Here is a 57,671-nt window from a genome sequence, read left to right as displayed (position 1 = left end):
ACAAAGTATGGACAAAGAATGGTTATGCATGGACAATTAAAGTAATACCGTCGTAAAAAATTAAATTCAATTAAGAAATCCTGAAGACTGGTTTACAATCACGGTCTTCAGGATTTTTTGCGATTAATATGAAAATTTAATTCTTTCTGTGATTAAGTATAAAAAAATATGTCTATCATATTATTATAAATAGAGAAGTGTATTCTTACAGGGGGATTGTCATATGGGTCTGGAGATATTGATGGGATTCGGGTTGTTTTTTGCCGGAATGGCGAGCGGCGTTTTTGTAATAGCCTTATGTCAGGTATCCGGTAATTCAAAAGACAAAGATCAGGAAGATCGGGAGCAAATAGAATATTTGCGTAAATACAACAGTAAATAAGATTCTTGGATACTATATGAGAAAGAAAGCCGTATTAGCACAGATAAAGGCTCTAAAGTGGTGCCGGGGGGCTCCTGACAGGTAGGGAAACAAAAGAAAAAGGAAATATCATATTCTGCCCTGTTGGGGGAAGTGTATATCTTCTTCCGGCAGGGTCATTTTATAACAAGAAAATTTTTGGATTATAACACAAATTTCTATATTTAGATTATTGCGAATTTTGTATAAATATGTTAATATACAAATTATATTAGCGGAAGCTGGTATATTTCACAACTCGTTCAGTCTGGTAAAACCCCACGACGTTACCAGTCTGACTCCCTCAAAAATAAAAAAGTAATGTGGCTGCCGTACATCTTAAGGATTCACGGCAGCCACATTATTATTATTCCTCTTCCGAGTGTTCGTATGCAACGATGGCAATTTGTTTATTTAACTTATTACTGATAGTGCTTTCTAATGCATCAATATCACTTTTGCAGGATTCATTAATATCTGCAAACTTATAATCATTTTTATTAGTATTTTTAGTTTCCATAATACACACTCCTTTTTTGAGATAGTATTTCGTAATTTATAGTTTATTATGCATGGGAAAAAATGGACAGAAAAAAAGTAAAAAAGGTCCATAAAAAGAGGGAGGCCAGTACTGTTAACAGTACTGGCAGAGTTATGAAAAAGATTTTATATAAACCAATAATAGGATAGTTGTTTGTCGAAGTCCAGCGGCAGCTCACATAACAAGGTGTTAGGTAAAACCGCTGTTCTTCATTTGATATATATAGTATACCGAAGATTTGTGTCCGAAGTGTGGCAGAGAAATAAATGATTTATAAAAAAGCTTTAGATTGTATTAAGAAATTGGTAGGGAAATATGAAATAGATAGAGTCTGGTTCTCATAAATACTTTCCGCTTATGCTGATGATACCCATTAATTTTTACGGATTTCAACCTGATAAATCGGACTGGGTGGTCATGGTTGGCTCGTGGCTGCGATATTTTTTTATATCTCTGAACGGAGGGAGAGCCCTGTACTGTGAGTACAGGGCTGAGTTATGAAAAAGTTTATGTTAACCAATATTGTTTGGATAATTGTTAGTCGAAGTCCAACGGCAGTCCACGATAGGTAAGCTAATTTATTTATGTTGTGAAACCGCTGTCCTTCATTTGATGATATTAGTATATCGAATATTTGTGTCAAGATTATGACGTGGGAATAAAGCATTTCTAAAAAAGCTTGTGATTCTATTAAGAAAATTATATGGAAAATGAAAAGATTGGGTTATGTAGCCCGCTATGTGCCCTTCATCCGGGACCCATCTCCCACAAACTAATCTCGTAACCTGAGAGGGGGGAGTAAAAAATAGCACAGTTTGATTGAACAAAAAAAGAATACCCAATAAATTAGGTATTCTTCTCAAAATTAACTATGCGGGAGATGGGACTTGAACCCACACGTACATGCATACACAAGATCCTTAGTCTTGCCTGTCTGCCAATTCCAGCACTCCCGCCTATGTAGTTATATCCGCTGTGATGTGTTTCTCTCAGCTGCGAACAGATAGAATTATAGCATTGGTAGGAACAGATGTCAACACTAAAATCGAAAAAAGTTGAAAATTTTTTATTTGTATAAATTTTTGAAAAAATTTAAAATTCTTGTTGACAAGCGGTTACAAATATTGTATTATATAGCATGTAAGTTGCGCAAGTAACTACATAGAACGCGGAAGTGGCGGAATTGGCAGACGCGCAGGCTTCAGGTGCCTGTGGTAGCAATATCGTGTGGGTTCAAGTCCCATCTTCCGCATCAAAGAAATATTGGGTTTTTATATAAGAGTAGTCTTCTGAAAAGAGGGCTATTTTTTGTTTTACGTATGATTGAAAAGTATGGGGGTACCATATACTTGATCAATACACTGGGGATAGATTTGTTATGTCCGATAGGAACGGAAGAACGTATTCTATGAAATTTGTAATGCATAATCGATAGGAACTGCAACTTATAATATGACGGTTACTGCTTCTGAGTCCGGTTTGGGAATCTTATAAGCTTATGGTTCGGTGATACGTTTTGGCAAATGAGGAACTGCATGACTGGTTAATAAATACAGAAGGGGCATGGCCTCGTGGAGTTTGCCCTCAAAATAGTCTCCTTTATAAATGGAATTCATGCCCATAAAGTAGAAAAAAACCACATAATACGACACTATAACAGAAAAAAGATGCAAATATACCATTTTGCATCTTTTTTTGCGCCTAATTTTGAAGGAGTTTACAATTGATAATTCGATAGATAAATGATATACTTATGGATAAGTTAAATTGATAAATAAAGAAGAATGATTGAATTTAGAATGGAGAACAGGATGAAGAAGCTAGACGATTATGTAAGAAGTATCCCGGATTTTCCGGAACCAGGAGTTATTTTCAGAGATGTTACCAGTATTTTGCAGGATGCAGACGGATTGAAGCTTGCAATTGATTCCATGCAGGAATTAATTGGAGATATACCGGTAGATGTAATTGTTGGAACAGAATCCAGAGGATTCATTTTTGGAATGCCCCTGGCATATAATTTGCATACTTCCTTTGTACCTGTGAGGAAAAAGGGGAAATTGCCCTGTGAGACAATTTCTGAGGAATATGACCTGGAGTATGGCAGTGCCGAAATTGAAATTCACAAGGATGCGGTTAAGCCTGGACAGAAGGTTGTTATTATTGATGATTTAATTGCTACAGGCGGAACTATAGAAGCCAGCGTGAAGCTGATTGAAAGTCTGGGCGGAGAAGTAGTCAAGATTGTATTTTTAATGGAACTTGCAGGGCTGAAAGGCAGAGAACGTCTGAAAGGCTACGATGTTCAGTCTGTGCTCTGCTATGAGGGTATATAGACGCAAAACAGCAGCGAATATAACAATTAGAAGACGGTGATATGAATGCCAATGAATGGGACGATTAAAAATGAAAAATTAGATAAGATTAAAAAGGCGGATGCCATTATAAAGGGCATGGCTGATTTTACGAGCCCGGATATCCTGTATGATGAGCTGATCAGCAGTGTTAGAAAATATCATCCGTCTACCGATATCTCGATGATCGAAAAGGCGTATCATCTTGCGAATGATGCCCATCAGGATCAGAAGAGGAAATCAGGAGAACCATATATTATCCATCCTTTAAGTGTTGCAATCATACTTGCGGATCTGGAACTGGATAAAGAAACCATTGTAGCAGGACTTCTGCACGATGTGGTGGAAGACACGGTTCTGACTTCCGATGAGGTACGCAGGGAATTTGGTGCAGAGGTGGAACTTCTGGTGGATGGTGTAACCAAACTGGGGCAGTTGTCCTATTCAGCAGATAAAGTTGAAGTTCAGGCGGAGAACCTGCGTAAAATGTTTTTGGCAATGGCGAAAGACATTCGGGTTATATTAATTAAACTGGCGGACAGACTGCATAACATGCGGACTTTGAAGTATATGAAGCCGGAAAAGCAGAAGGAAAAAGCAAGGGAAACCATGGATATTTATGCACCCATTGCCCAACGGCTTGGTATTTCCAAGATTAAGGTGGAGCTGGATGATCTTTCTTTAAAATATCTGGAGCCTGAAGTGTACTATGACCTTGTGGAAAAAGTTTCACTGCGTAAAACGGAGCGGGAGCAGTTTGTGCAGAGTATTGTCGATGAAGTCAGCCTCCATGTAGAAAGTGCCGGGATTAGGGCGCAGATTGATGGAAGGGTGAAACATTTCTTTAGTATCTATAAGAAAATGGTCAATCAGCAGAAGACGATTGAACAGATCTATGATTTGTTTGCAGTTCGGATAATTGTGGACACAGTGAAGGATTGTTATGCAGCTCTCGGGGTAATTCACGAGATGTATAAACCGATTCCGGGGCGTTTTAAGGATTACATTGCGATGCCTAAGCCCAACATGTACCAATCCCTGCATACCACCTTGATTGGCCCCAGCGGTCAGCCTTTTGAAATTCAGATCCGTACATTTGAAATGCACCGGACAGCAGAATTTGGTATTGCTGCCCATTGGAAATACAAAGAAAGCTCCGACGGTAAAAAAGGAGTGGCTGAGCAGGAAGAAGAAAAATTAAGCTGGCTACGTCAGATTCTGGAATGGCAGCGTGATATGTCTGACAATAAAGAATTCATGAGCCTGTTAAAAAGTGATTTGGATTTGTTTGCCGAGAATGTATACTGCTTCACACCTGCGGGAGATGTGAAGAACCTTCCAAATGGTTCAACACCAATTGATTTTGCTTACAGTATCCACAGTGCAGTTGGGAACAAAATGATTGGTGCAAGAGTAAATGGCAAGCTTGTGAATATCGATTACGTGATTCAAAACGGAGACCGTATTGAGATTGTGACTTCACAAAATTCCAGAGGTCCAAGCCGTGACTGGCTGGGGATTGTAAAAAGTACTCAGGCAAAGAACAAGATTAACCAATGGTTTAAGAATGAACTGAAAGAAGATAATATTATTAAAGGCAAGGAAATGTTTGCACAGTATTGCAAATCCAAAGCAATTGTACAAAGCGACATTACTAAGCCGGCATATATGGAAAGTGTGATGCGTAAATATGGTTTCCGGGACTGGGAATCTGTATTGGCGGCCATCGGCCATGGCGGACTGAAAGAGGGCCAGGTGGTGAACAAACTTCTGGAGGAGTATCAGAAGCAGCATAAGAAGCAGATCACGGATGAAAATATTATTGAAGCAGCAGAATCAAAAGAAAAAGTCCGCATTGCCAGAACGAAAAGCGGCATTGTCGTAAAAGGCATTCATGATGTTGCTGTACGTTTTTCCAAATGCTGCAGCCCTGTACCGGGAGATGAAATCGTTGGATTTGTTACTAGAGGAAGAGGTGTGTCAATTCACAGGACAGATTGTGTAAATATTATTAATCTGGGTGGAGAAGACAGGGTACGTCTTATTGATGCTGAATGGCAGGAGCCGGAGGAAACCGGATCTAATGGACTTTATACTGCAGAGATTAAGATCTACGGTAATAACAGAACCGGACTTCTGGTAGATATATCCAGGATTTTTACCGAACGTAAGATTGATGTTACCAGTGTAAATTCCAGAACAAGCAAACAGGGAACGGCAACCATTGCCATGAGCTTTGACGTGCCGGGACGGGAAGTTCTAAACAGTCTTATTGAAAAAATCAGACAGGTGGAAAGCGTGATTGATATTGAACGTACCACCGGATAAGGAGTAGGTTGTATGAGTAAGCTGCATATCGAGAAGATGGTGCTGGGGATGGTGCAGACCAATTGTTATCTGGCAATCAACGAAGAGAACAAAGAAGCTGTTATTATCGATCCGGCAGACAGAGCACAGGCGATTATACAAAAGATAAAAAGCCTGCAGGTTAAAGTGGCAGCCATTTTATTAACCCATGGTCATTTTGACCATACTGGTGCAGCTATGGATTTGAAGAAAGAGCTCCAGGTTCCGGTCTGTGTATTAGAGCAGGAAAAGGCGGTCACTGAGGATAATCATTTAAACTTATCCTCGATGTTTGGACTGCCGTTTGTGATTAAGGCAGACCGCTATTTAAAGGATCAGGAAGAAGTAGAACTTGCGGGCTTCAAAATCAAAGTATTGCATACACCGGGACATACAAAAGGCGGGGCATGTTATTACCTGCCGGAAGAAAAGACCTTATTCAGCGGGGATACATTATTTCGTGAAAGTATAGGCAGAACTGATTTTCCAACCGGAAACCAGGCGGAATTATCAAGATCGGTAAAAGAGCTTTTAAACACTTTGCCGGAAGATACGCAGGTCTGCCCAGGGCATGAATCTATGACAGACATCGGTCACGAAAAAAAGTATAATCCTTTTGCTTAATATCGTTTTACAGGAGAAAATGATGATTGCAGTACAATTGAATAAGAGAGATTTCGAATATGATATCCATTCACTGGTGAGAGCATTCTATCCGGGGGTGGATGTACCTGTCTATTACGGGGAAGATCTGGTGGAAGGGTCTTTTGATTTTTATATCATGATTTCCTACAGTGACACCGGCATTGCCATAACATTTTATGGACCGGATCGGGAAAAGCTGGATGGACGAAGCATTCAGCTGGATTATTATGCCAATCGTAAGGAAACAAAGAACCGGCTGAAACGCCTGCTTTATGAAATGCTTAGAGAACGTTCGGGTCAGGAACTGCCCTGGGGGACGTTGACAGGCATTCGCCCTACGAAGATTCCAATGGCTCTGTTAGAACAGGGACTTAAGAATACTGAGATAGCGGATTATATGCGCAATACATATTATTGCAGCAATGAAAAAACCTCACTGAGTGTTATGATTGCAAACCGGGAAAGCTATATTTTAAAGGATATAAATTATAAAAATGGTTATAGTCTATATATAGGAATTCCATTTTGCCCCAGTATCTGTCTCTATTGTTCGTTTAGTTCCAGCCCGCTGTCAGTGTGGAAGCATAAAGTGGACGCTTATCTTGACGCACTTTGTAAGGAGATGGAGTTTGCTGCAAAGCTCTATAAAAACCGTGAACTCAATACGATTTATATAGGGGGAGGAACACCTACGACTTTGGAACCGGAACAGATAGAGCGTCTTATGAATAAGATTGAATCCTGTTTTGATATCAGTAAAATCCAGGAGTACACGGTGGAAGCCGGAAGGCCTGACAGTATTACAATGGAAAAGTTAGAGGCGATACGCAGACATCCGGTTACCAGGATTTCGATAAATCCTCAGACGATGAATGATAAGACGCTGGATATTATAGGCAGGCGCCATACGGTGGCGCAGACCAAAGAAGCATTTGCTCTGGCACGGGATGCAGGATTTGATAATATTAACATGGATTTGATTGTAGGACTTCCAGGTGAAGGTAAATCTGAGGTGGAGCATACACTTCAGGAAGTAGTGGAGATGGATCCGGAAAGTATTACAGTCCATTCCCTTGCAGTGAAACGCGCGGCAAGGCTGAACATGTTTAGAGATCAGTATAAAGAGATGACATTTACGAATAATCAGGAAATTATGGACATGACATCTGATTATGTGAGCAAAAGCGGACTGACACCTTATTACCTGTACCGACAGAAGAATATGGCGGGAAATTTTGAAAATGTGGGTTATGCTAAGCCGGATAAAGCAGGTATTTACAATATTCTGATTATGGAAGAAAAACAGAGTATTCTGGCATTGGGGGCGGGAGCAGCTACCAAACTTGTGCCGGATGAGGAACATATTGAACGCATAGAAAATGTAAAAGATATTAAAGGTTATATCGAACGTATTGATGAAATGATAGAACGGAAGCGAAAAGGCTTCTTACTATACGAAGGGGAATTGGAATGACAGAAACTCGTAAACAACGAACATGTCACATCATACAAATAGATCTTGCAAAGGAAATTGCACATGGAATGTGTGTCAGTAATCTGGCCAGCCGTGTGTCCAGAGAACTGGGCCTTTGTGAGGAAGATTGCCATGAGATGGCAATTGCCGGTTTTCTCCATGATATAGGTAAGATGGAACTTGCAAAATATATCTATGGACGGGAAGAAGAAACCTTAACGGTTGAAGAGATGCGGTATGTTCGTACACACTCTACGCTCAGTTATGCTATTTTGCATAAAGAGGGTTATTCCATGAAAGTTTTGGACAGTATTCTGTATCATCACGAAAACTATGATGGTACTGGATATCCATCCAATCTGGCAGAGGAAGAGATCCCTATAGGAGCAAGGATCTTAAGAGTGTGCGATGTCTTTGCGGCTTTAACTTCCGACCGTCCATACCGCAGGTCTTTTGAAATGGATGCTGCTGTGGAATTGATGATTGCGGAAGTAAAGAATTTCGATATGAAAATATTCCTTGCATTTTTAAGAGTCATACATCAAGATGGGATAGAAGAAATATTAGACAAAGAAAATATAGAGATTGAAATAGAGGAGGACTTGTCATGATTACACAGGCACCCAGAGGAGTACAGGATTGGTACGGAGAAGAGATGCACAAGCGTACCCTGGTAGAAAAAATAGCAAGAGATTTAGCCAAAACGTATCATATATCTGAAATTATTACCCCTGTGTTCGAGCATACTGTGTTGTTCCAGCGTGGAGTTGGGGAAACGACAGACGTAGTACAAAAAGAGATGTATACCTTTTTAGATAAAGGTGACCGCAGCATTACTTTAAAGCCGGAGGGCACCTCCCCGGTTATGAGAGCTTACCTGGAGCACAACATGTACGCACAGCCTGCACCTACAAAATTATTTTATGTGACACCGGCATTTCGTTATGAAAAACCTCAAAGCGGCAGACTCAGACAGCATCACCAGTTCGGAGTGGAATTTGTAGGATCCAAAAGTCCATTGGCAGAAGTCGAAGTGATTACACTGGTATCTACCCTGATTCGTAAATTAGGATTATCCGATGCAAAGCTTCATATTAACAGTATCGGCTGCAAGGATTGCCGTAAAACTTATAATGATGCCCTCCTTGCGTACTTAAAAGAACATGAAGAACAGCTATGTCCCACCTGTCGTGAGAGAATGCTGAAAAATCCCCTTCGTGTGCTGGACTGTAAAGTGGATACCTGTAAAACGATTGTGGACAAGGCACCTAGAACAATTGAATATCTGGATGAGGAGTGCAGAGAGCACTTTGAGGAATTACAGGCACTATTAGATGAATTGAACGTGCCCTACGAAATAGATACAGGAATTGTCAGAGGGCTGGACTACTATACAAAAACTGTTTTTGAATTTGTAAATTCGGAAGGTTTTACACTCTGCGGAGGCGGACGTTATGACGGACTGATTCATGAAATCGATGAGAAGCAGGATATTCCTTCGGTAGGATTTGGAATGGGGATCGAACGAATTTTATACTTCCTGGAAAAAGAAGGTGTTCAGCTCCCGTCAGAAGATTCGGTTGAATTATATGTGGGAATTCTGGGAAAAGAAGCGAAAGCAAAGGCATATAAGCTTGTAAATGAAATCAGAAGCCACGGAATTATCGTGGAAACAGACTATATGGACCGCAGCGTGAAAGCCCAGATGAAATATGCGAACAAAATCGGAGCAAAGAAAACGGTGGTCATCGGTTCTGACGAGCTTGAAAAAGGTGTGGCAAGGGTAAAAGATATGGAAACCGGGGAACAGACAGAAGTGGCATTAACGGATATTCCGGGATTATTTGTTTAGAGCGTGTATAATAAAAGTAACAAAGTGGATTTTAAATGTCCGCTTTGATGATGGAGGATAAGAGAAATGGCAGAATCAATGAAAGGCCTTAAGAGAACACACAGATGTGCGGAGGTTACAAAGTCCGACATTAGTACCGAGATCATTGCAATGGGATGGGTACAGAAAAGGAGAAATCTTGGAAGTCTGATCTTTGTGGATCTGAGAGACCGCTCCGGGATACTTCAGATCGTGTTTGATGAAAATGATATTGGAACAGAGGGATTTGAGAAAGCAGGAAAACTGCGCAGTGAATTTGTAATTGCAGTAAAAGGAATTCTGGAAAACCGTTCCGGAGCTGTAAATGAACATCTGGCAACAGGAGAATGGGAGCTTCGCGCTACGGAACTTCGTATTCTTTCTGAATCTGATACACCGCCTTTCCCGGTAGAGGAAAATATCCAGACAAAAGATGAACTTCGTTTAAAATACCGATATTTAGACCTTAGAAGACCAAATCTTCAGAGAAACCTGATGCTAAGAAGTAAGGTGGCTACTTCTGTACGAACTTTCCTTGCGGAAGAAGGCTTCCTGGAAATTGAAACTCCGATTTTAATAAATAGTACCCCGGAAGGTGCTCGTGATTACCTGGTTCCAAGCCGTGTGCATCCCGGTAATTTCTATGCTCTTCCACAGTCACCCCAGTTATTTAAGCAGCTGCTGATGTGTTCCGGTTTTGACCGCTACTTCCAGATTGCAAAATGTTTCCGTGATGAGGATTTAAGGGCGGACAGACAGCCGGAATTTACACAGATCGATATGGAGATGTCTTTTGTAGACATAGATGATGTAATTGAAGTCAACGAAAGACTGTTAGCTAAGATCTTCAAGGAAGCTATCGGTATTGATGTGCCACTTCCGATTCCGAGAATGACATGGCAGGATGCAATGGATCGTTATGGGTCCGATAAACCGGATATCCGTTTTGGTATGGAATTAAAAGATATATCAGAAGTTGTAAAGGACTGCGGATTTGTAGTATTTAAAGGAGCCCTTGATAATGGCGGAAGTGTACGCGGCATTAATGCGAAAGGGCAGGGAAGCATGCCTCGTAAGAAAATAGATGCACTTGTTGAATTTGCCAAAGGCTATGGCGCCAAAGGTCTTGCCTACCTGGTGATCAATCCGGATGGCACTTTTAAGTCCTCCTTTGCGAAATTTATGTCAGAAGAGGAATTAAAAGCAATCGTTGCAGCAATGGGTGGAGAACCTGGGGATTTACTGCTGTTTGCGGCGGATAAGAATAAGGTTGTCTGGGATGTATTAGGAAATCTTCGCCTTGAGATTGCAAAAAATATGGGAATTCTCTCTAAGGATGATTATAAGTTCCTCTGGGTAACGGAGTTTCCGCTTCTGGAGTGGTCAGAAGAACAGCAGCGTTTTGCAGCTATGCATCATCCATTTACCATGCCGATGGAAGAAGATTTAGATAAGATCGATACAGATCCTGGTGCAGTCAGAGCGAAAGCATACGATATCGTACTTAACGGTACCGAGCTCGGAGGCGGCAGTGTCCGAATCTTCCAGAATGATGTTCAGGCAAAAATGTTTGAAGTTCTGGGATTCACAAAAGAACAGGCAGAGGAGCGTTTCGGATACCTGTTAAATGCATTTAAATACGGAGTTCCACCCCACGCAGGACTGGCTTATGGACTGGACAGGCTGATCATGCTGATGACAAAAGAAGACAGCATCCGTGAAGTGATTGCATTCCCGAAAGTGAAGGATGCGTCCTGCCTGATGACAGGAGCACCGGGGGTTGTAGATGAGAAGCAGTTAGATGAATTAGAACTGAAAATAGTAGCGGCTCAGGAAGAAGAAAAAGAATCAGAGTAAAATTGAATGATAGAAATATTATATATGAGCTATCCGGACTGTCATCCGGATAGTTCTTTTTTTACGGTAATGGGAGATATCAAGGAACTATGTCAATATAACCGGGGATGCCGTTTGCACTACAATTGTTGTAAATCAGGAAGTTGCGGCAGATTGTAGTGTGTTTAATTGTAAACCAGAAGAAGTATTTGATAATAAATTGTAAATGGTTATAGAATTTTCAGGGAATTGTGCTATAATTTTTAATATAGAAGTGTGATGAGAATTTGATTTAATATAAATTATCAAATATTTATGCTTCGATAGGTACAAAAATTAAATAAAAACAGAGATTGTGTATACGATCAGAAAAGGAGCGTGAGCTATGAAACGATGGAAACAAGGTAAACGTATTATGAGCATTCTGCTTTGTGCGTCACTTATTTCTACGTCCGGCATTACTGCATTAGCGGATAATGATGAATTGCAGAATGAGACAGGGCAGGCAGCTAATGTGGGAGCAGTCAAAGGAAATGATCTTCGCAGAGAGGAAACACAAGAGAAAAATAAAGCAGACAATAAAAAGGAGACTGAAGACCTGACAGAGCCAGAAGCAGGGGAAATAACAGAGGAACCGGGGATTTCGGCAGATATCCAGACAGAAGAGCCTGAAGCGGCAGTTACGGAAGAAATACCGGAAACAGAGGATATAGCCCTGACGGAAGAAACGGATACAACCGCTGTGGACCAGCCTGAAACTCAAACACAGACTGTCGGCAATGAATCGTTGGATTTAAAGTCGGAAGAAGCACTGAATAAAGAGATTGGTTCAGGACAATATGATGATATATATTTAAAGAAAAACTGGGAATATATTTTTAACAAAGAAGAAGATAAAGTGATTTTGACAAAGTATAAAGGTGCCGATGTTAATGTATTTGTGCCATCAAATGTTCAAATTAATAATAACGAATATGGAGTAATTATAAGAAAAGCACAATTTCAATTTGATGACGAGGAAATTGAAGATTATTATGCGGGCGCTTTTTGCGGCAACAAGGAGATAAAGACCGTACAGTTTGATAACGGTGTTAATATTGAAGACAATGATTTGTCATATGCATTCTACGGATGTACCGGATTGACGGATGTAAGCGGTATACCTGTGAATACCAAAAAGATGCAGGGGGCATTTGAAAAATGCAGCAGTCTTGTTCAGGCACCTGTTATTCCGGATGGTGTGACTGAAATAGATGGTATTTTCAGAGACTGCGCAAATCTGAAACAGATTACAACAATACCGGCAGGAGTCACAAATATTGATTCTGCGTTCTACGGCTGTAAAAGCTTAGAACAGACCCCTCAATTGCCGGCTGGAATTGTCAGCCTGAAAGATACATTCAGAGGGTGTACAAGTTTAACCAAAGCGCCTGTTATTCCGAATACGGTTACAAATCTTGACGCAGCATTTGATGGATGCAGCAGTTTAAGCGAGGCACCTGTGATACCAGACCATGTTGTGAGTATGGTTGCAACTTTCAGTGGATGTGTAAAATTAGTAAAAGCTCCGGTTATCCCATCCAGTGTCGTTTATCTGAATAATACCTTCAGCCAATGTACAAGTCTGGTTGAGATACCGGAAATTAAAAATGGAGTAGTGGATATGCAGTATGCATTTGAAGGCTGTACCAGTTTGATAAAAGCTCCTGTGCTACCAGACAGTGTAATATATCTTCAAAATGCATTTAAGGGCTGTACCAATCTTGTACAGGCTCCTGCTATACCGGATGGTGTTATCGATATGAGAAGCACTTTCGAAGATTGTAGTAAACTACAGGGAGAAATGGTTTTGTCCGGAAATCCGCGGGATTATTATAACAATGAAGGCAAATTAATTCATGGGAACCAGAACTGTTTCCTGAATGCAGCCAAAGGCGGCAGTGGATTGATCGTAAATTACACGGCGGATTGTAAAAATATTGATCAGATTATTGCAACCAGGGGTGCAGGGAACAATAAGGTAACGAAAGGGAAGCTGGTTACCGTTCCAAGTACCGGAAGATACCAGCTTTACTTTGATGCGAATGGCGGTACGGTGAATCCGGACAGAAAGTCCGTGAAAACCGGTGACAAGTATGGGGAGCTTCCAACACCCGTAAAAACAGGTTATCATTTTGCCGGATGGAGTACGGATAAGATTGGATCGCAAATTGTTACCTCTGAGACGGTTTACAGTTTAAAAGAAGACCAGAAATTATTTGCAGTCTGGAGATACGAGAATTTTTCAAGTAAATGGAATTATGATGTAAATGAAAAGACGAAGACGATTACCGTGCGTAAATATATTGGAAGCGATGCCACGGTCGTTGTTCCTGACAAAATAAAACTCAGCAATACAGATTATGCGATCGTGGTAGGTAAAACCGGGGATCGGGCAAAAAACGGGGTATTTAGTAAAAACAGGCTGATTGCATCCATTCAGTTTGAGAGTGGAGTTAAGTTTGAAGATAATAATATGCAATATGCCTTTGCAGAATGCAGCGGGCTGAAGACAGTATCCGGAATACCGGACAGTGTAGTAAATTTAAAAGGTGTATTTCAGGATTGTACCAGTCTGGAAAAATTTTATGATCTGCCCCAGAATAAAAATATTAAAGATATCAGCAGTGCATTTACCAGATGTACAGCGCTCAAAGAAGTAGAAAATTTACCACAGGGTGCCACTGATTTATCTCAGATTTTCTCAGGATGTATTAATCTGCTGGAGATCCCTGAGCTGCCGTCAAAAGCAGAGAATATATCCGGAGCTTTCGAGGACTGCAGAAGTATAACGAAGGCACCGTCTATCCCATCCAGTGTGAAGGACTTAAGATTTGCGTTTTCCGGCTGCAGTAATTTAACAAAAGCACCATCCATACCTTCCGGTGTGACAAATATGGAGGCGACATTTTCAGGATGTGTAAGCATTACAAAAGCTCCAAAAATACCATCAGGTGTTACCAATTTAGAAGAGACTTTCCGTGGCTGTAAAAAGTTAAAGAACGCACCGGTACTTCCGGAAAAAATAAAGAATCTTTATTACACTTTTGAGGGATGTTCCAGCTTGGAGGATGCCCCGAAGATTCCGGCAACGGTAAGAAATTTATCAAATACATTCAGCGGATGTGAAAGTTTAAAGAAGGCTCCGACTATACCAAAGGGGGTAACTTCTCTGCATGAAACATTCTATAATTGTAAAAGTTTAACAAAGACACCATCCATACCAAATGGAGTAAAAGAGATGTACAGCACTTTCCAGGGCTGCAGTTCCTTAAAAACAGCAACCGAGATTCCGGATTCCGTAACCTCTATGCGTTATACATTTTCTGGTTGCAGTAAATTAACCCAGGTCTATGCCATTTCAAATAATGTTCAGGATATGATGGGAACATTTACTTATTGTACCAGTTTACGTCAGGCTCCGGATATACCAAAGAGTGTAAATAACATGATCAATACCTTTAAAGAGTGTGTAAATCTGCAGGGTAAAATGATCATTAATGCAGATCTGAGAAAACCGATCTTTGAAGATGGAGCTTATGGAGGCGATGATGAAATCGATGGCTTAGAGGCTTACTTCCAGACTTTCTACAATGCAGGAATTAATGGCTCAGGCTTAACTCTGGATTACGGAAAGAACTGTAAGAACATCAGCAAAATCGTAGCTTCAAAAGGCAGTGGTAACAATAAGGTGAAGAAGGGCAAAAAGGTAACCATACCTTCAAAAATGAATTATGAAGTTAAGTTTAATGGTAATGGTGGTAAGTCTGGTAAGGCATCTAAGACCATTAAATACGGATCATTCTATGGAACACTGCCATCTGCTAAACGAGCAGGATATGAGTTTAAAGGCTGGTATACCAAGAAAAAGGGCGGAAGTAAAATTACTTCTGACAAAAAGATTAAGTCGGCAAAGAACCGCACCGTCTATGCCCAGTGGACAAAGGTTAAAGTGAAAAAAGTATCTGGGATCAGCTTATCCAGTACAACGAAGACCCGGATGGTTGTATCCACAAAAGAGGTAAAGGGAGCAAAGGGCTATCAGATTTTATATGCAGCAAATTCTTCCTTTACAAAAGGCAAAAAATCTTTGAATACGGGATTGCTGAACAAGACTGTTAAGAAGCTGAAAAGCGGCAGAAAGTATTATGTAAAGGTGCGTGCGTATAAAGAAGACTCTACCGGAAAGCGTATTTACGGATCTTACAGTAAAGCCGCAGCGGTAAAAGTAAAATAAATAAAAAACGGAAACTGCATCTGCATGTAGTTTCCGTTTTTTATTACATTATGAATTTTCTTCACTTTCCGGCTGGCTGAATGCGGAAAGTGCAGCGCTGATATCTCCAAGAAGGGCATCAGAAAAGCCGTCATTCAGCTGAAGAACCCAGCTTGACCCGTCATTTGCCAGCTTTAAGTCTATATTTTTGGTAATTGCCTGTTTATTAGCTTTTAACGCTTCTAAAAGATACTTGGAGGTCTTGTCCGACAACTCCGAATCCGTTGCTCTTATTGCAGCGGTTGTATTGGCATATTTCATAAGAAGATCCCGGTATGTATGAAGTACACTTTCCAAGTCCAGACTGGTAATATCCACATTGACAGTTGCATAATTTTCGTCCTGCGTGGAAGTGTGTATCTTATAATCAAAATATTTTTCGATCTGGTCTGCCAATGCAAGGTCGATTTCCGGATAGAGAGCATTTCCAGTAGCGAAAATATCTTCCATTCCCAGATACTGTATCCAACCCTTTGCATCCAGTTTTTTAAAGCTCTCCATGTATATGGATAGAACTTCTTCCGGTGTAATCAGGTAAGGGTTTTTTAACTGGGAAACAAAACCGCTGACCAGGGCATCTTCTAATTCAGGTGAATTATCGATAGACCAGTTATCATCGTTTTTGGTAAGTGGGATTTCTGCAGTTGTAGTGATAAGGTCATAGCTGTTCTTGGATAGAAAATTGTGTAATAAAGTGAAGTAGGGAGTTAAACCGGAGATTTCCTGGGATTCGTTCTCTAAGGAAGCACTTTGGGCAATGAGGGCTTTGCAAAGATCCTTGGCCAGTGCATTTGTATCAAGATTTTTGATTTCGACGGCAACAGTCGCATGATCGCCGTCAATTTTTGTCGATTTAATTTTGTAAGTGAAGTTCTTGAAAAATAATTTAATGGATTCGGTTGCTTCCGGGCTGATTGCTTCAGAGCTGGAGTGAGTATGTATCATGTCTTCATAGGAAATGAAAGACTTAATTGTATTTTCATCCAGATGCTGGATCAGATTAAGTTCTTTTTTTACGGTTTTTTTGGGTGCACTGTCCGTACAGCCTGAGAGCGGAACAAATATCACACATAAAAAAAGTACAGACAATAACAATCTGATGGAATATTTCTTCATGGGAGTCTCCTTTAAAAAATAAAATAGTAACTAACGAATCCGGCTGCCTGTAAAATTAATATAGCAGGGATTCCTATAACAAATGATCTGTGTTTTGTCTTATGTCTAAAAAAATACATACCGCACAGAGAACCGGTACTTCCGCCAACCAGAGCAATGAGGAATAGTGTCCGTTCCTTTATGCGCCATTTGCCGCGCCTTGCTTTGCTCTTATCCAGACCCATGGAAAGGAAACCAATAAGATTGATCAGAATAAGATAAAATGTTGTAATTGAGTACATGTGAAATCCTTTCGACAGTATTTGACAAATTTAGTAATAAGTTTCATCTCATACTGAATCTGTGTCATCTACTATAGTTTATACGAAAAAGGGCAGATTGTCAAACCTCTTGACAATTTTTGAAAAAACCGATATATTAATACTGCAATGTGTTAAAATATCTTAGGAGGATTGAATATGTATTCACTGGATGAAGTAAGGTCAGTAGACCCAGAGGTAGCGTCGGCAATCGAAGCAGAACAGGATCGGCAAAACAGCCATATAGAGTTGATAGCATCTGAAAACTGGGTTAGTAAAGCAGTAATGGCGGCAATGGGAAGCCCGCTGACAAACAAATATGCAGAAGGGTATCCGGGTAAGCGTTATTATGGCGGATGCGAATGTGTGGATGTTGTTGAAACTCTGGCCATAGAAAGAGCAAAAGAGATTTTTGGATGTACTTATGCAAATGTTCAGCCCCATTCCGGAGCACAGGCTAATATGGCTGTATTTTTTGCAATGTTAAAGCCAGGAGATACCGTGATGGGAATGAATCTTGCACACGGCGGACATCTGACACATGGAAGTCCGGCTAATATGTCCGGAGCTTATTTTAATGCGGTTCCTTATGGGGTAAATGATGAAGGCTTTATCGATTATGAAGAAGTAAGAAGAATTGCCCTGGAATCAAAACCGAAAATGATCGTTGCAGGTGCAAGCGCATATGCAAGAACCATCGACTTTAAGAAATTCCGGGAGATTGCAGATGAAGTAAATGCATATCTGATGGTCGATATGGCACATATTGCAGGACTGGTAGCAGCCGGAGTTCATCCAAGCCCAATCCCATACGCTGACGTTGTAACAACGACAACCCATAAGACACTTCGCGGACCACGTGGTGGTTTGATCTTATGCAGTGAAGAAACAGCAAAAAAATTCAACTTCAATAAAGCAGTATTTCCAGGAATTCAGGGAGGACCTCTGATGCACGTGATTGCAGCAAAAGCAGTCTGCTTTAAAGAAGCATTATCCGATGAATATAAAGAATATCAGAAAAATATTGTTAAGAATGCCCAGGCACTGAGCAAAGGTCTGATGAGCCGTGGTATTAAGATTGTATCCGGAGGTACAGATAATCACCTGATGCTGGTTGATTTATCCGTTCTTGGACAGACCGGAAAAGCAGTTGAGAAAATTTTAGACAGCGTTAATATCACCTGCAATAAGAATACAATTCCAAATGATCCCCAGTCGGCATTTGTAACAAGCGGTGTAAGACTTGGAACACCTGCAGTAACAGCCAGAGGTATGGTAGAAGCTGATATGGATATCATTGCTGAAGCTATTGCAATGATGCTTCAGTCACCGGAAGAAAACCATGATAAAGCATTGGCACTTGTACAGAGCCTGACCGAAAAATATCCATTATCATAGATTAATTAGAAACCACTTTTTCCTGAACAGGCAGTAAATCAGGAAAAGGTGGTTTTTGAATTTTATGTGAATTTAATGAATTCTTAATGACACGCTTAGTGGCAGGTGGTATAATCAACATTATTATGGATTTATGGAGGAAAACGATGGATAAGAAGAAAAAGAAACTTATAATTGTTATAGCAGTTATCCTTGTCTTGGCAGTAATAGGTTTAGCGATATGGTTTTTCAAATTCAGAGGGACAGGCTCAGCTTCAGGTAAGAATGTCGTATATGTGGATTCCGTGGCAAATCTTGCCGGTCTATCCAGCGGGGATGGTTTGAACGGGAGATATTCCGGTGTTGTAGAACCCCAGGAAACCTGGAAAATTGAAGTTTCTCAGGATAAGAAAATAAAAGAAATCTATGTAGAAGAGGGGCAGGAGGTTAAAGTAGGGGATAAGTTATTTACCTATGATACCCAGGACTCTGAAGATACCCTGAATCAGTCTCAGATTGATCTTGAACGTATTCAGTCTGATATAGATACGGCTAATAATAATATTGCTGAGCTGGAGAAGGAGAAAAAGGAAGCTGGTGCAGATGAACAGCTGAGCTATACAACACAGATCCAGACAGCCCAGAACTCTGTAAAGCGGTCAGAGTATGAAAAGAAAACGAAAGCAGTGGAAATTGAAAATCTGAAAAAGACCATTGCAAATGCGGATGTACTCAGTGAAATCGGCGGAGTTGTAAAGTCCATTAATAAGGATGGTACTGCAACAACGAGTACCGGCGAAGCAGAACCATTTATGACGGTACTGGCTACCGGGGATTACCGTGTAAAAGGAAAAGTCAATGAACAGAATATGTCTTCCATAATTGAAGGCAATCCGGTTATTATCCGTTCCAGAGTGGATGAGGATAAAACTTGGAAGGGAACACTAACGTCAGTAGAAACAGACAAGCCGGAATCCAGCCAGAACAGTATGTATATGAGCAGTGGAAGTTCTGAGACATCTTCCAGCAATTATCCATTTTATGTAATTCTGGATTCAGCTGATGGTTTAATGCTGGGTCAGCACGTTTATATCGAAATGGATAATGGTCAGGAAGATCATAAAGATGGAATCTGGCTGGACAGCTACTATCTGGTCATGGATGAAGAAAAACCGGAAGAAGCCTATGTATGGGCAGCAGACTCCAAAGATAAACTGGAAAAACGAAAAGTAACTCTTGGAGAATTTGATGAGGATCTTCAGAAATATCAGATTACAGAGGGACTGACTGCGGAAGATTACATTGCTTATCCGGATGATACGATAGAAGCAGGGGCTCCGGTAACCAGAAATATTAACGATCTGTCAGGACAGAATGATTCAGATGAAGGCAGCGGCGGCGGAGCAGAAGATCTTCAGGGCGGTGAAGGTGTAATGCCAGGAGGAAGCATGGATGGCGGAATGGATGCAGGAAATGGCGTATCCGGCAGCATGGATGTTCAGGAGATTAATGGCAGCGACGAAGGCGGCGAAGCAGAGATTGCGCCAGGTGATGATGATGGAGCTGATGATGCAATGGATGAAAATGACGTTGAAGGAAGTGTAGTATCGCCGGGACCTGTAACGATTGAAGGTGATGGTTCTGCGCCGGCTTCAGCAGGCAATTAAGAAATGGAGGCAACAAAGTGATTCTTGAGTTAGATCATATCTATAAAGATTATATTCAGGGCAAAATGGTTGTCCCGGTATTAAAGGATGTTTGCCTTCATGTAGAAAAAGGTGAATATGTTGCAATTATGGGTCCTTCCGGTTCCGGAAAATCAACGCTTATGAATATTGTCGGTTGTCTTGACAAGCCGACAAAAGGAACATTTTTGCTGGATGGACAGGATGTACTGGGACTAAAAGAGGAATCTGTATCGGATGTGCGTTTAAAGAGCGTAGGATTTGTATTTCAGACCTTTCAGCTGCTTCCAAGGCAGAGTGCTCTTGAAAATGTAGCATTACCGTTGATTTACGCAGGCGTGCATAAGAAAGAACGTTTGAAGAGAGCGGCACAGGCACTGGAAAGAGTTGGGCTGGAAGATCGTATAGAGTTCAAACCCACGCAGCTCTCCGGCGGACAGAAGCAGAGGGTGGCAATCGCCAGAGCTTTGGTAAATAATCCGAAGATAATCCTGGCAGATGAGCCTACAGGCGCTTTGGACTCCAGATCCAGCAAACAGGTAATGGAGTTATTTGAAAAGCTAAATGAGGAAGGGGTAACAGTTGTTATGATTACCCATGACCCGGGGATTGCACAGTGTGCAAAAAGGACGGTATATATATTTGACGGAGAACTCTCTGAAAGCAATCCAAAGGAGGTTACCAAGTGAAAAAAATTACCATAGCAGGTATCTGTATTGCTTCTGTCCTTGTAGTTGGTGCCGCCGGGTTTGGTGTGTTTAAAGTAGTAAAATCAGGTGGTGATCCGGTAGAGGTCATTCCGGTTTCTCAGTTTCAGGGAATGGGTATGATGGGAGACGGAAGCACGCTATATGCCAATATAGTATCTGATATTAGTCAGGAAGTACATCTGGCTTCCGATCAGATTGTAAATGAGGTATATGTAAAAGAAGGCGATAAAGTCAAGGTAGGGGATAAGCTTTTGTCTTATGATACAACCCTTATGGAACTGAATCTGGAGATGTATGAACTGGATGGAAAGACACTGGATTTAAAAATACAGGGATCGAAAAATGACCTGGAAAAATTGAAAAAGGTGACACCTCTTCCGAATTCAGCTAAGGCAAATCACAATATACCAAATCAGGGTCCCAGTGATGATTCCGATGACGATGACGATGACGGACCGGGAGATGAAGCAAGGGCAATCCTGACAGAAAATTTTGTTACAGCATCTATGAGTCAGATGCAGGGCAGCACAAATGATACAGACAGTACCGGGAATACTGGCGATACCAGTACGCCGGATACCAAATCAAGTGAAAGCGGAGACAGTACGGATGTTCCGGAAACAAAACCAACAGACAGCCAGGAGCCGGCAACAGAGACAAATCAGCAAACGGAGACACCATCGACAGATGCTCCGGCTGAGTTAAACAGCATTATTGTGAATATCGGCTGGGATCATGGTACCAATGCATTGGCTGATTACCCTTCCGGGGTAAAAGTTACTTTGATGAATGGTGATAAACAAGCAGATGTAAAAACATTAACGGCTGATAATAAATGGAGTGCAACGTTTACAAACTTAGATCCATCCGGAACTTATTCGGTTAAAGGAGAAGAGGTAGCTGAGTATTCGTTGATTATGAAAGAAAAGCCGGCTGGAACATTTACCTTGAATTATCATTACAATGAACCGGCAGATTCACCCGCAGCAACAATTAAACCTTATGATATTCTGGATTACAAATCAGAGCCATATAAGGGAGAAGGAACAAAGAAAAATCCCTATGTATTCTTCTGTAAGGACGGTACGGTAGTCAAAGGTTCCTTTATTAATAAAATGCTGGGATTTGATGAAAAGGGTGAAAAATCCATCCGAAGCGGATATCACGCGAAATTAGAAATACGTGAGGCAGATTCTCTGACAGGAGGATTTATTAAATCCATTGGCTTTGACGGAACGATCAAGGTCACCCATGGTTATGCGCCGGGAACTTCCTGGGTATTTACCAGTGATGGAATCAAAAAGCAGGAAACCGATATCAATGATCCTCCTAAAGACGATGATAAAAACGGCAATTGGGGAGATCCGGGAGATGTTGACTGGAGTGATCCGGGAGATTTTGATGAAGGCTATACCGAAGACGAATTAAAACAGGCAATTAAGGAAAAAGAAGCAGAGATCCGGAAACTGGAACTGGATAAAAGAGAATCCAGTCTGAAGATTGAAAAGTCCAGAAGAGAAGTAAATGAGGCAACCATATCATCTACAATCAACGGCGTTGTAAAAAGCGTTGGTGATCCAAATGTTGGAGAAGTTGACGGAAAAGCTTTCGTTGTAATCACCAGTGATGAAGGACTGTATGTAAAAGGGGCAATCAGTGAACTGAACCTGGATACAATTAAAAAAGGCGATATTGTCCAGGGAATGGGTAATGAAAGCGGGATTAGTTTTGCAGCTACGATTACAGAAATATCTCCTTATCCTGAGGATTCCAACAGCTATGGTTTTGGTGAAGGAAACTCTAATTCCTCATACTATCCATTTACGGCTTATATTGAATCAGCAGATGGTTTGAGCAATAATGAATCTGCCCAGATCACAATCAGCGGCGGTTCGGGAAATGCAAATACCATTTATTTATATAAGGCTTATGTAAGAACAGAAAACGGGCAGAGCTACGTTTACAAGGTAGACGAGAATAACCGTTTGAAGCAGCAGTTTGTAAAGACAGGTAAAACATTATTTTCACAGTACATTGAAATTAAAGAAGGTTTAACCAACGAAGATAAGATCTCATTCCCATATGGTAAAAATGTTAAGAACGGTGCAAAAGTAAAAGATGCTGATGACACCAGTGAAATGATGTACTAGGAGGTGGAACAGTGTTAGAGAATATACGATTGTCCTTTCAGGGCATCTGGTCACATAAGATGAGGTCATTTTTAACCATGCTGGGTATCATCATTGGTATCGCATCTATTATATCCATTGTTTCCACAATCCAGGGAACCAATGAGCAGATTAAAAAGAACCTGATTGGCGGGGGTAATAATACCGTTACGGTAAGCTTAAGCCAGGGTGACTGGGATGATTATTCCCTGTCCGATTACGACGCCCTTCCTAAGGGTGTGCCAGTAATTTCGGAAGAGACGAAAAAAGAAATAAGTGATATAAGCGGCGTTGAAAAAGTATCATTATATACAAGAAGAGCGTATGCAGATGGAATCTACCATCAGAATACCAGTTTGGACGGAGGCGGAGTCTACGGAGTTGATTTGGATTACTTCGCCACCTGCGGTTACATAATGAAAACGGGACGCCCATTCTTAGAAGAAGATTACAAAAATTTTCGTAAAGTAGCAATCCTGGATGAGTCGGCGGCTACAAGCCTGTTTCAGGATGAAGATCCGCTTGGAAAAACCATAGAAATAAAAGGTGAGCCATTCACCGTAGTTGGTGTGGTGGTTAAGAGTGATCAATTTGAACCTGTTATAAATTCTATGGAGGACTATAGCAACTATAAAGGAAATGAAGCAAGTGGTATTGTTTACCTTACGACTTCATCATGGTGTATTCCATATCAGTATGACGAGCCTCAGAATATAGTAATGAAGGCAGAAAATACGGATGACATGAGCAGTATTGGTAAGAAGTGTGCCGACATTGTAAATGCGTCCGTTACCAATACAGATAATATTAAATACAAAGCTTCCGATGTTTTGCAGATTGCAAAGGAAAAAGAAGAGCTGAGTGCCGCAACAAATAACCAGCTCCTGTGGATTGCAAGTATTTCACTTCTGGTTGGTGGTATCGGTGTAATGAATATTATGTTGGTATCTGTTACGGAACGTACCAGTGAAATTGGATTAAAGAAAGCAATCGGTGCCAAGAAAAAGAGTATTTTAGGACAGTTCTTAACGGAAGCAGCGGTGTTGACCAGTCTTGGAGGAATTATAGGTGTTATTGCAGGAATTATACTTGCCCAGGCGATTTCCAAGATATCGCAGATTCCAGTGGCAATCAGTGTTCCGGCAATAATTGGCTCAGTTATTTTCTCGATGCTGATCGGAATCATCTTTGGTCTGCTGCCATCTGTAAAAGCGGCGAAGCTGAATCCCATCGATGCGCTGCGTCATGAATAAGTTTTATTAAAGCAGATCTCTTTAAAGCAGTATGTGTAAAATAAAAAGCACTGCTGCTTTGGAGGGATTTTTTTCGTTATATGCAAAATCCCAGAACATATTACAAAATATTTCGAATTATTCGAAAAAGTCCTTGCTTTTCGCTGCCATAATATGCTATACTACATAGGCAAAAAATAACACACGTGCATGGATTCCGAAGACGGTGCCGAATGTCCGGTTTTGGAGGAAGAGTGAAATGCACGGAGGATTTTAACCAAAAAGGAGAAAAAAACATGAGCGTAATTTCAATGAAACAGTTACTCGAAGCAGGTGTTCACTTTGGACATCAGACAAGAAGATGGAACCCTAAAATGGCTCCGTACATTTACACAGAAAGAAACGGTATCTACATCATCGACTTACAGAAATCTGTAGGTATGGTAGACACAGCATACAAGGCAGTTTCTGACATCGCAGCAGAAGGCGGCACAATCTTGTTCGTAGGAACAAAGAAACAGGCTCAGGACGCTGTTAAAAGCGAAGCTGAACGTTGTAACATGTACTTTGTAAATGAAAGATGGTTAGGCGGTATGCTTACAAACTTCAAAACCATCCAGAGCAGAATTAACCGTTTAAAAGAAATTGAAACAATGCAGGAAGATGGAACATTTGATGTTCTTCCGAAAAAAGAAGTTATCGCATTAAAGAAAGAATTAGATAAATTACAGAAGAATCTGGGCGGCATCAAAGATATGAAGAAGATCCCGGATGCAATCTTCGTAGTAGATCCTAAGAAAGAAAGAATCTGTGTGCAGGAAGCTCATACACTGGGAATTCCGTTAATCGGTATTGCAGATACAAACTGTGATCCTGAAGAACTTGATTTCGTTATCCCGGGTAATGATGATGCAATCAGAGCTGTAAAATTAATCGTTTCTAAAATGGCAGATGCTGTTATTGAAGCAAACCAGGGTGCAGAAGCAGATGTTGCTGAAGAATTCATGGATGCAGAAGCTGAAACAGAAGTAGAAGCATAAGCGATAATCATAGAAAACGGAGAATGCGCACTAATTTAGTGCGCACTTTCTTAAGTAAAGTAGAATTTTAAAATAGAAACTAATGTAATTATGCAGTTATTTTCAATTGAATTGAATATTAACGCAAATGATAGTTACAATAATAAATACAAATTCAGGAGGAAGAATAAAATGGCTATTACCGCAGGAATGGTAAAAGAATTAAGAGAAACGACAGGCGCTGGTATGATGGATTGTAAAAAAGCGCTTACAGCAACTGAAGGCGATATGGACAAAGCTGTTGAGTTCTTAAGAGAAAAAGGACTTGCTACTGCTCAGAAAAAAGCAGGAAGAATCGCAGCAGAAGGTCTTTGTAAAGTTCTTGTATCTGATGATGATAAGAAAGCAGTTGTAGTTGAAGTTAATGCTGAGACAGACTTCGTAGCAAAGAATGAAAAATTCCAGGCATACGTTGCAGAAGTAGCAGCACAGGCTATGGTTACAGATGCAGCAGATATCGAAGCATTCATGGAAGAACCTTGGAAAGCTGATACTACAAAGACTGTTAAAGAAGAATTAGCAGGACAGATCGCAGTAATCGGCGAAAACATGAACATCAGAAGATTTAAACAGGTTACAGAAGAAAACGGATTCGTGGCATCTTACACACATATGGGTGGAAAGATCGGCGTTTTAGTAGATGTTGAAACAGATGTTGTTAACGATGATATTAAAGAAATGGCTAAAAACGTAGCTATGCAGGCTGCAGCTTTAAAACCTGTATATACATGCAGAGATGAAGTAGACCAGGAATACATCGAAAAAGAAAAAGAAATTTTAACTGTTCAGGCTAAAAATGAAAAACCGGATGCGAATGACAAGATCATCAGCGGAATGGTAATGGGACGTATTAACAAAGAATTAAAAGAAATCTGCTTATTAGATCAGATCTATGTAAAAGCAGAAGACGGAAAACAGAACGTAAAAGCATATGTGGATTCTGTTGCAAAAGCTAACAATGCTAAAATTACAATCAAGAGCTTTGTTCGTTTCGAAACTGGCGAAGGTATCGAAAAGAAACAGGAAGATTTTGCTGCTGAAGTTGCAAAGCAGATGGGTAACTAAATCATTTTTTAGAGTGATATAAGACTATAAAAATAGCGTATTTTCACGTTTTTTCCTGATTTTGCAAGTGATATAAACGATTGCAGGATATCACAAAATATCATGGTATTTTGGGTAAAAATCAGGTGGGCGATTGGGTAGAGAGATTTACCCAACCTCTTAATGCAAAGATTACTTGTTGTTTAAAATAGTAGGGAAAACGTGAATGAAGGAAAGGGTATGTTGTGAAAGCAATGTACCCTTTATTTTCATGTAATAAGAAAGTTTGACTTGCGTTGAATTCATCGTCATCAAGGTCGTGACGCGGATGTAATAGATATTATATCTCTTCATAATGGTCCACCCCCCTAACTCATCATGACTGAGCCCAGGGGAGTTGAAGTGCCGGAGACACTATTTATTTTTACAGAACTTTCTGAATCAGAATACCATCCGGTCATTCTGATTAAAGATCATACATATCAATTTTTGCAAAGATCATACATATCAATTTCTTTACATTTTTTTTAACAGATGCTAAAATAACTTCATTGATTTATTGAGAAAATTAATATCATATTAGGAGCGTTTATAGTAAAGGAGTATTTCTATGAACATACAAGTAGTTGTGAATACCGCGCTGCAGACTTTTGGAGGGCTGATTTCTTTAATCATAATACTATGTCTGGTTGTTTATCGTGAAAAGCAAAGCCGACTGGACAAATTGTACATAGAGATGCTGCTGTGTAACATTTTCCTGCAGATTGCAAATATATCTTCCTGGCTGTTTGACGGATGGCAGGGGATAGGGGGAGAATTGCTGGTCCGTTCTTCCAATCTGTTTATGTTCTTGTTTTCTTTCCTGCTGATTGGTACGTTTATCAATTATTTTACGGCATATATCGGGGAACGGGGCGGAGCAGCAACCAGAGAAGCCCAGACATGCTGGTTAATTATTGGCGTAGGAATTGTTTTATTGCTCATATCCCAGTTTGTGCCGCTGTATTACTTCATCGATGGGATTAATGTTTATCATCGGGGAAATTTCTACTGGCTTTCCAATGCCATAGGCATGGCGGCTATGCTTCCCGGCATTTGGATGGTGATAAAGTTTAGGCATATTCTGAACATTAAGGAAAAAATCGCTTTTTCTGCATATTATGTTTTGCCTCTGGCAGCTGCTGGCAGCCATATTTTTATTTACGGTGCAGTATCTCTCCACGTGGTTAACACTCTGGTTGCAGTCAGTATTTATATCTTGATTCAGGCAGAGCAGGCCAATCAGCTTAGTGAAAAGGAATTGGAGATCGAAAGAATTCACACCGCTATTATGGAGAAAGAACTGGAATTGCAAAAGAGCCGCATTTCCATTATGCTTTCCCAGATACAGCCACATTTTTTGTATAATTCATTGACCGGAATCAAAGATTTGTGTGATACGGAACCGGAGATGGCATCTAAAGCACTGGAGCATTTTGCATATTTTTTACGGGGGAATCTGGACTCGCTGGCAGACACCAGACTAATTCCTTTCAGAAAAGAAATCGAGCATGTGAAAGATTATTTATATTTGGAAAAAATACGTTTTGAAGAAAAACTAAATGTAGAATGGGCATTGGAATATATGGATTTCCGACTGCCGCCCCTGACTTTGCAGCCGATTGTTGAGAATGCCGTGCGTTATGGCATTACCAAAAAGAAAGGAGGAGGCACCTTGGTGATACAAAGCCGCAAAATTGGAAATGATGTGGTTATTGATATTACGGATGACGGTGTAGGATTTGATGTGTATGAAACAAAGACAGACGGACGAACCCATGTCGGCATCGATAATGTACGGGATCGCCTGGCCATGCAGTGTGAAGGCTCACTCTTGATTGAAAGTGAGCGTGGAGCCGGTACCAAAGCGAAAATTATTTTACCACAGAAGGAGACAGAGGCATATGAAAATAATTGCCGTTGATGATGAACGCCGGGCATTAAATAGCTTTATCAAGGTGCTGCGGGAGACAGAGCCGGACGCAGATGTTACGCCGTTTACAGAAGCGGATGCGGCCTTTGCGTTTCTTGCAGACAACAAAGTAGATATTGCCTTTTTGGATATTGAATTGGATGGTTACAGTGGATTGGCGCTGGCTGAAAAATGTAAAGCCCTCTGCCCACAGGTTAACATTATTTTTGTAACCGGCTATTCCAAATACACGATGGAGGCTCTTAGACTTCATGCCAGCGGTTATTTGATGAAACCTGTCCGGGCAGAAGAACTGCGGGTAGAGCTGAATAATCTGCGGCATCCCGTCTCAATTAAAACAGCGCCCCTGATACGGGTACAGACATTTGGCAGTTTTGAAGTTTTTGCCGGGGAAAAACCGCTGAAATTCCGCTATACAAAAACAAAAGAACTTTTTGCATATCTGGTGGATCGCAAAGGTGCCAGTGCAAATACAGGAGAACTGTGTGCGATATTGTGGGAAGATAAAGAAGATACCCCTGCTATGCGCAGCCAGTTCCGCAATCTGATTTCAGATCTTATGAAGACTCTGGGGAATATCAATGCCGGTGATATCGTTATAAAGACCAGAAATAGTTTTGCTGTGGATACTGAGAAAATTGATTGTGATTTTTACCATTTGCTCAACCATAAAGAAGCAGCATTTAAGCTGTATATGGGACAATATATGACCCAGTATTCATGGGCAGAAACAACCGTTGGATATCTGGAGAACCGGATAAAAAAGATAATGTAAATCTATTGTAAAATTGCATATCAGTTTATTTAAAGTAAAACCCCCGAATGGATCATAATTCGGGGGTTTTGCTTGCGGTTTGCTTGCGGAAGCTGTTTTATAATAGATTTAGCAATCGGCATTTTAAAAGCGTGCAATCGGACGATATAAAAAATGAGATGCAATCAGATTGGAAAAAGATATATATCTGATATAGCTGCTATTCAAATGGTGATTTTACAAAATAGAAAAAAGGAGATGGTGAAATGATTAAAAAAAATAGAAAAAGGAGCATTGCATTTCTGACGGCAGTTATTATAATGGTGGCAATTTTCCCTTTAACAGCATTTGCTGCGGGATTATCTTCTTATTCAATCAGTGCCGGAAGTGTAAAGAACTGTAATTTTCCTTCTCACTGGGCGGGGGATGTGTTTACCTTTACTCCAAGTGTGACAGGATATTATCGTTTTTACTCCTACAGCAATACGGAAGGTGATCCATATTTTTATCTGACGAATTCCAGCGGTTACAATTCAGTGTACAATGCTCTTGCGAGTACCGGGTATAGGAATGATACCGCCAGGGATAACAGCCTCGTATATAATGATGACAGTGGCGGTGGAAGGGATTTTAGTCTGTCATATTTATGTTATGCAGGACAGACTTACTATTGCTTTGCATCAAAATACAGTTCCGCTCAAACTACATACAATTTTCTTATTGATGGCCCTAGTTATAATACGGTAACATTAAATAAAAATGGAGGATCAGGAGGATCGAACTACTATTACAACAATGTTGCATACTGGCTGTATACAAATTCCTCATCTTCCACCAATTATATTACCCCGCCCACCAGGTCCGGTTACACTTTTACCGGATTTTATAATCAAACATCTGGCGGAACCCGGATGATTGACAGCAACGGCTACATCCGAAGCGGCAATTACAATGGAACCTTGTATGCCCAGTGGCAGCAAAATGTGTATACACTTACTTTTAACAATCAGGGAGTTGCAAATACCACGGCTACGGTAACCAGCGGAGCTTCTCTTCCGGGTTCAGTTACCCCGCCTAAAAGAGACGGTTATGACTTTACTGGATATTACACTGCGTCCTCAGGGGGAAACCAGTATTATACCAGCACAGGTGCACGAAACACAGCCACGGCCATGTCAGGAAATCTTACCTTGTATGCCCGCTGGATACCAAAACAGTTCAACATTACTTATGAGGGAATGAGTGGAGCGGCTTATGGTTCCAGTAAGCCTGGCACGCATACTTATGGGCAGGCAACCACTGTTTCAGATCCAACTAAAACTGAGCACACCTTTATGGGCTGGTCCGTTAACGGACAAAATACGCTGAACCGAAATCTGGTGTTGGGTGCAACTTCCTACACAAATAATATTACACTGACAGCAAACTGGAAAAAACAAACGGATGTATCAATTGAGGATACAGTGGATTTGCAGGCCAATACCTCGGAAAATAAAGCAGATCTAAACAAAGTCTTTGAAAATCCTGTTACCGATGCTGCTGCGGGAGTGACTTCAGATGAAATGTCAAACAATGCATCTGTGAAACTGACCCTCAAGGTAACAAATACCGTTGGCAGTCCTGCGGGAGAGACACAAATCAAAGAGGCAGCCCAGGGAGAGATCGTGAAGTTTTTCGATGCAAAAGTGGAAAAAACCATTACATCTCTGAGTGGGACACCGACAACAACGACCCTGAAAGAAATACCGGTGCGGATTGCAGTTTCCATTCCGCTTACCGGAGAGTTGGCAGATAAGGCCAGTTATTCGGTTTTCCGTTATCACACTTTCATGGATAAAAACAATCCGGTTGAGGAGATTCATCAGATCAGCAGTGATCCAAGAGACAGTGAGTACTATACTATAGAAAATGGAAATCTCATTGTTTATACCCGGATGTTTTCCACCTTTGCCATTGCTGCAGGAGAAAAGGTTATGACTCCGTCTCCTTCCTACAACGGTAATATGGCTGATGCCACTTCTGACATTGATGTCCAGGGACGTATTTCACAAAAAGGTCTGGAGGCAGTCTACAAAATGGATATTTCATGGGGAAGTATGGTGTTTGATTTTACCATAGCAAAAGAGTGGGATCCTTATAACCATATGTATACCGGAGCTTCCTACAAATGGTCGGATGAGAGTTTTCTGAATGGAAACAACAAAATCACAACCACAAATCACTCTAACGCAGATGTTTTTGCAAACTTTACCATAGTGAAGGAGACAGGGCAGCTGGAGGGAGTGGATGTAAAGTTTAAAGCTGTTAATGCTGACACCAGTGATGCAGTAAACCCGTATTATATTCCCAAAGTTGCAGCAGAAAATGCAACGCCATCCAGTGTTGATACATATCTTTGGTTGTCAGGTACACCACAAAATCTTCCGGGAGGAACACCGGCAACCGGGCAGGAAACAACGATTACTAAAGTGGGTGTAATCACTATGACAGTTACACCGGATGAAAGCGGCGGGTTGACTCCCAAGAGCTAAAAGGATTTACTATAATATAATGGAGAGGTGAAAAAATGCAAAAAAACACCGGTTACGTTGGTGGGTTTGCTGCGTTTAACAACGGGACGATTGAAAATTCTTACAGTTATATAAAACTCAATGCAAAAAAGCAGATGAGTGCAGGTTTTGCAGGGGAAAATGCAGGTATAATTCGAAAAAGCCTGGCTATGTGTAAAATCAATAAAACCATGACAGGTGGTTTTTCAGGCAACAACAATGCTGAGGATTCCTGCTATTTTTTTCACAGTGAAAAAGAGGGCAGCAAAAAGCTGCAAAAGTTATGTGATCCTCACCACGGTCAGCGGCTGAAAACCGTACAAAGTGAAAAAGAAGCACAGGAGCTTGGATTTGATACCGAAGTTGTATGGGAGTATACAGGAGCGGAACCGCTCCTTCGCTTCCAGGCAGAGCATTGGTTCTATGAGGTAGCCCAGTCAACAACGACGGCTGAAGATATTGTAAAAATATCCACACCGGAAGAACTTTTTGATTTGGCAAAAAAAATCAATGAGGGAGATAGAGCGCTGGCTTCGGCCTATATCCAACTGATCAACGATATTGATCTGGGTGGCAGGGAATGGACACCCATAGGCAGAGAACGAACTTTACCATTCCATGGGGTGTTTGACGGTGCCGGATATACCGTCAAAAACTTTGTAATAAAAAGCAAAGAGACAGAAAATAAAGGATTTTTTGGATTTCTAAATGGAGAGGTGTATAACCTCACAGTGGACTGCCATATCAAGGGTGGGAATGTGGCAGGCGGTATCGCCGCAATATGTGAGGCTGATGCTGTTATCGGCTGTTGTGCCGCAATCATAGAGCTCAGCGGCAAAAAGGGAAGCTACGGTGGTCTCGCAGGAAGAAACAGCGGCAGAATTTTCCACAGCTATGCAGCGGGAAAGATTACCTTTCTTGTGATTCCATGGATTTTCGGATTGCCAGTTTTACTGCTTCTGCTTTTCCTGTTATTCTTCATTAAGAATCCAATCATTTTACCAAGTTTTGCTCCGGTACCATATGATCCAGACCAGGATCCCATACCGGGAGAAACCATTGAGCCTAATGCAGATGGAAATTTTGCGTCTTTCCAGTTTGAAGAACATATAGATGTAGACCTTGCTACGGGGCTATGTAAATTCGGATTCAAGAATCCGGGTAACTCCAATCACAATATTGTGATCCAACTGCAGTTTACCGATGAGCAGGCGATTCGTATTATGGGCAGTACCGGCAGGTCTGAGGAAGACCAAAAGAAATTAGATGATAATCCTGACTATGACCCGGCAGTTAACCGCATGATTATTGCGGAATCGGGTGCCATCCAGATCGGGTATCAGCTTGAAAACCTCAGGCTTGTAGAACAACCAAACGGCGCAGCTATCCCGCCAGGAGAATATAACGCGATAGTGTATCTGATGTTTTATGACATCGAAACCAACGAACGGGCAATGCTGGAATCGCAGCTTCCAGTTGTCATATCCGTCCACTAAAATTAAATTTATTTAGGAGGAATCATTATGTTAAAAAAATTAGCAAAAATTGCAATTATTACATGTTTAACAGCTTCTATGAGCATTACTGCATTTGCAGCTACAGGAGCAGAGGCCACCTCTCCGGCAGGTTCTGGTGAGGCAGGGGCAAGTACAGGTGCAGGCACAATTTCTAAAGCATCAGGTGCTGCTGACTTTACGACGGATGACGGTTTTGACGGTGAAGCAGCTGACAATACCGACATTAATGTATGGGCTAAAGTAACGGATAAAGGGACCATTGTTTACAAAGTTGATTTGGCTTGGGGAGCTATGAAGTTTGAGTACACCAGCGGAAGCGGAGTTTGGGATCCAGACACTCATACATATAACGGCGGGGCAGGTCAGGCTGAGTGGACTGAGACAGGATATCTTGATGGGACGAACAATAAACTGGATATAACCAATCACTCTAATGGAGGTATTGATGCAGGACTTGCTTTTTCACTTGCAGGAACACCATTTAATGCCAGCTCTATAAGTGACAATGCAGTTGTAGGTAATTTCTTTGCTACAAATGCAAATGCAGTTACCGCTTCCCAAAAATTGACTGGCACCTATAGTGCTGGAACAGTGTCTGCAGTAACAAACAGCATTGATAAGGTTCAGCTTCCAACTGCTGACAACAGTGGATCAGCTGCAGCAGGTACAGAGACAAAGGCCGAAGCATATTTTGCATTCAGCGGAACACCGGATGAGGGCAAAGGTGCAGAACTTGATAATTTCAAGAAGGTTGGCGTGATCACGGTTACCATCGCTCCCACACCAGCACAGGTTCCGTAAACAAACGATATAGTATGTATAAAAGAACGTTTGCCTTTAATATGATCATATTTTAAACGTGCTTTAGCACTGCTTTCCCTCTTGCGTATTGGACGGCGTGAGAACGAAAGCGGCATACGCTGCCTGTGACAGGGAAGGCGTGACAAAGTATAGGGATATTAGCTGCAATAAGGGCATGGCTCCGGCAAGAGTCGGGGCCCGTTTTTATAAGGGCATTGTCGGTGGCAGCAGTGCATTTATAAAAGCGAATAGAGCAAAGCAGCATAAGAGAGGGGGGACGGGATGAAAATGCGTGAACAGGCTTTACGACCAAAAACAAGACATATTCAAAACAAAATAATTAAAATCAGCCTTATTGTGCTGGTTCTTTTATGCATAGGAGTGGTTGTTTATAACCGAAACTACAAGCCCGTTTTTGTTCCGCCGGATTTTGATCCGGCGGCTCAGGCAGGGGTGCCGGCACCTCCTAACAACATGAGTTACGGAGGAATCGAAGCTCCACAGGCATTCAAATTTTATATATCGGGAACCCTGTTTCAGCAGGAAGACGGAACGGTGCTGCAGTATCTGACCAATCCGGAAGACAGCGGGGTCAATCTGCTGTGTGAAATTGTAGATAAAAATGGTGAGGTGCTTTATAAAAGCGGACTGATTCAGCCGGGCTATTATCTGGAACGGCTGGATCCTATAAAGAAAATAAAAAATGAAGCGATTGAAGTGGATGTAAAAGTATATGCTTATGAACCAGAAACTTATTATAGTAAGGGAGTGATTTCTCTGGGTAATACACTGCAGCCATGGTAAACAGCAAGAAAGGGGAATCCTATGAAAGTCTACTTCAGGCGGCTGTCGTTGGCTTTGATTTTAGCAGGGTGTTTTTTTACCTCTGTTACTGTATTGGCAGCAGGTGACAATCGTGTGCACATTTATCTAAGACCTATGGGCGGTGGAGCCGGTACATCAGAAATCTATGTACCATATGGAGAGAACATGCCCCAAATAGAAATCCCGGTCAGACGAGGATATTCGTTCCAGGGATATTATGAAAAGGCGAATGGTCAGGGGAAAAGATATTATGATGAGTCGGGTAAGGCTCTAAATTCCTGTGATTTTTTAGAGACGTCTGCTGTCTATGCAGCGTGGCAGGTCAGAACCTATAAGATAATATATGAAAATATGGAACAGGCATCCTCTGGAACAGACAATCCTATTACGCATACTTATGGAAAGACCACTGCAGTATCAGATCCTGCCAGAGAAGGTTACGAGTTCTTTGGATGGAGAATCAACAACAGTCTGACTGCATCAAAAGGTCTGGTTATAGGTGCTGTATCATACGATACAGCTCTCGTTTTGTCAGCTACGTGGAACCGGTCGAAACAGGTTACGGTTGTGGATAATGCCACAGAAACGGTTGTAATGGACAGCAATGATTTGCGAAGGGTCTATGAGCAGCAGGTGGAGGATGCCAGAAACGGTGTTACGGCAGACGATATGGATAGTGATGAAATAATTCTGACCATGTCAGCCCGTGATGCCGGAGAATTGGATGAGGGGGCTTCTGATATTATTCAACTGGCTCAGGGAGAAGTGATTAAGTTTTATGATTTCAGTGTGACGAAATCGGTAAAAAAACAGTCGGACAGTAAGGCAATCGTAACCGGGCTGAATCAGATACCAAATACCGTGCAAGTACAGATTACGCTTTCTCCGGAGATTGGCCAAAGGAGCGGATACAGAGTATACCGCTATCACAACGGTGCAGCCGAGTTGATTCCAGACGGGCCGGTGGCTGATCCTACCGACCAGACCGAATACTTTGAGTATGCAAAAGACAGTCAAAGCGGGGAAACCATTCTTACCATACATACGAGACGTCTGTCTACTTATGCCGTTGTGGGGAACAGTAAGATATTACCGGATCAGACCACACAGCTGACATCGGGAGGAACAGCCGAGTTGGATGTACAGACCAGAGTACTGGAAGGCGGTGATGGTGCCGTTTATAAAGTTGATATTACCTGGGGCGGCATGGAATTTGAATACTCGATCGGGAAGATGTGGGATCCGGATGAACACCGCTATTCCAGCATTGTGTATGACTGGCTGCCCCACGGATTTGATGGCAGTAATAACAGAGTTACGGTCTGCAATCATTCCAATGCGGATGTTATGGTTGATATAGTGACGCTGCCCTATGAGTTACCTGGGGTTGATATACTGCTCAACCGGGAAAATGCAGTTCAAAGTACACCGGCCACGGCGCTGCTGCTATCCAGAGTACCGGCGGAGTCGGAACCGGCACCTGCCGTGAGCGGTTATCTGAGACTGGTAGGCACACCCAGCAATCTGGAATTTGAAACTTCAGGAAGTCCCAATGAAAACGGATATATTAAAATAGCAAATGTTGCAGTGACCATTACCTATAAGGGAGGTCCCCGCACACCAAAGAACTGAACAGAGATGTCTTTGAGGCGCTGCGTATTTTGTGACGTTTCTAAGGCATCTTTTTGATTTTGTGCTCAGTGATTCACTGGGAGTGGATTTCATACTGGAAACAGTTAAGAAGCTGATTGAGGAGCATGGCATCTCACTGCATGCAAGTACCATTGTCCATTTGGGTCAGGCGGAAGGTTCTGCTTTTACTGAAGGAGGAAGATAAGCGTCCGGTTATCCTGATTAATTCAAAAATAGTGTTGACTTTCACGCAACGTGATAGTGTAATATTAAGATAAGAATAGAGAGAAATATTCGCCGGCAAATTATTTCTATACTATTTCTTAATTATTTCCAGGAGTTGATATAACTATGAGAACGATAAGCCAGATTGCTAAATTGACAGGAGTAAGTATACGCACATTGCAGTACTATGATGAAATTGGACTTTTAAAGCCAAGCGAAGTAACATCATCCGGTTATCGGTTATATAATAATGATGCTTTAGAGCGATTACAACAAATTTTATTTTTTAAAGAAATGGATTTTAAGTTAAGGGAAATCAAAGAATTTGTAGAAGATCCCGGGTTTGACAAAATCGAAGCGTATAAAAAACAAAAGAAATTACTAAGTTTAAAACGTAATCGGCTGGACAAACTGATAGAACTTCTGGGTAAACTGGAGAAAGGGGAACAGTGTATGAGTTTTAAAGAATTTGATTTGAGTGAATATATAGATGCCTTGGAGCAGTTTAAAAAAGAAAAGACAGAGGAGGTTATTAAATATTGGGGCAGTTTGGAAAAGTTTAATGAGTTCATTCAAAAAGTGAAAGACGACCAGACAACCTTAGCCCCGATAGCAATTAAACAATTTGGAAGTGTTGAAAAATATACGGAAGCGATGAAATACAACCTGGAGCATTTTTCAGAAATAATGGAGCAAATGAAAGTACTTGAGGAAAAGAAAGATGACATTCTGAAAACAAATAATGATTTATATGAAAAATTGACCGCAGACTTAACCAAAGATCCGGCTTGTGATGAAATACAGGACATACTTTGTGAAATCATGGATATGTTCAAGGTGACTGGTTTTGAGGTAGATATGGGCGAAGGATATTGGGATATGGTGATAGAAAGTTATTCACAGGATGCCATAAGAAAAATTACAGATGATAAATATGGAGCAGGTGCATCCGATTTTATTGTTAAAGCAATGCAGAGTCATCTTCATAAGCAGTAATCAGCTCTTTTATTTACCTTCAAGTAAAACACTTTTTAGTTTATCAGGTGTGGCTAATGTGGTAATATATATACCAGGTATGTTCATTATCGTCATAAAATTCTGGACATAACATGTTCCAATATATTTGCGTATGAGACAAGGAGAAAAATGGAATTTTATCAAATATATAAACCATTAACAGCCACCCCTTTCAAAAAGGATGAAACATATATTGAAATAGAGCCTTGTGATGCTTTAAAACCCTATATCAGGTGCTTTTGGGGGACAGAGAGACCGATTATACAGCCAAAAAGCGATATGGCTGTCAGCAGCATCGTGACACCCGATACATGTATGGATATTATGTTTGACATAGATTATACAGATAATAAACTTAAAAATAACTTTTCCGGGATAAATAACAGTTCTTTTCAAATATGTTCACAGCCTGGTACTGAAAAACGAATATCTAAATTTGCAATTCGTTTTTATGCCTGGGCAGTAATTTTATTTTCCGAAGAGTCTATGGTTGATGCTAAAAATATGTTTTGTGATGTAGGATACTACTTTTCTAAATTAAAGAAATTACTGGAAAACAGATTGTTTGACACAGACAGCCTGACGCAGCGCAAAGCGATTGCAGAAAATTATCTGCTGGAAAATTACCATCCGGAACGCATAAATCATATCGTCACAGATGCATTATTTGAAATTTTCCTGAATAAAGGAAATATAAAGACCTTGCAGCTTGCCAGAGAAGTTCATATCAGCAGCAGACAGTTAGAACGGTTATTCAAAGAGAATATCGGAATATCCCCAAAACAATTATCTTCTATAATCCGGTATCAATATTTGTGGAATGATATAGTGAAATACAGAAAATTTGATGTATTACATGCCCTTTCTAAATATCATTATACGGATCAGTCTCATTTACTGCATGATTTTAAACGTTTTCACTCTATGTCAATTCAGGAGGCCAAAAATCTCGCATTAAAGGATGTCGCTTTTTTACAAGAAAATGAGAATGGAATAAAATATAATATATAGAGGTAAGAGGCGCATCAGCAAATGTCTGAGAACCAGATGTAACTTTGTAACTATACAACAGATGTACAGCCCTGGTTGAATTGGGACAGGCACCACCGCAGGCAGGCCTGTGATATGCAGGAGGTATAAATATGAAGAAAGCAGATAAGAATCACATAGAAGTATGGATGCATAGAAATGCAAGGGAACTGGAAATGACAAGATGGAATTATTATTTTGCAAACGGTAGTAAGGAAGAGATAGTAAATGCAATTATGTATTTTCAAAATGAGGATGGTGGTTTTGGGAATGGGATTGACCCGGACAACTGGAATACCAACTCCTTACCTTATGGGACATATTATGTTTTGGAGATACTGAAGGAAATCGAGTTTGATGATATCCAGCATCCAATTTATGCAGGTATTATAAAGTATCTGGAATGCCACAGTAATTTTCCGGATGGATGGATTTTTACAGTTCCTTCCAACGAGGAATATCCACATGCCAGTTTCTATAATTATGATGATGCATATAACAAAATAGAAAGCAGAGGGATTGCTTTAAGGTTTTGTGCATTTATCATTGAACACTATCCGGAATCGTCCATTTATGCACAGGTTTTGGAAATGACAAAAAGATTGATCGATGGATTGACTGATGAAAATCTGGGAGACATGGGCCCCAATGGATATATATCCTTAGTAAGTGCAATGAAAAATGTGCAATTAGATCGATATGATTATGACAGATTAGAAAACAGACTGAAAGAAGTAGTGAATAAATCTATTCAGAGAGATCCTGCGCAGTGGCCATCTTATGGTTATCGACCATCAGATTATATAAAATCCAAAGATAGTATATTTTATTTAGATAATAAGGATATTGTGGAAACAGAACTGGATTTTCTGGTAGATACACTGCCGCAGAATGATGTATGGCCAATATCCTGGTCCTGGTTTGAAAACTATGAAAAATACCCAAAAGAATTTGCAGTCAGTGAAAATTGGGCAAAAGCTTATAAAGCTATAGAAAAAACAATGTTTCTGAAAAGATTCGGCAGATTGAATCAGTAAAATACAAGGTCATAATATAACGAACAGTGAGGTGGCAGAAGCTGCCTCACTGTTCGTTATGGGCGTTGTTATAAGGATAAGCAGCAGTTTTTTCTGTCTCTGTTTTTGCAAGATTGTTAAGCGAAAAAGTTGATGGAAAGAAAAATATATGAAAAAGTTGATGGAAAGAAAAATATGTATGTAAAAAAGTTAGTGGGAAGAGCATAAATGTATAAATCGGATGGTGGCAGTACAAGATATACAGTAAGTATATTATGTATTATGAAAGGATGATACTGTCTGATAAATTTATCTGCCGGTATCCTTAGGATTGATGAGAACAAGAATTATAGATTTCCATACACATTTAGGTGACATCTTTCATGAGAATAAGAATATAAGCTTTAAAGCACCACAGCATTTACCAAAATATAAGGACCCTTTCAAAGAACTGGGAGAAGGAGGTTACCAGGCACCGCTTATCGCAGATGATCCGGATGCCTTAAATACTTTAATTGATGCAGGACAATTCCGTATCTGGGAAAAAGGGAGTTTACAGTCTGTCCGGGAGGAGATAGAACGTAATCGAATGGATTATATGGTATCTCTGCCGGTTCTTCCCAATACCAGTTTTGAAGAAACGCTTGCAGCATCAAAACTAGAGCCCAAAATTCTTCCATTTACCAGCCCGGATTTCTCTCTTCCAGTGAAAGAAATGCAGGAAAAACTAAGAGAGGATATCAGGATGGGAGCAAGGGGATTAAAACTTCATCCGATTCTGCAAAACGTAAAATTAACGGATAAGCGGACCTATGCTGCGGTTGAGGTTTTTGGAGATTTAAAGCTTCCGGTAACTGCACATTGCGGGGTAAATGATTATTATAAACCGGGCAGTCCCTATCAGAATATTGCACCAAAGGAGTATGGAGCCCTTCATTATATGCTTGCGCTGATTGAACGGTATCCCCAGTATATTTTAATTCCGGCTCATGCGGGTGGAGAATGTGGAAAAGAGTATCTGGAACTGGCGGATGCAGTTAGAAAACATAAATGGAAGCATGTATATACCGACACCTCGTTTAAGGGAACTGAGGTTATAAAAGAATTAGTTGAATTGATGGGAGAGGACAAGATTCTGTTTGGGACGGATTATCCGTTTGGTGAAGCAGAATCCTCGATTGCACTTTGCAAGGAAGCGTTTTCCGGTAAAGAAGATGCTGCGGATAAAGTTTTTTACCGGAATGCCGCTGCGCTTTTAGGTATCATGGCATAAGTTTTTCTCGGGTTTGGAATTAGGAAATGACTGCATAAAGGACTGGGATAATTAAGGCGGGCAGCATATTGCCCACCCGGAATTTCTTGCCAAATGCAATATTAATTCCTACGCAGAATATCAGTGCGGATCCAATATACGAAAGATTGGCAATCAGTTCTTCTGCTACAAAATATCCCGCGAAGTGCGCCACCAGTGTGATGCATCCTTCATATACCAAAATGGCAAGTGCAGAACAAATTAATGATTTCCCCGAACAGGCAGCCAAGAACCAGGGAAAAGATCAGCAACATGCTTCCTTTGGTTTCGATCATGCCGTTTTGAAACTGCAGCATTCCCTGTAATGTGCCGCTGATACCTATGAATATGGTAGCAACTCCGCAGGCACACATGAGAGAAGCCTGCAGTTCTTTTTTTATACCCTTGTGCAGGAAAATGCCGATTCCGCTTCCGGCAATGACGGCGATGGTGTTGATTAGTGTACCGGTACCAAACATGAAAGTAATCCTCCAGCTTCTATAAATGTCATAAGGAAGATTATAACATCAGTTATGGTGTTTGGAAAATATTTTTTAGAATATGCATATAAAAATTTTATAGTTTCTTTTGGAAAATATTATTTTTGAAGGTGGTATATAAGGTTTATCCATACTATAATCATAGAGTAGGTAACTTAGTGAATTGTTGTGCAATGCTTACTTAGCAGCATTTAAGAGATAGAGTCTGTTTGAAAAATTGCCCGAATTGAAACGGAATTTTATAACCGGGATTTTCAGACACACTCTGAAACGGAGGGATACATAATGACGAAAGAACAGATGGCTGTATTTGAACTAATCTGGAATTTAATAAATGGAAAAACTGATCGTAGTAAAGTTGAATTTGCTCCGCAGAAGATACCTTTTTCAGGGGAAGCACCCTATGAACAGGCATTTCAGAGGGCAATTCCGGAAACACAGGGAATTTCATCTGCAATGATTGGGGATCTGCTGGAGGAACTGGCAGGAAATGACGGGATCAATATGCATCATATTATGATACTGCGAAATGGTTATGTCATAGGAGAGGCCAGTTTTGCACCCTACATTCAGGGGATGTGGCATATCACTCACTCCATGTGCAAGAGCATTACCGGAATGGCAGTGGGAATGCTGATTGCAGAAGGCAGGCTGGAATTGGATGACCGGGTTCACGATATTTTCGAGAAGAAAAATATACTGGGATTATTCCGTCAGAAAAATATTACGGTTCGCAATCTGCTCACTATGTCCAGCGGTGTTGTCTACAATGAGGCTGGGGCACTGGCTGGAAATGAATGGGCGAAAAGTTTTCTGGAGTCTTCCGTAAAAGGAACACCGGGTACAGTGTTTGACTATAACAGTATGAATACTTATATGCTGTCCGCCATTGTGACGGAAATAACGGGGGAGACACTGACGGAATATCTGACGCCGCGACTTTTTGAACCACTGGGAATTACAAAGTTTTTCTGGGAAACCTGTCCGAAAGGGATAACGAAGGGGGGCTGGGGACTTTTCCTCATGCCGGAGGATGCTGCCAAGCTTGGACAGTTGTACCTTCAGGAGGGCAAATGGAATGACCGCCAGATAATTCCGGCTGCCTGGGTGGAGGAATCTACAACGAAACAGGTAGATACGCCGCCGGAAAAAGGTGGTTATGGATATGGTTATCAGATATGGATGGGAGGGAGACCGGGAAGTTTTCTCTTTAATGGGATGCTGGGACAGAATGTGATAGTTTATCCGGATCTTCAAATGGTGATTGTAGTCCATGCGGGAAGCAGGGAACTCTTCCAGAAATCTACACTAATGGATGTGATTGGCAGGTATTTTGAAAATGATTTTACCCCGGCTGAGAATAAGGTAAGCGTCACTGCAGAAGAAAATGCCAATTATTCCAGACTTTTAAGTATCCGCAAGTCACTGGGAGGAGCAGGAACGGATCTTCCGCTGATTGAAAAAGGTGGATGGAAACACCGCCGTATACAGAAGCAGAGAAGACTGCCAAGGCAGAAGCTTGCACAGGATGACAGACAATGGGCAGCCGGCAGAGTTTACGGGATGGAACAAAAACATGTGGGACTGGCGCCGTTAATCATTCAGGTGATGCATAATAACTATTCTGAGGGCATTACGCAGATGGGATTTTCCCTGGATAATGGGAAATTTTATTTGGAAATACAAGAGGGTTCTGACAGCCATAAGATTGAAATCGGGTTTCATGGGGCCAGAACCACGGCGGTAAAGTTCCATGAAGAAGAGTATCTGGTTGGGGCAGAAGGCAGATTTACAACAGATGAAGAAAACCGCAGGGTATTGCGGATCTGGATTACCTTTTTAGAAGAAGCAGTAAGGCGGGAAGTGAAATTTTACTTTCAGGACGAAGAAGTGGAAATTCGCTGGGATGAAGCGCCGGGTAAAGATGTCATTTTAAAAGGCCTGGATTCATTTGCAGCTATGCCTGCAGATAATCTGATAATTAATAATCTGAGAGGGATGGTAAATCCGGAATTGTTTTATTATCTGATCGGACGGACCATTCAGCCTGTGGTGAAAGGACATTTGTTACAGACGGAGTCTGGATGCTAGCACTACAGCGTGTCTGAAAGTTCATTCCCGCCATCTGCACGAACCACTTTACGGCATATTTGCCCCGGATTCAGGTTACGTAGCCCTCTACGCGCCCTTCATCCGGGATAAATATCCCACAAACTGTGACGATGCTGCGATTTTGATATCAGGGAAAGTAGTTATACCGGATTATTCAGTTGGTACCGGATCATTCCGCCCTTTTCTTCATAGCCGGTATGCCATAACTCACGGAGGGAAAAAACAGTTGCTTTACCATAGGAAGCAGCTGTTACCAGTACATCGGATTCCGACTGTTCATATCCAACAAGCAAAAACCAGTGCCAGGAAAAATCTTTAAATTTACAGTCTGTATGCTTCAGCATAAGATAGGGAATAGGGTATCCCTGATCTATAAGGGCAATAATAAAAGAAGCTGCTTCGTCATAAGAATGATCTCCGGAAAATCCTTCCATGGAGATAAAATCTCCTTTTCCCAGACTTTGCAGGTATTTACAAAGACCGTCCATATAAATTGTCAGTTTTTTTATACCTCCGGCTCTTGGACGAAGATAAGGTTTCATCTTCATGGCAAAAGCTTCATAGTCTTCTTTGGTTATATGGCTCACATCAAAGGGATAGAGATCCCTGACATCCCGGTGCAGTGCGAAATAAATGCAGCTGTCACAGGCTGTAGCAGCAGCACATCCGCCCATGTGCATGAGAAAATTGTGGAACCAGTCCTGGTTACCGCCAAAAGAGTCTCCAATATTAAAATAGGGCAGTTCTTTTTTCATAGCAGTCATCCCTCCTCTTTCCATTGTAGAATGAATTTTCTAACATCTTTAGTATAGGATATACTGTTTTTCATATTTTAGTTCTCAATAAATGTTTTTTAGAGTATTTAAGTTATTATAACAAAAACCAGTGTTTTTATGATTTCCTGCTTCAATACATCGTAGTCGATATAGGAATGCTTATGAAATGCTTTTTCATGGCAGTATGCTTCTACCAGGTTATAGGCAATATGGATCTTTTCATCCGGATCTTTCAGATTCAGGTTACTTTTTTTCGCTGCGGCAACAAAGAGCTGCATGATCTGATCCTCTAATGACATCCAAAGGCTGGCTTTTTCCTCATCAGAACTAAGCAGCGTATTCAGGTCATTATGAAGAATACCGAGACCTTCATGAATTTCACTGAGTTCATCTAGTAATTTATCGAGAAAAGAAATGAAGTTTGTCTGATCTATATTTTTTTCTACAAATTCACGAACCAGCGGTTTAAAGCTTTGATCTACAATCTGGTTCATTATTTCCAACACAAGATCCATTTTATTTTCAAAATAACGGTAAAAGATGCCGGTGGATACGCCAGCCTCTTTGGCTATGTCAACAGCATTTACATGATAGTATCCACGTTCACGCATCAGATCCAGCCCGGCCTTCATTAAACGATTTTTTTTATCAATAGAACGTTGCTGGACAGGGGTTTTAATTACATCACTCATTTAACAAAGCCTCTCTTTACAAGATAATATGGTACTTCTGTATAGTATAACCGCTTAAGAACAGGTTGTCAAATAAGGTGAAAAAAGTTTCAGGTTTTATTGACAAACGGTTGCCGGAGTGATAGAATTCAAAACATGAAATATATTTCAGGTTTTGAATATGGATATGGAAAATCCATGGAGAGGAGGAATTTATGAGCCGGTTAATTGCATTTGAAGAGGTAGTGAAAAGTTATCCCATTGGAGAGAAAGTGCTGTTTGCTGCCAATCATTTGAATTTTACCATTGACGAAGGTGAATTCGTTATTATTCTGGGACCCAGCGGGGCGGGAAAATCTACCCTGTTAAACCTTCTGGGAGGTATGGATCATGTGACCAGCGGAAAGATCGTAGTAGGTGAGCGGGAAATATCAGAACTGAAAGCAGAGGAATTATCGGAGTACCGTGCAGAAGATGTTGGATTTGTATTTCAGTTTTATAATTTAATTCCTGCATTGACTGTTTATGAAAATGTTGCCCTTGTAAAAGAAATTGCAAAGGAAAGCCTGGATCCCGGTGAGATGCTGCAGTCGGTGGGGCTTTTGGAACATCAGGATAAGTTTCCCGCACAGCTGTCAGGAGGAGAGCAGCAGAGGGTTTCCATTGCCAGGGCAGTGTGTAAAAATCCAAAGATGCTGCTCTGTGATGAACCTACCGGAGCGTTGGATTCTGAAACAGGCATTTTGATTTTGTCCCTTCTCCAGAATATGAGCCGGGAACATAACAGAACAGTTATTATTGTAACCCATAACAGTGCCCTGGCTGAGGCGGCTGATAAAGTGATTCGGATTAAAAATGGGAAGATCCGCAGTGTCACGGTCAATGAGAATCCAAAGTCCGTAAGTGAGGTGGAGTGGTAATGCTGTTTCGAAAAATGCTGCGGGATATGAAAAATAATAAAATGCAGTTTATTTCCATTGGGTTAATGACATTTTTGGCAATTTTTGTTTATGCGGGAATTGGAAGCGAATGGTACACTTTCCAAAAGGGAATGGACAGTTACTATTCGGAAACGCATCTGGCGGATATCTGGCTTTACGGAAAGTCATTTACGGAAAGTGATGTCTCCAACTTGCGGAAAACGGATGTTGTAACAGATGCCTCAAAGCGTCTTTATCTGAAAGGTACAGCTGATTTAAGCGGAGAACCGGAGCTGGAGATTTTGCTTATGGATGAGGATAGGATTTCTTCCTGTAAAGTGATTCGCGGGGAAAGCTTTGATCCTGCCGCCGACGGGATATGGCTGAGTGATAAATTTGCAGAGACAAGAGGACTTGCGGCAGGCGATACCCTGGATATGCAGGTGGAAGGTATTGTGATCAGTAAAAAAATCCTGGGAATTATGATAAGCCCGGAATATGTCTATGCTTCTGCGTCTTTTGACAGCCTGGCAAATCCGGAGAATATAGGGGTTGTGTATGGCGGAATGGATTTACTGCCTCAGGGATTTCCCAAAGTTTACAATCAGATTGCGGCTCTTCTTAGCACAACGGACTATCAGAAAGCAGAAGAACAGATTGAGAAGCAGCTGGATGGTACATACAATGTATTTTTATCCAGAGATGGACAGGGAAGCTATCAGCAGTTCCGGGAAGAAATATTGCAGAATAAGGCAATGGGGGATTTGTTTCCATTTGTATTTATTGCAGTGGCATTGCTTACGATACTTACCACTATGAGCAGAATGATTAATAATCAGAGAACACAGATTGGAACTTTAAAAGCGCTGGGATTTAAAGACAGGAAAATCATGAGGCACTTTATCTGTTACGGGACAATTCCTTCACTGGCGGGGGCTTTGCTCGGCTTAATTCTGGGACCGGTTACCCTGACACCTTTGTTTTTTCAAATGCAGTCTGGCATGTATTCCCTTCCTCCGCTTACGGTTATCTTACTGCCCCAGGCAGTTCTTATGGCGGCAGCAGCAGTGGCTGCGTGTTCCCTCGTAACCTGGCTTGCCTGTAATAAAATCTTAAAGGAAAAGCCGGCGGATGCACTGCGGACGAAGCCGCCGAAGATTTCGAAGCATATGTGGTTTGAACAAACCGCGTGGTGGAAGCGGACCGGATTTGACTTCCAGTGGAATTTACGGGATACGCTGAGGAGTAAGGTGAGAAGTATTATGGCAATTGTGGGTATTACAGGATGTATGAGCCTGCTTACCTGTGCACTAGGAATGGTTGATTCGCTGAACAATATTAATGATTGGAAGTATGGGCAGCTCACCCAGTACCGGAACAAGGTTTTACTGACAGAAGATTTGACGGCTTCGGATATCCCCTATCCGGGAGAGACTATCCAGGAGGGCAGTATTGAACTGCGCGCTAATGGAATTAAAAAAACAACGGGAATTACGGTTTTAGAACCGGAATCCAGTCTTACTGTTTTTACGGACAGCAGAAGGAATGAACAAAAGCTTCCGGTTAATGGAGTTTCTATCAGCTTCCATATGGCGGATATCTTAAATGTGGATGTGGGAGATGAGGTCTCATGGCATCTCTATGGGGAAAGCAAATGGGTGGAATCGAAAATCAAAGCAATATACCGGGATCCGGTGGCGCAGGGAATTACGTTATACCGGGATTACTTCGAAGAACAGGGCGGCAATTACCAGCCCACTTCATTTTTAACAAAAGCTAATATAGATCCGGATGCTGTTTCTTACACGGTCTGGAATATTGAAAGGCTGAAGTCCTCTGTTACAGAAATGATGGATACCATGTATTCGATTATCTACATTATGGTTGCGGCGGCAGTTTTAATGGCGGTTGTAGTACTTTACAATCTGGGAGTACTTTCCTTTACGGAGAAGCTGAGGGAATTTGCGACCTTGCGGGTACTTGGATTTAAATCTGAGAAAATACGTCTACTAATGCTGCGTCAGAATATATGGCTTAGTGCATTGGGATTAGTCCCGGGATATTTATTGGGAAAATGGATTATTGATTTGATGTGCGGGATGCTGGGAGACAATTTTGATATGATGACGAAGATTAGTATGCTCAGTATAGGAATCAGTGTTGCCATAACGATGATTGTTTCCGTGGGAGTGAATATATTATTTTCCAGGAAAGTAAAAGATATTGACATGGTAAGTGCGTTAAAAGGCGCAGAGTAGAGGAGAGATTGCGATGAAAAAAAGGAATAAAGCAGCGGATCATTCTTTTTGGAAAAATACTTGACTCTCCCCTTAAGGGAGGATGTATAATAAATGCAAATACATCTGACAAATACGAGGAGGAAAAGATATGTTCCGGATTGGAGAATTTTCCAAGCTTTGCAAGACAACCATTAAAACACTGCGCTATTATAATGAGGTGGGACTTCTGAAACCGGAGTATATTGATGATGAAACAAACTACCGCTTTTATTCAACCCGGCAGATTCTGGAACTGCACCACATTCAGGCGTTGCGTCAAATTGGACTGTCTATTATGGAAATCAAATTGATTCAGGATGGACATAATATGGAGGAGATACTTCATAATCGAAAAAGAGAGCTTGAGGAAGAATTAAGAGAGGGCAGGGATCAGATCTCCAGGATTAATTTTATGCTGTCCGGCAGCGAAGCGGAAAGCATGAGACAGTACCAGGGTATAATTAAAGAAATACCGGAATGCATAGTTTATTCCAAACGGCTTACTATTCCGGGTTACAGTTCTTATTTTCAAATCATTCCGGGGATCGGTGCTGCGGTGCAGGAAGCGAATCCCGATTTGAAATGTGCCATACCGGAATACTGCTTTTGTGTATATCTGGATGGTGAATACCGGGAGAAAGATATAAATATAGAGTTCTGCGAAGCGGTCACCCGTTTTGGCAATGAAGTTGAAGGAGTTGTTTTTAAGAAAATGGAACCTGTGGTGGTTGCCTCTGTCATGCATAAAGGATCTTATGAAAAGCTTCCAAATGCTTATGCCTATTTATTTAAGTGGGTGGAGGAAAATGGATATATTGCAGCCGGGAATCCAAGGGAGAGTTATATAGATGGCATCTGGAATGCAGAAGATCCCGGGGAGTGGCTGACCGAATTGCAGTTACCGGTTATAAAAGATAAAAAGGGGTGTTTGTCATAGATAAGAAGAAAAAGTACAGTATGCAAAAGCTGTGCCTGCTATCAAATATTGCCCTGTTTTTATATGAATCAGGAGCCGGGATCACGGAATGCTATGGTAATTTTGAGAAAGAGGAAAACCCCCTTGGGGCTGATTCCCACTTTACCAACAAGCTGATTGAGAGGTGCAACGGCATTGCTTGTCCGGCAGTGATAGTGGAAAATAAAGCAATTTATTTCAGTGCAATAAAGGCTGATGAAAATCAATATGTCCTGGCGGGACCGATGTGTTCGGAATTTCTTTCAAATGTGGAAGTACACCGTTTTTATAAGCTGCATAACATGGAGAAGATCGAGCAAAAAGCACCTGCCAGACTGGGGTTTTTGCAGATGATCTCGCTGATCAGTATGATATATACCACCATAACCGGTGAAATATGTAACGAAGAAATGCTGCTTAAGGAAAATAATCTGGCCTATGTAGACCCGGAAGAGCTGGAACGGGATAAAGCAACCTTTCGCATTGGCAAGGTTGAGGAAGAAGCTTATCACCATACCTACATGGAAGAACTCCAATGGATTAACTGCATAAAGAATGGCGATGAAGTAAAAGCAAAAGAAATGAGCGATTCTTTGGCTGAAAATGCAGGTAAACTGTCAAGAAAGGAAATGAACCACCAGAGAAATCTGGCGATCTGTGCGGTTACGCTAGCAACCAGAGCCGCAATTGAGAGCGGAGTTACTCCGGCGGAGGCTTATATATTAAGCGATGTTTATATTGATAAGATTGATAAATGCAGTGATGTGGGGCAGCTGATTGAATTGCGAAGGCTCAGCACTATGGAATTTACAAGACAGGTGATGGAAGCCAGAAAAGAAAAAGTCCGGTCTAATTATATTGAACAGTGTAAGGACTATATTATAAATCATTATCAATATAAAATCCGGCTGGAGGAAGCGGCAGATGCAATTGGGATCAATAAAAATTACCTGTCCCATCTATTTAAAAAAGAAGAAGGAATATCCATGAATGAATACATTAACCGCGTTCGTGTAAAAAGGGCGGAGAACCTGCTGAAATATTCCGATGCAACCCTGACGGAAATCAGCAGTTATGTCTGCTTTAATTCCCAGAGCCATTTTGGCAGCGTGTTTAAGAAATGTAATGGGGTAACTCCCCAGCAGTACCGGGATCGGTACAGATCCAGAGAGTTTTTGAAAAAATAGGAGATGACTATAAATTTCTTGACTTTTCCAGAGCAGGTGCGTATAATTGATTTCAGAATATTCTATGTGCGGCGCAGTACATGGAGCTTAAAGGTACGTTGAAGTGTCTTGGATGAATTTTATCCGAGGCACTTTTTATGTTGTTTAGGCGTTTTGTTTGATTGCCGGGTTTGAATTGTTTCTTGATAGGCGGTGCAGCAAAGAGAGCATTCAATATGCGGGTATGAAGAATATGGAGGATAAGGAATTGAAGATGAAAACATTTCAACTGGGTACAGAAATTTTTATGGGTGAACTGGACATTTCCAGTGTTTGTCCTGACACGAAGAGTGTGTTTATTGTAACTGACAAATTTTTGGTGGAAAGCGGCAGGATTACTTATGTGACAGAGAAACTGGAGGCAGCAGGAATTCCATATTATGTATTTTCCGATGTGGTGCCCAATCCCGATATTGAGTTGGTTATGAAAGGAATTTCTATCATTGATGAGTTTAAACCGGATACGGTGATTTCTTTTGGAGGCGGTTCCGCAATTGATACAGCGAAAGGAATTATGTACTTTGCAGTCAGAACGGCAGGACTGCCCCGGTGTCTATCTATAGCGATTCCAACCACCAGCGGTACAGGATCTGAAGTTACGAGATTTTCCATAATATCAGATCATGAGAAAAATATAAAATATCCGCTTGTGGATGACAGCCTGCTTCCGGACATAGCAGTGTTAGACGCACACCTTACGGTAAGCGTACCACCGGCTATTACGGCTGATACCGGAATGGATGTATTAACCCATGCCATGGAGGCTTATGTTTCTGCAAATGCAACTGATTTTTCAGATGCACTGGCGGAAAAGGCATTTAAAATGGCGTTTGACAGTCTGCGAAGGGCATATCATCAGGGTGATGATTTGGAAGCGAGAGAAAATATGCATCATGCGTCCTGTCTGGCAGGAATGGCATTTGACAGTGTTTCCCTTGGGGTAAATCATGGAATGGCGCATATTCTGGGTATTCGTGCTTCTTTGCCCCACGGACGTGCAAATGCAGTGCTGCTTCCCTACGTAATTGCTTACAATGCCGGAATTCAGGATGTTGGCGGTGAAAAAGAAACAGGGGCAGCAAAAAAATATGCAAGACTGGCGAAACTGGCAGGTTATGAATCCTACAGTGTCCGTTCCGGTGTGGTAAACCTGATTCATGGAATGGAAAAACTGTGCAGGGAGTTTAAAATGCCGCTGCAAATCAAAGATGCCTGGGAGGATCAGAGTGCATTTGAAGCATCGGTATCAGAGATGTCACGAATTGCCTGTGAGGACAGGTGTACGGCTACAAATCCGAGAAAGTGTCTTCCGGAAGAAATCGAAACTGTTTTCCGGGAAGCTTATTATGGGAAAAGTAAATATTTAAAGATGTAGGAACAAATGGTGAAAAACAGAGATAACAATGGTAAAAAATAACATATAATTGACGAAAAGTGTTGACAAAACTGTATAAAATAGTGTATAGTCGCTATAGAAGTAAGTGCGAAAATGTGAATGCAGTTCGCAGTCGCACTGCATATCAGGCAGTATCGTAAGCGGGATTACGATAAGTTTGAAAGTACGTATACATATTACCAACTATGAAGTATGCATTAAAGTATAACAAAAGAGAGATCTTTTCAATTGAATAAGCGGGTTGTGACGTAATGACCTGCAGTGTTTTTACGAAGTGATGGAACTTCCGGAAATTTATTTCTGGGGGTTTTTTGCGCTTTTACAGGATATTTTACTGCATAAGGAGTGAAAATATGATAGAATTAGATGAGAAAAAAAGAATTATTCAGGAGTTTGTTCCGGGGAAGCAGGTTACTTTGGCACATTTGATTGCCAACCCGGATGAAGACCTGTATACTAAGCTGGGCCTGGTTGATGGGCGCGGAGCAATTGGTATTTTAACTATAACACCCAGTGAAGGTGCCATTATAGGCGCAGATGTAGCAACGAAAGCGGCAGATGTGAAGATTGGTTTTGTTGATCGTTTCAGCGGGTCGTTGGTTATTACCGGTGATATTGCTGCTGTGGATGCTTCTTTGCATGAAATTATGAATGTGTTAGGCGACATGTTAGATTTCACTCCTTCTAAAATCACTAGAACCTGACTATAAGGGAGTGGACATACCATGAAGAAAGTAATGTTTGTAGGCAGGACATACGCAGGTAAGACTACGCTATGCCAGTATCTTATGGGTGAATCAATAAAATATAAGAAGACCCAGGCGATTGAAATCCTGGGGAAAGAGCTGATCGATACACCGGGAGAATATCTGGAGAGACGGGGGTTATACCGTGCACTGCAGGTAACTTCAGCTGAGGCGGATGTGATCATCTTTGTGCAGGATGCTACTGCAGACGGCAGTATGTTTGCGCCAATGTTCACATCGATGTTTACGAAGCCGGTCATTGGAATTGTAACAAAATGCGATGCTGCTTCCCGGGAGCAGACCGCTCTGGCAGTAAAGTATCTGGAAAATGCAGGAGCAAAAAAGATTTTTTTAACAAGTGCAGTTGCGGGAAAAGGTATGGAAGACGTTATTCAATACCTGGAGGATCACTAGCAGATCATAAGTGATCCGGATATAAAGCATAATCGACAGAAGTAATGTGAGGTATAATGCGGAGGTACAAATGGAAGAATCAAAAGTAAGGGTGGTAATTGCGGATGATGAGCCGATTACCAGAATGGACCTGAAAGAATTGCTGGAGGATCAGAATTACGAAGTTGTCGGAGAAGCATCCGATGGTTTCGATGCAATTGAAGTTTGTAAGGCGGTAAGACCGGATCTTGTATTAATGGACATTGAAATGCCGCTTTTAGATGGGTTTTGTGCGGCAAAAGTATTAAAAGAAGAGGATATTGTGGATACGGTTATGATGCTGACAGCTTATAGTGATAAAGACTGTATCCGTAAGGCAAAAGAGATCGGCGTTTCCGGTTACATAGTCAAACCGGTAGCGGTAAGGACGATGATTCCGGCTATTGAGGTGGCGCTTGCGCAGAGTGCTCAGATGAAGCAGTTAAAGCAGGAAGGAACACAGGCAAAGAAACAGCTGGAAAGCAGGAAAATTATAGAAAAAGCAAAAGGCTTTATCATGCAGGAGAAAAAAATCTCTGAGCAGGAGGCTTATGATTATATCAGAAGTTTAAGTCAGGCAAAAAAGCTGTCTATGAAACGTGTGGCAGAAATGATATTATTGAAAGCAGGTGGGCATGTGTGAGTTCTAAAGTATATGATTTATGCAAAGAATGCACTCCGCTTACCGATTCGGATATTCAAGTGATTGAAGCTATGCAGCCTAGTCTTCAGCTCATTGCGAACATGGTAGGATGTGATGTGTTTATTGACTGCATTACAGAAGATAAATCCACCGCGATTGTAATCTGTGAGGCGAATCCGGAAAATGTACCCTCTGCTTATGCCAAAAGCGTAGTGGGAATGCTTGCCAGAAAAGAAGATGAACCGGCAGTAGAGCGTACGATCCGACTGGGAATCGGGACGAAATATGTAAAGGCAGTAACCCAGGAGAGAACAGAAGTAATGCAGAATGTAGAACCTATTTTTAATGATAACCGCATTATCGGTGTGTTAATAACGGAAAAACGTGCGGTAGAAGAAATTGAGGCCATAGAAGATGAAAAGCCAAGACAAGTAAATGTATTTGATAATTTAATACACGAATATGACTGGCTGATGCAGTATATAGATGAAGCATTAATGATGGTGGATGATAAAGGAAAAGTATGTTTCCGCAATATGATGGCAAAGGAACTGTATGCCAAGCTTGGATATGGCGGTGATATTCTGGACATGCCTTATGATAATATTCTTTTATATCAGCCGGAGCGTGAGTATCAGCCCGGGGAACTTGAAAAAACCGGAGTTGAAGTCACTGTTGGAAAATATTTTCTGAGGGTAAAGCAGATTCCCCTTGGGAAAAACGGAATTCAGTTCGCAATTGTTTTAAGTGATATTACGCACCTTAGAGAAAAAGAAAAGGAATTGGTGAATAAATCAGTTGCTTTAAAAGAAATGCATCATCGGATCAAAAATAATTTTCAGATGATTGCCAGTATTCTGCGTATGCAGAGCAGAAGAAGTGAAAACGACGAGGTAAAAGAAGTGCTGGAGGATACGATTAACCGCCTTCTATCAATTTCCATAACCCATGAATTGATCCTGCAGGGTGAGGATGATAATGTTAATATCTATGAAGTTGTGGAAAGTATAAAACGGGATCTGTTAAGATCATATATCTATCCGGATCTGGAAGTTAAAATTGATGTCATTGGAGATGAATTTAAGCTGAATGCAGAAGTGGCATCATCAGTTACCCTTGTAATTAATGAATTACTGCAAAACTCATTTAAGTATGCGTTTACGGATGTAACGTCCGGGCATATTATTATCGAGATTACCCATGGGAAGATGTATTCCCAGGTGAGTATAACAGATAACGGAAAAGGGTTTGCAGTTGATGCAGTAAAAAGAAAGAGCCTGGGATTATATATCGTAGATAGTGTGGTAAGAGAAAAACTGCACGGCAAGTTTAAGATAAAATCAGGGCCGGAAGGTACCAGAGCAAGTTTTGATTTTAAAATGTACAATTGAATAAGACAGTCCGATGCAGGGGTGTCTGAAAAAAGCGGTGAAGCTTAGGAGCAGAAAATTCTGCACCTGGGCTTTTTTTCTTGTTTGGAGGGTGCTCCAGAGCATTTTTCAGACACGATTCATCCTATCGGGTTATCAAATATAAGGGAGGCAGAACATGCATGAAGTCATTTTAAGTGTGGGAATTGATATTGGAACCTCCACCACACAGTTGGTATTCAGTGAATTGACCATTGAAAACCAGGCAACCAGCTATACGGTTCCCAGAATCAGCATTGTAGATAAGAAAGTTATTTTCCGCAGTGAAATCTTTTTTACTCCTTTATTGTCCCAGACGGAGATTGATGGGGAAGCGGTAAAACAGATCTTAGAGAGCCAGTACCATAAGGCGGGAATCAAACCGGAGGAGATAAAAACCGGTGCAGTTATTATAACGGGAGAAACAGCCAGAAAAGAAAATGCAAATGTAGTGCTGGATAGATTAAGTGGTCTGGCGGGAGACTTTGTAGTTGCGACGGCCGGTCCGGACCTGGAATCCGTACTATCCGGCAGAGGTGCAGGGGCAGATAATTTTTCAAAAGAAAAAAGAACTGTGGTTGCAAATGTTGACGTAGGCGGTGGGACCAGTAATATAGCGGTTTTTGACCACGGAAATCTAATTGGAACCACCTGTCTGGATATTGGCGGAAGGCTGATTAAAGTAGACCGGGGAACAAAGCGTATTACTTACATTTATTCCAAAATACAAAAGCTGGCAGAACGTCTGGGCATCCCGATCTCCGTAGGAGAGATTGCAGATGCAGCTAAAATAAGAAGTATCTGTACCTTAATGGCGGATCTGATTGGTCAGTCTCTTCATACACTGCCAAAGTCAGACTATTATAATGAAATATTTACGAATGGTGGCAATGGGCTGAAGGAGGAAGTAATACCAAAAGCCGTTACCTTTTCCGGAGGCGTTGCTGATTACATATATCAGGAAGCCGGTAACGATCTGTTTCAGTATGGAGATGTAGGAATCATACTGGGACAGGAAATCAGAAGAAACCGGTTTTTACAGAATTTAGAACTGTATCAGGCAGTAGAGACGATCCGGGCTACCGTAGTCGGTGCCGGGACTCATACCACAGAAATCAGCGGAAGTACGATTTCCTATGAAAAAAATCAGCTTCCGATGAAAAATATACCAATCCTGAAAATCAGCGAAGAGGAAGAAAAAACCTGTCAGGGAATCGAAGAATCCATCAGGCGGCAGATACCTTTGTATATTTCCGAGGGGGAAGCCGAACAAATCGCTATTTCATTTGCGGGAACAGGATATTCGGGTTTTGCCGGTATCCAGGAACTGGCCCAGGCTATTATCAATGGGGCGAAGGAACTGATATCAATCAGATATCCGTTACTGATCGTGGCAGAACACGATATCGCAAAAGCACTGGGACATGCTCTGAATGTAAAATTAAAGCACAGTAAGGAGGTCATCTGCATCGACGGTATCAGGACACAAAGCGGTGATTACATTGATATCGGAGAACCAATCGGTGAAGGGCGGGTAGTTCCTGTCGTCATCAAGACACTAATTTTTAATTCTTAAAGAAAAGATACGAGGTGAAAGTCATGATATTAAAAACAAAATTATTCGGCCATACTTATGAGTTTAAATCATTGAAGGAGGTTATGGCAAAGGCGAATGAAGAAAAGTCCGGTGATAAATTAGCCGGAATTGCGGCAGAATCAGCGGAAGAGCGAGTTGCGGCAAAGGTAGTATTATCACAGATAACCCTGGGGGAATTAAGAAATTCACCGGCAGTTCCTTATGAAATCGATGAAGTTACTAGAATCATCCAGGATGCGGTAAATGAACCTATTTACAATGAATTTAAGAATATGACAGTTGCCCAATTTCGTGAATGGCTTTTGGATACCAGCACAACAGGAGATATGATCCGTCGTGCCAGCCGTGGAATCACAAGTGAAATTGTTGCGGCAGTTACGAAATTAATGGGAAATCTGGATTTGATTTATGCAGCAAAAAAAATTGTAGTTACGGCACATTGTAATACTACAATCGGACTTCCGGGCACATTTTCATCCAGATTACAGCCAAACCATACCACCGATAACCCCAAGGGAATCATCGCATCTGCAATGGAAGGATTCAGCTTAGGCTGCGGTGATGCAGTATTGGGATTAAATCCGGTAGATGATACGGCTGAAAGTGTTGCCAGAATCTTAAAAAGTTTTGATGAGTTTAAAAATAAATGGGATATCCCTACACAGATCTGCGTACTTGCCCATGTCAGCACCCAGATGGAGGCCATTACCAAACACAATGCACCGATTGATCTGATGTTCCAGTCCATCGCAGGTTCTCAGAAGGGAAATGAAGCTTTTGGATTAAATGGGGCAATGTTAGATGAAGGCCATCAGATGATGGTTCAGCATGGAACTTCCACCGGACCGAATTACATGTATTTCGAGACCGGTCAGGGTTCCGAGTTGTCG

General features: G+C 41.2%; 49 protein-coding genes, 2 tRNA genes and 2 pseudogenes (2 of these 53 only partly in view). 44 read left to right on the top strand and 9 right to left on the bottom strand.

All coding sequences use genetic code 11. The annotated features are described in order from the left end of the window. Together QR40_RS01745 and QR40_RS31655 are read left to right on the top strand one after the other, a co-directional pair. Positions 1-56: the final stretch of a hypothetical protein gene (locus tag QR40_RS01745; RefSeq protein ID WP_027293588.1), read on the top strand. Its footprint begins 136 nt before the window's first position; only the last 56 of its 192 coding nucleotides appear in the window; the start codon falls outside the window, past its left edge; it ends in the stop codon at positions 54-56. A gap of 167 nt (positions 57-223) precedes the next feature. Further along, positions 224-382 carry a hypothetical protein gene (locus QR40_RS31655; protein WP_156042854.1) on the top strand — a complete coding sequence of 53 codons (159 nt, stop codon included), beginning with the start codon at positions 224-226 and terminating at the stop codon, positions 380-382. Between the two features lie 385 nt (positions 383-767). Here the strand turns inward: QR40_RS31655 and QR40_RS31650 are convergent, their stop codons facing one another. After that, a complete protein-coding gene (locus QR40_RS31650; RefSeq protein WP_156042856.1) occupies positions 768-920 on the bottom strand; it encodes a hypothetical protein in 153 nt (50 codons plus the stop codon). An 893-nt stretch (positions 921-1,813) separates the two neighbouring features. Then, positions 1,814-1,897: transfer RNA gene (locus QR40_RS01740), tRNA-Leu, on the bottom strand. A gap of 212 nt (positions 1,898-2,109) precedes the next feature. Between QR40_RS01740 and QR40_RS01735 the strand changes: the two genes are divergently transcribed. The 9 genes from QR40_RS01735 (at position 2,110) to QR40_RS29390 (ending at position 15,742) form a co-directional block, all read left to right on the top strand. After that, positions 2,110-2,193 (top strand) — tRNA-Leu (locus tag QR40_RS01735). Between the two features lie 559 nt (positions 2,194-2,752). Then, the gene (locus QR40_RS01730) at positions 2,753-3,277 is read left to right on the top strand and encodes an adenine phosphoribosyltransferase (protein WP_027293589.1); all 525 of its coding nucleotides are present in this window, start codon (positions 2,753-2,755) and stop codon (positions 3,275-3,277) included. Positions 3,278-3,322: 45 nt separating this feature from the next. Then, a complete protein-coding gene (locus tag QR40_RS01725) occupies positions 3,323-5,623 on the top strand; it encodes a RelA/SpoT family protein (RefSeq protein WP_027293590.1) in 2,301 nt (766 codons plus the stop codon). Between the two features lie 12 nt (positions 5,624-5,635). Beyond that, positions 5,636-6,265, top strand: a complete 630-nt coding sequence (locus QR40_RS01720) for an MBL fold metallo-hydrolase (protein WP_200889728.1) — start codon at positions 5,636-5,638, stop codon at positions 6,263-6,265. A 22-nt stretch (positions 6,266-6,287) separates the two neighbouring features. Further along, a complete protein-coding gene (gene hemZ / locus QR40_RS01715; RefSeq protein WP_044293075.1) occupies positions 6,288-7,760 on the top strand; it encodes a coproporphyrinogen dehydrogenase HemZ in 1,473 nt (490 codons plus the stop codon). Then, on the top strand, positions 7,757-8,371 hold the full coding sequence (locus QR40_RS01710) for an HD-GYP domain-containing protein (protein WP_044289295.1): 615 nt from the start codon (positions 7,757-7,759) through the stop codon (positions 8,369-8,371). The genes hemZ and QR40_RS01710 overlap by 4 nt, the downstream gene beginning before the upstream one ends. Beyond that, the gene (gene hisS, locus QR40_RS01705; protein WP_044293074.1) at positions 8,368-9,612 is read left to right on the top strand and encodes a histidine--tRNA ligase; all 1,245 of its coding nucleotides are present in this window, start codon (positions 8,368-8,370) and stop codon (positions 9,610-9,612) included. Before QR40_RS01710 ends, hisS begins: the two co-directional genes overlap by 4 nt. A 66-nt stretch (positions 9,613-9,678) precedes the next feature. Then, positions 9,679-11,487: an aspartate--tRNA ligase gene (aspS, locus tag QR40_RS01700; protein WP_044293072.1), complete on the top strand. Its 1,809-nt coding sequence runs from the start codon at positions 9,679-9,681 to the stop codon at positions 11,485-11,487. A 364-nt stretch (positions 11,488-11,851) separates the two neighbouring features. Then, positions 11,852-15,742, top strand: coding sequence for a leucine-rich repeat protein (locus tag QR40_RS29390; protein WP_052430651.1), 3,891 nt, complete (start codon positions 11,852-11,854; stop codon positions 15,740-15,742). Between the two features lie 48 nt (positions 15,743-15,790). Here QR40_RS29390 and QR40_RS01685 read toward each other — a convergent pair whose 3' ends face one another. Together QR40_RS01685 and QR40_RS01680 are read right to left on the bottom strand one after the other, a co-directional pair. Then, positions 15,791-16,897, bottom strand: coding sequence for a hypothetical protein (locus tag QR40_RS01685; protein ID WP_044293070.1), 1,107 nt, complete (start codon positions 16,895-16,897; stop codon positions 15,791-15,793). Positions 16,898-16,908: 11 nt separating this feature from the next. Further along, complete coding sequence (locus tag QR40_RS01680; RefSeq protein WP_027293597.1) at positions 16,909-17,178, bottom strand: DUF1294 domain-containing protein; 270 nt, start codon at positions 17,176-17,178, stop codon at positions 16,909-16,911. Between the two features lie 177 nt (positions 17,179-17,355). Between QR40_RS01680 and glyA the strand changes: the two genes are divergently transcribed. The 20 genes from glyA (at position 17,356) to QR40_RS01590 (ending at position 41,101) form a co-directional block, all read left to right on the top strand. Then, the gene (gene glyA / locus QR40_RS01675; protein WP_027293598.1) at positions 17,356-18,594 is read left to right on the top strand and encodes a serine hydroxymethyltransferase; all 1,239 of its coding nucleotides are present in this window, start codon (positions 17,356-17,358) and stop codon (positions 18,592-18,594) included. Between the two features lie 146 nt (positions 18,595-18,740). After that, positions 18,741-20,240, top strand: a complete 1,500-nt coding sequence (locus tag QR40_RS01670) for an efflux RND transporter periplasmic adaptor subunit (protein WP_044293069.1) — start codon at positions 18,741-18,743, stop codon at positions 20,238-20,240. Between the two features lie 17 nt (positions 20,241-20,257). Beyond that, positions 20,258-20,947, top strand: coding sequence for an ABC transporter ATP-binding protein (locus QR40_RS01665; protein ID WP_044293067.1), 690 nt, complete (start codon positions 20,258-20,260; stop codon positions 20,945-20,947). Continuing rightward, on the top strand, positions 20,944-23,118 hold the full coding sequence (locus tag QR40_RS01660; protein ID WP_044293065.1) for a Cna B-type domain-containing protein: 2,175 nt from the start codon (positions 20,944-20,946) through the stop codon (positions 23,116-23,118). The genes QR40_RS01665 and QR40_RS01660 overlap by 4 nt, the downstream gene beginning before the upstream one ends. Positions 23,119-23,129: 11 nt before the next feature. Continuing rightward, on the top strand, positions 23,130-24,389 hold the full coding sequence (locus QR40_RS01655; protein WP_027293601.1) for an ABC transporter permease: 1,260 nt from the start codon (positions 23,130-23,132) through the stop codon (positions 24,387-24,389). A gap of 275 nt (positions 24,390-24,664) precedes the next feature. Next, on the top strand, positions 24,665-25,408 hold the full coding sequence (gene rpsB, locus QR40_RS01650) for a 30S ribosomal protein S2 (RefSeq protein WP_027293602.1): 744 nt from the start codon (positions 24,665-24,667) through the stop codon (positions 25,406-25,408). A 171-nt stretch (positions 25,409-25,579) separates the two neighbouring features. After that, positions 25,580-26,512: a translation elongation factor Ts gene (tsf, locus tag QR40_RS01645; RefSeq protein ID WP_027293603.1), complete on the top strand. Its 933-nt coding sequence runs from the start codon at positions 25,580-25,582 to the stop codon at positions 26,510-26,512. Between the two features lie 589 nt (positions 26,513-27,101). After that, positions 27,102-28,454: a sensor histidine kinase gene (locus tag QR40_RS01640; protein WP_044293063.1), complete on the top strand. Its 1,353-nt coding sequence runs from the start codon at positions 27,102-27,104 to the stop codon at positions 28,452-28,454. Beyond that, positions 28,435-29,238, top strand: coding sequence for a response regulator (locus tag QR40_RS01635; RefSeq protein WP_027293605.1), 804 nt, complete (start codon positions 28,435-28,437; stop codon positions 29,236-29,238). Before QR40_RS01640 ends, QR40_RS01635 begins: the two co-directional genes overlap by 20 nt. Before the next feature lie 245 nt (positions 29,239-29,483). Then, entirely contained in the window at positions 29,484-31,748 is a 2,265-nt protein-coding gene (locus tag QR40_RS01630; protein WP_044293060.1) for an InlB B-repeat-containing protein, read from the top strand. A gap of 35 nt (positions 31,749-31,783) precedes the next feature. Further along, entirely contained in the window at positions 31,784-33,262 is a 1,479-nt protein-coding gene (locus QR40_RS01625) for a hypothetical protein (RefSeq protein WP_044293058.1), read from the top strand. Between the two features lie 27 nt (positions 33,263-33,289). Then, a complete protein-coding gene (locus tag QR40_RS29385; RefSeq protein WP_027293608.1) occupies positions 33,290-34,084 on the top strand; it encodes a hypothetical protein in 795 nt (264 codons plus the stop codon). Positions 34,085-34,181: 97 nt separating this feature from the next. Further along, a complete protein-coding gene (locus tag QR40_RS31645; RefSeq protein ID WP_160295758.1) occupies positions 34,182-34,370 on the top strand; it encodes a hypothetical protein in 189 nt (62 codons plus the stop codon). Beyond that, positions 34,367-34,888, top strand: coding sequence for a hypothetical protein (locus tag QR40_RS01615; RefSeq protein ID WP_027293609.1), 522 nt, complete (start codon positions 34,367-34,369; stop codon positions 34,886-34,888). Before QR40_RS31645 ends, QR40_RS01615 begins: the two co-directional genes overlap by 4 nt. Before the next feature lie 21 nt (positions 34,889-34,909). Then, positions 34,910-36,541 (top strand): InlB B-repeat-containing protein, encoded by a 1,632-nt coding sequence (locus tag QR40_RS01610; protein WP_044293057.1) that lies wholly within the window; start codon positions 34,910-34,912, stop codon positions 36,539-36,541. A gap of 31 nt (positions 36,542-36,572) precedes the next feature. Further along, on the top strand, positions 36,573-36,746 hold the full coding sequence (locus tag QR40_RS31640) for a hypothetical protein (RefSeq protein ID WP_160295757.1): 174 nt from the start codon (positions 36,573-36,575) through the stop codon (positions 36,744-36,746). Between the two features lie 146 nt (positions 36,747-36,892). Continuing rightward, positions 36,893-37,762, top strand: coding sequence for a MerR family transcriptional regulator (locus tag QR40_RS01605; protein WP_044293055.1), 870 nt, complete (start codon positions 36,893-36,895; stop codon positions 37,760-37,762). A 150-nt stretch (positions 37,763-37,912) separates the two neighbouring features. Then, a complete protein-coding gene (locus QR40_RS01600) occupies positions 37,913-38,794 on the top strand; it encodes a helix-turn-helix domain-containing protein (protein WP_044293053.1) in 882 nt (293 codons plus the stop codon). 131 nt (positions 38,795-38,925) lie between these two features. Beyond that, positions 38,926-39,849: a prenyltransferase/squalene oxidase repeat-containing protein gene (locus tag QR40_RS01595; RefSeq protein WP_044293052.1), complete on the top strand. Its 924-nt coding sequence runs from the start codon at positions 38,926-38,928 to the stop codon at positions 39,847-39,849. 313 nt (positions 39,850-40,162) lie between these two features. Then, on the top strand, positions 40,163-41,101 hold the full coding sequence (locus tag QR40_RS01590; protein WP_044293051.1) for an amidohydrolase family protein: 939 nt from the start codon (positions 40,163-40,165) through the stop codon (positions 41,099-41,101). Between the two features lie 19 nt (positions 41,102-41,120). On the opposite strand, the gene QR40_RS32170 is transcribed toward QR40_RS01590, so the two are convergent. Continuing rightward, a complete protein-coding gene (locus tag QR40_RS32170) occupies positions 41,121-41,321 on the bottom strand; it encodes a DUF554 family protein (RefSeq protein ID WP_044293050.1) in 201 nt (66 codons plus the stop codon). Continuing rightward, positions 41,311-41,598: a DUF554 family protein gene (locus QR40_RS32165; RefSeq protein ID WP_044293049.1), complete on the bottom strand. Its 288-nt coding sequence runs from the start codon at positions 41,596-41,598 to the stop codon at positions 41,311-41,313. Before QR40_RS32165 ends, QR40_RS32170 begins: the two co-directional genes overlap by 11 nt. Positions 41,599-41,904: 306 nt before the next feature. On the opposite strand from QR40_RS32165, the pseudogene QR40_RS33480 reads away from it, so the two are divergent. Beyond that, a pseudogene (locus QR40_RS33480) lies at positions 41,905-42,885 on the top strand (serine hydrolase domain-containing protein); the annotation flags it as partial. Between the two features lie 715 nt (positions 42,886-43,600). Here the strand turns inward: QR40_RS33480 and QR40_RS33475 are convergent. Continuing rightward, positions 43,601-43,750: a hypothetical protein gene (locus QR40_RS33475; RefSeq protein WP_465231358.1), complete on the bottom strand. Its 150-nt coding sequence runs from the start codon at positions 43,748-43,750 to the stop codon at positions 43,601-43,603. Here QR40_RS33475 and QR40_RS32930 point away from each other — a divergent pair. Beyond that, positions 43,682-43,828 (top strand): annotated as a pseudogene (locus tag QR40_RS32930) (DUF6783 domain-containing protein); the annotation flags it as partial. The gene QR40_RS33475 and the pseudogene QR40_RS32930 overlap by 69 nt on opposite strands. 43 nt (positions 43,829-43,871) lie before the next feature. Here QR40_RS32930 and QR40_RS01570 read toward each other — a convergent pair. Then, complete coding sequence (locus QR40_RS01570; RefSeq protein WP_044293046.1) at positions 43,872-44,486, bottom strand: hypothetical protein; 615 nt, start codon at positions 44,484-44,486, stop codon at positions 43,872-43,874. 107 nt (positions 44,487-44,593) lie between these two features. Next, a complete protein-coding gene (locus QR40_RS29380; protein ID WP_052377756.1) occupies positions 44,594-45,199 on the bottom strand; it encodes a TetR/AcrR family transcriptional regulator in 606 nt (201 codons plus the stop codon). A 194-nt stretch (positions 45,200-45,393) separates the two neighbouring features. Here QR40_RS29380 and QR40_RS01560 point away from each other — a divergent pair, with 194 nt between their 5' ends. The 11 genes from QR40_RS01560 to QR40_RS01510 form a co-directional block, all read left to right on the top strand. Next, positions 45,394-46,098, top strand: a complete 705-nt coding sequence (locus tag QR40_RS01560) for an ABC transporter ATP-binding protein (RefSeq protein WP_044293045.1) — start codon at positions 45,394-45,396, stop codon at positions 46,096-46,098. After that, positions 46,098-48,356, top strand: a complete 2,259-nt coding sequence (locus QR40_RS01555) for an ABC transporter permease (RefSeq protein WP_044293044.1) — start codon at positions 46,098-46,100, stop codon at positions 48,354-48,356. Before QR40_RS01560 ends, QR40_RS01555 begins: the two co-directional genes overlap by 1 nt. Before the next feature lie 130 nt (positions 48,357-48,486). After that, positions 48,487-49,314, top strand: coding sequence for a MerR family transcriptional regulator (locus QR40_RS01550; protein WP_044293042.1), 828 nt, complete (start codon positions 48,487-48,489; stop codon positions 49,312-49,314). Then, a complete protein-coding gene (locus QR40_RS29375) occupies positions 49,302-50,519 on the top strand; it encodes an AraC family transcriptional regulator (RefSeq protein WP_152614149.1) in 1,218 nt (405 codons plus the stop codon). Before QR40_RS01550 ends, QR40_RS29375 begins: the two co-directional genes overlap by 13 nt. A gap of 223 nt (positions 50,520-50,742) precedes the next feature. Beyond that, a complete protein-coding gene (locus tag QR40_RS01540; RefSeq protein ID WP_330373611.1) occupies positions 50,743-51,933 on the top strand; it encodes a 1-propanol dehydrogenase PduQ in 1,191 nt (396 codons plus the stop codon). Between the two features lie 374 nt (positions 51,934-52,307). After that, a complete protein-coding gene (eutS, locus tag QR40_RS01535; RefSeq protein WP_027293621.1) occupies positions 52,308-52,658 on the top strand; it encodes an ethanolamine utilization microcompartment protein EutS in 351 nt (116 codons plus the stop codon). A 21-nt stretch (positions 52,659-52,679) separates the two neighbouring features. Next, the gene (locus QR40_RS01530) at positions 52,680-53,114 is read left to right on the top strand and encodes a EutP/PduV family microcompartment system protein (RefSeq protein WP_027293622.1); all 435 of its coding nucleotides are present in this window, start codon (positions 52,680-52,682) and stop codon (positions 53,112-53,114) included. A 70-nt stretch (positions 53,115-53,184) separates the two neighbouring features. After that, positions 53,185-53,775 carry an ANTAR domain-containing response regulator gene (locus tag QR40_RS01525; protein WP_027293623.1) on the top strand — a complete coding sequence of 197 codons (591 nt, stop codon included), beginning with the start codon at positions 53,185-53,187 and terminating at the stop codon, positions 53,773-53,775. Next, entirely contained in the window at positions 53,772-55,166 is a 1,395-nt protein-coding gene (locus QR40_RS01520) for a sensor histidine kinase (RefSeq protein ID WP_044293041.1), read from the top strand. The genes QR40_RS01525 and QR40_RS01520 overlap by 4 nt, the downstream gene beginning before the upstream one ends. 157 nt (positions 55,167-55,323) lie before the next feature. Next, complete coding sequence (gene eutA, locus QR40_RS01515) at positions 55,324-56,760, top strand: ethanolamine ammonia-lyase reactivating factor EutA (RefSeq protein WP_027293625.1); 1,437 nt, start codon at positions 55,324-55,326, stop codon at positions 56,758-56,760. Between the two features lie 23 nt (positions 56,761-56,783). Then, a protein-coding gene (locus QR40_RS01510; RefSeq protein ID WP_027293626.1) for an ethanolamine ammonia-lyase subunit EutB crosses the window boundary here: on the top strand, positions 56,784-57,671 show its 5' portion. 480 nt of this gene lie beyond the right edge of the window; the window shows 888 of its 1,368 coding nt (coding positions 1-888); it begins with the start codon at positions 56,784-56,786; its stop codon lies beyond the right edge, outside the window.

This window comes from Robinsoniella peoriensis (genome assembly GCF_000797495.1).
Lineage (GTDB): Bacteria > Bacillota > Clostridia > Lachnospirales > Lachnospiraceae > Robinsoniella > Robinsoniella peoriensis.
Note: the sequence above shows the minus strand (reverse complement) of the source record. Positions and strands in the feature narration are given on the sequence as shown.

Coding starts and splice junctions, on each gene's coding strand:
- QR40_RS01590 (WP_044293051.1), top strand. CDS start 40,163: ATGAGAACAAGAATTATAGATTTCCATACACATTTAGGTGACATCTTT.
- tsf (WP_027293603.1), top strand. CDS start 25,580: ATGGCTATTACCGCAGGAATGGTAAAAGAATTAAGAGAAACGACAGGC.
- QR40_RS31655 (WP_156042854.1), top strand. CDS start 224: ATGGGTCTGGAGATATTGATGGGATTCGGGTTGTTTTTTGCCGGAATG.
- QR40_RS01605 (WP_044293055.1), top strand. CDS start 36,893: ATGAGAACGATAAGCCAGATTGCTAAATTGACAGGAGTAAGTATACGC.
- eutS (WP_027293621.1), top strand. CDS start 52,308: ATGATAGAATTAGATGAGAAAAAAAGAATTATTCAGGAGTTTGTTCCG.
- QR40_RS01570 (WP_044293046.1), bottom strand. CDS start 44,486: ATGAAAAAAGAACTGCCCTATTTTAATATTGGAGACTCTTTTGGCGGT.
- QR40_RS01595 (WP_044293052.1), top strand. CDS start 38,926: ATGAAGAAAGCAGATAAGAATCACATAGAAGTATGGATGCATAGAAAT.
- QR40_RS01685 (WP_044293070.1), bottom strand. CDS start 16,897: ATGAAGAAATATTCCATCAGATTGTTATTGTCTGTACTTTTTTTATGT.
- rpsB (WP_027293602.1), top strand. CDS start 24,665: ATGAGCGTAATTTCAATGAAACAGTTACTCGAAGCAGGTGTTCACTTT.
- QR40_RS01625 (WP_044293058.1), top strand. CDS start 31,784: ATGCAAAAAAACACCGGTTACGTTGGTGGGTTTGCTGCGTTTAACAAC.
- QR40_RS32165 (WP_044293049.1), bottom strand. CDS start 41,598: ATGTTTGGTACCGGTACACTAATCAACACCATCGCCGTCATTGCCGGA.
- QR40_RS01610 (WP_044293057.1), top strand. CDS start 34,910: ATGAAAGTCTACTTCAGGCGGCTGTCGTTGGCTTTGATTTTAGCAGGG.
- QR40_RS01680 (WP_027293597.1), bottom strand. CDS start 17,178: ATGTACTCAATTACAACATTTTATCTTATTCTGATCAATCTTATTGGT.
- QR40_RS29390 (WP_052430651.1), top strand. CDS start 11,852: ATGAAACGATGGAAACAAGGTAAACGTATTATGAGCATTCTGCTTTGT.
- QR40_RS01640 (WP_044293063.1), top strand. CDS start 27,102: ATGAACATACAAGTAGTTGTGAATACCGCGCTGCAGACTTTTGGAGGG.
- glyA (WP_027293598.1), top strand. CDS start 17,356: ATGTATTCACTGGATGAAGTAAGGTCAGTAGACCCAGAGGTAGCGTCG.
- eutA (WP_027293625.1), top strand. CDS start 55,324: ATGCATGAAGTCATTTTAAGTGTGGGAATTGATATTGGAACCTCCACC.
- QR40_RS01560 (WP_044293045.1), top strand. CDS start 45,394: ATGAGCCGGTTAATTGCATTTGAAGAGGTAGTGAAAAGTTATCCCATT.
- QR40_RS01615 (WP_027293609.1), top strand. CDS start 34,367: ATGAAAATGCGTGAACAGGCTTTACGACCAAAAACAAGACATATTCAA.
- QR40_RS29380 (WP_052377756.1), bottom strand. CDS start 45,199: ATGAGTGATGTAATTAAAACCCCTGTCCAGCAACGTTCTATTGATAAA.
- hisS (WP_044293074.1), top strand. CDS start 8,368: ATGATTACACAGGCACCCAGAGGAGTACAGGATTGGTACGGAGAAGAG.
- QR40_RS01725 (WP_027293590.1), top strand. CDS start 3,323: ATGCCAATGAATGGGACGATTAAAAATGAAAAATTAGATAAGATTAAA.
- QR40_RS31650 (WP_156042856.1), bottom strand. CDS start 920: ATGGAAACTAAAAATACTAATAAAAATGATTATAAGTTTGCAGATATT.
- QR40_RS01540 (WP_330373611.1), top strand. CDS start 50,743: ATGAAGAATATGGAGGATAAGGAATTGAAGATGAAAACATTTCAACTG.
- QR40_RS01550 (WP_044293042.1), top strand. CDS start 48,487: ATGTTCCGGATTGGAGAATTTTCCAAGCTTTGCAAGACAACCATTAAA.
- QR40_RS01600 (WP_044293053.1), top strand. CDS start 37,913: ATGGAATTTTATCAAATATATAAACCATTAACAGCCACCCCTTTCAAA.
- QR40_RS29385 (WP_027293608.1), top strand. CDS start 33,290: ATGTTAAAAAAATTAGCAAAAATTGCAATTATTACATGTTTAACAGCT.
- QR40_RS01555 (WP_044293044.1), top strand. CDS start 46,098: ATGCTGTTTCGAAAAATGCTGCGGGATATGAAAAATAATAAAATGCAG.
- QR40_RS01530 (WP_027293622.1), top strand. CDS start 52,680: ATGAAGAAAGTAATGTTTGTAGGCAGGACATACGCAGGTAAGACTACG.
- QR40_RS01710 (WP_044289295.1), top strand. CDS start 7,757: ATGACAGAAACTCGTAAACAACGAACATGTCACATCATACAAATAGAT.
- hemZ (WP_044293075.1), top strand. CDS start 6,288: ATGATTGCAGTACAATTGAATAAGAGAGATTTCGAATATGATATCCAT.
- QR40_RS01635 (WP_027293605.1), top strand. CDS start 28,435: ATGAAAATAATTGCCGTTGATGATGAACGCCGGGCATTAAATAGCTTT.
- QR40_RS01670 (WP_044293069.1), top strand. CDS start 18,741: ATGGATAAGAAGAAAAAGAAACTTATAATTGTTATAGCAGTTATCCTT.
- QR40_RS01730 (WP_027293589.1), top strand. CDS start 2,753: ATGAAGAAGCTAGACGATTATGTAAGAAGTATCCCGGATTTTCCGGAA.
- QR40_RS01630 (WP_044293060.1), top strand. CDS start 29,484: ATGATTAAAAAAAATAGAAAAAGGAGCATTGCATTTCTGACGGCAGTT.
- QR40_RS01720 (WP_200889728.1), top strand. CDS start 5,636: ATGAGTAAGCTGCATATCGAGAAGATGGTGCTGGGGATGGTGCAGACC.
- aspS (WP_044293072.1), top strand. CDS start 9,679: ATGGCAGAATCAATGAAAGGCCTTAAGAGAACACACAGATGTGCGGAG.
- QR40_RS01525 (WP_027293623.1), top strand. CDS start 53,185: ATGGAAGAATCAAAAGTAAGGGTGGTAATTGCGGATGATGAGCCGATT.